General features: G+C 40.1%; 53 protein-coding genes (2 of these 53 cut by a window edge). 20 read left to right on the top strand and 33 right to left on the bottom strand.

The window, feature by feature from the left end:
• A protein-coding gene (locus tag AB669_RS15575) for a porin family protein (RefSeq protein ID WP_047800193.1) crosses the window boundary here: on the top strand, positions 1-265 show its 3' end. The gene continues 410 nt to the left of window position 1, outside the view; 265 of the gene's 675 nt are visible here — the last part of the coding sequence; the start codon falls outside the window, past its left edge; its stop codon occupies positions 263-265.
• Positions 266-349: 84 nt separating this feature from the next.
• Positions 350-1,990 (top strand): NAD+ synthase, encoded by a 1,641-nt coding sequence (locus AB669_RS15570; RefSeq protein ID WP_047800192.1) that lies wholly within the window; start codon positions 350-352, stop codon positions 1,988-1,990.
• Between the two features lie 40 nt (positions 1,991-2,030).
• Here AB669_RS15570 and AB669_RS15565 read toward each other — a convergent pair whose 3' ends face one another.
• From AB669_RS15565 to rsmI, 5 genes are all read right to left on the bottom strand, one after another.
• Positions 2,031-2,447 (bottom strand): OsmC family protein, encoded by a 417-nt coding sequence (locus AB669_RS15565; RefSeq protein ID WP_047800191.1) that lies wholly within the window; start codon positions 2,445-2,447, stop codon positions 2,031-2,033.
• Between the two features lie 104 nt (positions 2,448-2,551).
• Positions 2,552-3,073, bottom strand: coding sequence for a signal peptidase II (locus AB669_RS15560; protein WP_047800190.1), 522 nt, complete (start codon positions 3,071-3,073; stop codon positions 2,552-2,554).
• Entirely contained in the window at positions 3,066-4,700 is a 1,635-nt protein-coding gene (gene lnt, locus AB669_RS15555) for an apolipoprotein N-acyltransferase (protein WP_047800189.1), read from the bottom strand. The genes AB669_RS15560 and lnt overlap by 8 nt, the downstream gene beginning before the upstream one ends.
• Position 4,701: 1 nt before the next feature.
• A complete protein-coding gene (locus AB669_RS15550; protein WP_047800188.1) occupies positions 4,702-5,346 on the bottom strand; it encodes a PH domain-containing protein in 645 nt (214 codons plus the stop codon).
• 32 nt (positions 5,347-5,378) lie between these two features.
• Positions 5,379-6,095, bottom strand: coding sequence for a 16S rRNA (cytidine(1402)-2'-O)-methyltransferase (gene rsmI, locus AB669_RS15545; RefSeq protein WP_047800187.1), 717 nt, complete (start codon positions 6,093-6,095; stop codon positions 5,379-5,381).
• A 116-nt stretch (positions 6,096-6,211) separates the two neighbouring features.
• Here rsmI and serS point away from each other — a divergent pair, with 116 nt between their 5' ends.
• The gene (gene serS / locus AB669_RS15540) at positions 6,212-7,483 is read left to right on the top strand and encodes a serine--tRNA ligase (protein ID WP_047800186.1); all 1,272 of its coding nucleotides are present in this window, start codon (positions 6,212-6,214) and stop codon (positions 7,481-7,483) included.
• A 119-nt stretch (positions 7,484-7,602) separates the two neighbouring features.
• Here the strand turns inward: serS and AB669_RS15535 are convergent, their stop codons facing one another.
• The 7 genes from AB669_RS15535 to AB669_RS15505 form a co-directional block, all read right to left on the bottom strand.
• Positions 7,603-7,917, bottom strand: coding sequence for a hypothetical protein (locus AB669_RS15535; protein WP_047800185.1), 315 nt, complete (start codon positions 7,915-7,917; stop codon positions 7,603-7,605).
• Positions 7,918-8,017: 100 nt separating this feature from the next.
• The gene (locus AB669_RS15530; protein WP_047800184.1) at positions 8,018-8,704 is read right to left on the bottom strand and encodes an SIMPL domain-containing protein; all 687 of its coding nucleotides are present in this window, start codon (positions 8,702-8,704) and stop codon (positions 8,018-8,020) included.
• Positions 8,705-8,850: 146 nt separating this feature from the next.
• On the bottom strand, positions 8,851-9,594 hold the full coding sequence (locus tag AB669_RS15525) for a rhamnogalacturonan acetylesterase (protein WP_047800183.1): 744 nt from the start codon (positions 9,592-9,594) through the stop codon (positions 8,851-8,853).
• Positions 9,594-10,619, bottom strand: a complete 1,026-nt coding sequence (locus AB669_RS15520) for a pectinesterase family protein (protein WP_047800182.1) — start codon at positions 10,617-10,619, stop codon at positions 9,594-9,596. The genes AB669_RS15525 and AB669_RS15520 overlap by 1 nt, the downstream gene beginning before the upstream one ends.
• 72 nt (positions 10,620-10,691) lie before the next feature.
• Entirely contained in the window at positions 10,692-12,338 is a 1,647-nt protein-coding gene (locus AB669_RS15515) for a DUF4957 domain-containing protein (RefSeq protein WP_047800181.1), read from the bottom strand.
• An 18-nt stretch (positions 12,339-12,356) separates the two neighbouring features.
• Positions 12,357-14,192 (bottom strand): RagB/SusD family nutrient uptake outer membrane protein, encoded by a 1,836-nt coding sequence (locus tag AB669_RS15510; RefSeq protein WP_047800180.1) that lies wholly within the window; start codon positions 14,190-14,192, stop codon positions 12,357-12,359.
• A gap of 18 nt (positions 14,193-14,210) precedes the next feature.
• Positions 14,211-17,450 (bottom strand): TonB-dependent receptor, encoded by a 3,240-nt coding sequence (locus AB669_RS15505; RefSeq protein ID WP_047800179.1) that lies wholly within the window; start codon positions 17,448-17,450, stop codon positions 14,211-14,213.
• A gap of 261 nt (positions 17,451-17,711) precedes the next feature.
• On the opposite strand from AB669_RS15505, the gene AB669_RS15500 reads away from it, so the two are divergent.
• Positions 17,712-18,734 carry a LacI family DNA-binding transcriptional regulator gene (locus AB669_RS15500; RefSeq protein WP_047800178.1) on the top strand — a complete coding sequence of 341 codons (1,023 nt, stop codon included), beginning with the start codon at positions 17,712-17,714 and terminating at the stop codon, positions 18,732-18,734.
• A gap of 55 nt (positions 18,735-18,789) precedes the next feature.
• Positions 18,790-19,974, top strand: a complete 1,185-nt coding sequence (locus tag AB669_RS15495; RefSeq protein ID WP_047800177.1) for a class I SAM-dependent rRNA methyltransferase — start codon at positions 18,790-18,792, stop codon at positions 19,972-19,974.
• Positions 19,975-20,032: 58 nt separating this feature from the next.
• Here the strand turns inward: AB669_RS15495 and AB669_RS15490 are convergent, their stop codons facing one another.
• Together AB669_RS15490 and AB669_RS15485 are read right to left on the bottom strand one after the other, a co-directional pair.
• Positions 20,033-20,296 (bottom strand): DUF6814 family protein, encoded by a 264-nt coding sequence (locus AB669_RS15490; RefSeq protein ID WP_231582692.1) that lies wholly within the window; start codon positions 20,294-20,296, stop codon positions 20,033-20,035.
• Positions 20,289-21,809, bottom strand: a complete 1,521-nt coding sequence (locus AB669_RS15485) for an MFS transporter (RefSeq protein WP_047800416.1) — start codon at positions 21,807-21,809, stop codon at positions 20,289-20,291. Before AB669_RS15485 ends, AB669_RS15490 begins: the two co-directional genes overlap by 8 nt.
• A 135-nt stretch (positions 21,810-21,944) precedes the next feature.
• On the opposite strand from AB669_RS15485, the gene AB669_RS15480 reads away from it, so the two are divergent.
• Positions 21,945-22,835 carry a bestrophin family protein gene (locus tag AB669_RS15480; protein WP_047800176.1) on the top strand — a complete coding sequence of 297 codons (891 nt, stop codon included), beginning with the start codon at positions 21,945-21,947 and terminating at the stop codon, positions 22,833-22,835.
• Here AB669_RS15480 and AB669_RS15475 read toward each other — a convergent pair.
• The gene (locus AB669_RS15475; protein ID WP_047800415.1) at positions 22,832-23,461 is read right to left on the bottom strand and encodes a Pr6Pr family membrane protein; all 630 of its coding nucleotides are present in this window, start codon (positions 23,459-23,461) and stop codon (positions 22,832-22,834) included. The two genes, AB669_RS15480 and AB669_RS15475, sit on opposite strands and share 4 nt — an antisense overlap.
• A gap of 99 nt (positions 23,462-23,560) precedes the next feature.
• A complete protein-coding gene (locus AB669_RS15470; protein WP_047800175.1) occupies positions 23,561-24,547 on the bottom strand; it encodes an alpha/beta fold hydrolase in 987 nt (328 codons plus the stop codon).
• 155 nt (positions 24,548-24,702) lie between these two features.
• On the opposite strand from AB669_RS15470, the gene AB669_RS15465 reads away from it, so the two are divergent.
• The 4 genes from AB669_RS15465 (at position 24,703) to AB669_RS15450 (ending at position 29,055) form a co-directional block, all read left to right on the top strand.
• Positions 24,703-25,983 (top strand): replication-associated recombination protein A, encoded by a 1,281-nt coding sequence (locus AB669_RS15465; protein WP_047800174.1) that lies wholly within the window; start codon positions 24,703-24,705, stop codon positions 25,981-25,983.
• A gap of 53 nt (positions 25,984-26,036) precedes the next feature.
• Positions 26,037-27,509, top strand: coding sequence for a DUF5687 family protein (locus AB669_RS15460; protein ID WP_047800173.1), 1,473 nt, complete (start codon positions 26,037-26,039; stop codon positions 27,507-27,509).
• A 2-nt stretch (positions 27,510-27,511) separates the two neighbouring features.
• Positions 27,512-28,204, top strand: coding sequence for an ABC transporter ATP-binding protein (locus AB669_RS15455; RefSeq protein WP_047800172.1), 693 nt, complete (start codon positions 27,512-27,514; stop codon positions 28,202-28,204).
• Between the two features lie 173 nt (positions 28,205-28,377).
• Positions 28,378-29,055 carry an OmpA family protein gene (locus tag AB669_RS15450; RefSeq protein WP_197082412.1) on the top strand — a complete coding sequence of 226 codons (678 nt, stop codon included), beginning with the start codon at positions 28,378-28,380 and terminating at the stop codon, positions 29,053-29,055.
• 81 nt (positions 29,056-29,136) lie between these two features.
• Here the strand turns inward: AB669_RS15450 and AB669_RS15445 are convergent, their stop codons facing one another.
• Positions 29,137-29,481: a hypothetical protein gene (locus AB669_RS15445; protein ID WP_047800170.1), complete on the bottom strand. Its 345-nt coding sequence runs from the start codon at positions 29,479-29,481 to the stop codon at positions 29,137-29,139.
• A 139-nt stretch (positions 29,482-29,620) separates the two neighbouring features.
• Between AB669_RS15445 and AB669_RS15440 the strand changes: the two genes are divergently transcribed.
• Genes AB669_RS15440 through AB669_RS15430 form a run of 3 tightly spaced genes read left to right on the top strand, consistent with a single transcriptional unit; the run spans position 29,621 to position 32,379 of the window.
• Positions 29,621-30,646 (top strand): Gfo/Idh/MocA family oxidoreductase, encoded by a 1,026-nt coding sequence (locus AB669_RS15440; RefSeq protein WP_047800169.1) that lies wholly within the window; start codon positions 29,621-29,623, stop codon positions 30,644-30,646.
• Positions 30,647-30,687: 41 nt separating this feature from the next.
• Positions 30,688-31,461 carry a zinc-dependent peptidase gene (locus tag AB669_RS15435; RefSeq protein ID WP_047800168.1) on the top strand — a complete coding sequence of 258 codons (774 nt, stop codon included), beginning with the start codon at positions 30,688-30,690 and terminating at the stop codon, positions 31,459-31,461.
• An 18-nt stretch (positions 31,462-31,479) separates the two neighbouring features.
• Complete coding sequence (locus AB669_RS15430; protein WP_047800167.1) at positions 31,480-32,379, top strand: DUF6263 family protein; 900 nt, start codon at positions 31,480-31,482, stop codon at positions 32,377-32,379.
• A gap of 104 nt (positions 32,380-32,483) precedes the next feature.
• Here the strand turns inward: AB669_RS15430 and AB669_RS15425 are convergent, their stop codons facing one another.
• The 3 genes from AB669_RS15425 to AB669_RS15415 all read right to left on the bottom strand — a co-directional run bounded on the left by AB669_RS15425 (position 32,484) and on the right by AB669_RS15415 (position 34,945).
• On the bottom strand, positions 32,484-33,767 hold the full coding sequence (locus AB669_RS15425; RefSeq protein ID WP_231582690.1) for a hypothetical protein: 1,284 nt from the start codon (positions 33,765-33,767) through the stop codon (positions 32,484-32,486).
• Positions 33,768-33,849: 82 nt separating this feature from the next.
• Entirely contained in the window at positions 33,850-34,395 is a 546-nt protein-coding gene (locus AB669_RS15420) for a hypothetical protein (protein ID WP_047800166.1), read from the bottom strand.
• Entirely contained in the window at positions 34,388-34,945 is a 558-nt protein-coding gene (locus tag AB669_RS15415) for an RNA polymerase sigma factor (protein ID WP_082120693.1), read from the bottom strand. Before AB669_RS15415 ends, AB669_RS15420 begins: the two co-directional genes overlap by 8 nt.
• 148 nt (positions 34,946-35,093) lie before the next feature.
• On the opposite strand from AB669_RS15415, the gene AB669_RS15410 reads away from it, so the two are divergent.
• Together AB669_RS15410 and aspS are read left to right on the top strand one after the other, a co-directional pair.
• Positions 35,094-35,498, top strand: coding sequence for a hypothetical protein (locus tag AB669_RS15410; protein WP_047800165.1), 405 nt, complete (start codon positions 35,094-35,096; stop codon positions 35,496-35,498).
• A 156-nt stretch (positions 35,499-35,654) separates the two neighbouring features.
• Positions 35,655-37,400 (top strand): aspartate--tRNA ligase, encoded by a 1,746-nt coding sequence (gene aspS / locus AB669_RS15405; protein WP_047800164.1) that lies wholly within the window; start codon positions 35,655-35,657, stop codon positions 37,398-37,400.
• Positions 37,401-37,474: 74 nt separating this feature from the next.
• Here the strand turns inward: aspS and AB669_RS15400 are convergent, their stop codons facing one another.
• The 7 genes from AB669_RS15400 to AB669_RS15370 all read right to left on the bottom strand — a co-directional run bounded on the left by AB669_RS15400 (position 37,475) and on the right by AB669_RS15370 (position 42,578).
• Positions 37,475-37,912 (bottom strand): hypothetical protein, encoded by a 438-nt coding sequence (locus tag AB669_RS15400; RefSeq protein WP_047800163.1) that lies wholly within the window; start codon positions 37,910-37,912, stop codon positions 37,475-37,477.
• On the bottom strand, positions 37,899-38,279 hold the full coding sequence (locus tag AB669_RS15395; protein WP_047800162.1) for a hypothetical protein: 381 nt from the start codon (positions 38,277-38,279) through the stop codon (positions 37,899-37,901). The genes AB669_RS15400 and AB669_RS15395 overlap by 14 nt, the downstream gene beginning before the upstream one ends.
• A 55-nt stretch (positions 38,280-38,334) precedes the next feature.
• Entirely contained in the window at positions 38,335-38,601 is a 267-nt protein-coding gene (locus AB669_RS15390; RefSeq protein WP_047800161.1) for a YtxH domain-containing protein, read from the bottom strand.
• A 74-nt stretch (positions 38,602-38,675) separates the two neighbouring features.
• Complete coding sequence (locus AB669_RS15385) at positions 38,676-39,725, bottom strand: AI-2E family transporter (protein ID WP_047800160.1); 1,050 nt, start codon at positions 39,723-39,725, stop codon at positions 38,676-38,678.
• A gap of 68 nt (positions 39,726-39,793) precedes the next feature.
• Positions 39,794-41,209 (bottom strand): sigma-54 dependent transcriptional regulator, encoded by a 1,416-nt coding sequence (locus AB669_RS15380; protein WP_047800159.1) that lies wholly within the window; start codon positions 41,207-41,209, stop codon positions 39,794-39,796.
• Between the two features lie 163 nt (positions 41,210-41,372).
• On the bottom strand, positions 41,373-42,152 hold the full coding sequence (locus AB669_RS15375; protein ID WP_047800158.1) for an enoyl-CoA hydratase/isomerase family protein: 780 nt from the start codon (positions 42,150-42,152) through the stop codon (positions 41,373-41,375).
• 3 nt (positions 42,153-42,155) lie between these two features.
• Entirely contained in the window at positions 42,156-42,578 is a 423-nt protein-coding gene (locus AB669_RS15370; protein ID WP_231582689.1) for a cobalamin B12-binding domain-containing protein, read from the bottom strand.
• A 112-nt stretch (positions 42,579-42,690) separates the two neighbouring features.
• On the opposite strand from AB669_RS15370, the gene AB669_RS15365 reads away from it, so the two are divergent.
• On the top strand, positions 42,691-44,346 hold the full coding sequence (locus tag AB669_RS15365; RefSeq protein ID WP_047800156.1) for a glutamine--tRNA ligase/YqeY domain fusion protein: 1,656 nt from the start codon (positions 42,691-42,693) through the stop codon (positions 44,344-44,346).
• A 117-nt stretch (positions 44,347-44,463) separates the two neighbouring features.
• Here the strand turns inward: AB669_RS15365 and AB669_RS15360 are convergent, their stop codons facing one another.
• Positions 44,464-45,300 carry an N-acetylmuramoyl-L-alanine amidase gene (locus AB669_RS15360; RefSeq protein ID WP_047800412.1) on the bottom strand — a complete coding sequence of 279 codons (837 nt, stop codon included), beginning with the start codon at positions 45,298-45,300 and terminating at the stop codon, positions 44,464-44,466.
• 113 nt (positions 45,301-45,413) lie between these two features.
• Between AB669_RS15360 and AB669_RS15355 the strand changes: the two genes are divergently transcribed.
• Entirely contained in the window at positions 45,414-47,093 is a 1,680-nt protein-coding gene (locus AB669_RS15355) for a Zn-dependent hydrolase (protein WP_047800155.1), read from the top strand.
• A 250-nt stretch (positions 47,094-47,343) separates the two neighbouring features.
• On the top strand, positions 47,344-49,785 hold the full coding sequence (locus AB669_RS15350) for an outer membrane beta-barrel family protein (protein ID WP_047800154.1): 2,442 nt from the start codon (positions 47,344-47,346) through the stop codon (positions 49,783-49,785).
• A 6-nt stretch (positions 49,786-49,791) separates the two neighbouring features.
• Here the strand turns inward: AB669_RS15350 and AB669_RS15345 are convergent, their stop codons facing one another.
• From AB669_RS15345 to AB669_RS15325, 5 genes are all read right to left on the bottom strand, one after another.
• Entirely contained in the window at positions 49,792-50,286 is a 495-nt protein-coding gene (locus AB669_RS15345; protein WP_047800153.1) for a GNAT family N-acetyltransferase, read from the bottom strand.
• Positions 50,283-50,843 (bottom strand): hypothetical protein, encoded by a 561-nt coding sequence (locus AB669_RS15340; protein WP_047800152.1) that lies wholly within the window; start codon positions 50,841-50,843, stop codon positions 50,283-50,285. The genes AB669_RS15345 and AB669_RS15340 overlap by 4 nt, the downstream gene beginning before the upstream one ends.
• 61 nt (positions 50,844-50,904) lie before the next feature.
• Positions 50,905-51,537, bottom strand: a complete 633-nt coding sequence (locus AB669_RS15335) for a thiamine phosphate synthase (protein ID WP_047800151.1) — start codon at positions 51,535-51,537, stop codon at positions 50,905-50,907.
• A gap of 105 nt (positions 51,538-51,642) precedes the next feature.
• Positions 51,643-53,991 carry a TonB-dependent receptor gene (locus AB669_RS15330; protein ID WP_047800150.1) on the bottom strand — a complete coding sequence of 783 codons (2,349 nt, stop codon included), beginning with the start codon at positions 53,989-53,991 and terminating at the stop codon, positions 51,643-51,645.
• 291 nt (positions 53,992-54,282) lie between these two features.
• The gene (locus tag AB669_RS15325) at positions 54,283-54,816 is read right to left on the bottom strand and encodes an AAA family ATPase (protein ID WP_047800411.1); all 534 of its coding nucleotides are present in this window, start codon (positions 54,814-54,816) and stop codon (positions 54,283-54,285) included.
• Between the two features lie 433 nt (positions 54,817-55,249).
• Between AB669_RS15325 and AB669_RS15320 the strand changes: the two genes are divergently transcribed.
• Entirely contained in the window at positions 55,250-55,567 is a 318-nt protein-coding gene (locus tag AB669_RS15320; protein WP_047800149.1) for a carboxypeptidase regulatory-like domain-containing protein, read from the top strand.
• Between the two features lie 210 nt (positions 55,568-55,777).
• Positions 55,778-57,671, top strand: the 5' portion of a protein-coding gene (carB, locus tag AB669_RS15315; RefSeq protein ID WP_047800148.1) for a carbamoyl-phosphate synthase large subunit. The gene runs 944 nt beyond the window's last position; the window shows 1,894 of its 2,838 coding nt (coding positions 1-1,894); the start codon lies at positions 55,778-55,780; its stop codon lies off the right edge, out of view.

Genomic DNA, 57,671 nt, shown 5'->3' with positions numbered 1-57,671 from the left:
ATTATCAAACTCGATTAACATCGGTGCCAAACAGGATGCAGTTTCAAATGGAGTCAAAGTTGCGGATGACACTAAAATATCAGATCAAACCAGTTTTTACCGCGCTGGCTTGATTATTGGTGGAGGCGGCGAATTCGACATCAGCGGAAATGCAAGCATTATGGCTGGCTTAACATTTAACAATGGTTTTACAAATATCGTATCTGACGGAAGCAGAACGGTGAAGAATCATTATATAGCCCTGAATTTCGGAGTATTTTTTTAATAAACCATTGAGTTAAATTGACCTCTGGCTTGACAGGCCCAATACTTGATATGCAGGCCTGATACCCAGCTTGATACGACTAACATGAAAATAGCCTTAGCGCAACTGAATTACCATATTGGAAATTTTGAGTCCAATACACAGAAGATTATCGACAATATTCGTGCTGCAAAAGAAAAAAGTGCAGACCTTGTTGTTTTTGCTGAGCTGGCCATTTGCGGCTACCCTCCCCGTGATTTTTTAGAGTTCGATGAGTTCGTTGTGCTCTGTGATCAGGCCGCGCAGGAAATTGCCCAACATTGTAGCGATATTGCCTGTATCGTTGGGTTACCTGTTAAAAACGACGTACTTCAGGGTAAAGATTTGTTCAATGCTGCCTATTTCATAGCAGATGGAAAAGTGCAATCAGTGACTAAAAAAGCACTGCTGCCTACCTACGATGTTTTTGATGAGTACCGCTACTTTGAGCCTGCTACCTCTTTTAATTGTATTGATTTTAAAGGAAAAAGAATTGCCTTAACCATCTGTGAAGATTTATGGAATATTAATGATAACCCGTTATATGTTTCGAATCCGATGGATGAGCTCATCAAAGAGCAACCTGATGTAATGATAAACATTGCAGCTTCGCCATTCTCTTATACGCACGATGATGAACGGATCAAAGTACTTTCAGATAATGCCAGAAAATATCAGTTACCTGTTTTCTACGTTAATCAGATAGGCGCACAAACCGAAATTATCTTCGACGGCGGCTCATTGGTTTTTGATGCTGAAGGAACGATAAAAGCGGAAATGAAGTATTTCGAGGAAGATCTGCAGGTATTTGATCTGGAAGAAATCGAAAACGTCCGGAATAAATATCCGCAACCAGAAAGACTAACAGATATCGAACAAATTCACGACGCGCTTATCTTAGGCATTCAGGATTATTTTCGCAAATCAGGCTTTAAAAAAGCGGTTTTGGGTCTTTCCGGCGGAATCGATTCGGCGGTGGTTTGTGCGCTGGCCTGCTGTGCCCTGGGTCCAGAAAATGTCATGTCAGTATTAATGCCATCGAAGTTCTCATCAGACCACTCCGTTCAGGATGCTTTAGACCTCGTGAATAATATCGGCTGTATGCATGAGATTATCCCGATTAAAGAAGTTGCAGAATCATTTGATCACATACTGGCACCGGCATTTAATGGTTTACAGTTCAATCTTGCTGAAGAAAACATACAGGCCCGTATCCGTGGGATCATCAATATGGCTATGAGCAATAAATTCGGTTATATCTTACTCAATACTTCAAACAAAAGTGAATGCGCGGTTGGATATGGAACCCTTTACGGTGATATGTGTGGTGCCATCGGTGTAATTGGAGATGTGTATAAAACGCAGGTTTTTGAACTGGCTAAATACATCAATAAGGAAAGAGAAATTATCCCCATCAACACGATCGTTAAACCACCTTCAGCCGAATTAAGGCCTGATCAGAAAGACTCCGACTCCCTACCCGAGTATGATATCCTGGATCAGATCTTGTACCAGCATATCGAGAAAAAACAAGGCTCTAAAGCAATTATTGCACAGGGTTTCGATGCGGCTCTTGTACAAAGAATTTTGAAAATGGTTAATGTAGCAGAATTTAAACGCTATCAGACACCACCAATTTTAAGGGTATCGCCTAAGGCTTTCGGCATGGGAAGAAGGATGCCAATTGTAGGAAAGTATATGGCATAGAAAAAGCTAAGACAACTTGAAGTTGTCTTAGCTTTTTTGTTTATGCTAAAGTTGCGTCAACAGTAATTGTAGTATTTAATAATTTCGAAATCGGGCAGTTTTTTTCAGCATCTGCAACCAGTTCATCGAACTTCTCTTGTGTTAGGTCCGGAACACTTGCAGTTAAAGTTAAATGCGATTCTACAATTTCACCTTTAGAAGGATCAAGATTGATTTCACATTTGGTTTCCAGTTTATCAGCAGTAAAACCAGCTTCTGCCAGGTTAGCTGAAAGTTTCATAGTGAAACAGCCTGCATGTGCTGCAGCAATTAATTCTTCCGGGTTGGTACCTACACCTTCAGCAAACCGTGAATTGAAAGAGTATTGTGTATCATTCAAAGTGGTACTTTGGGTGGTTAATTTGCCATTACCCTCTTTGATGGAACCTTGCCATACGGCTGATGCGTGTCTTTTCATAATATGATCTTATTGTTGAATGTTTTTAGATGGTTAAACACCTAAAGATAATGATATGTTTGATCAAAATATGAGGGTGCCGTTAAGAAAAAAACAATTTTATATTATGGTTCGTCCGAATGATGCCCGACCTGTTTGTCCACCTTCCCTTTAATTGAAAGGACAAACAAAATCCCAATTCCGATCATAATGGAAATGTCGGCAAAATTGAACACGCCGGTCTGAAAAATGTAAAAGTCCATATGCATGAAATCAGTTACTGAACCATACATCACTCTGTCGTAAAGGTTACCGAAGCCTCCTCCAATCAAAAAGCAAAGGGCAATCTGCATTCCCAGGGCTAAGTTTCCTTTAGCAAACAAATAATATACGCCATAACCCAGCAATAAAAGCGGAAAGCCCGTAAGAATAATCAGCCGAACAAGATAGGGCATCTCATCCCCCAGACTTAAAAAAGCACCTGAATTTTCTACCTTTAACAGGGTAAAATGATCTTTTATAATACTGATATGCTCAAACTCACCAATCTCAGTTCTCGCAATCTTTTTTGTAATCTGATCGCAACCAAAATTTAGTGTCAATAGTAACAGTATGATAGACCAGCGTAAGTTCTTTAATTTATCCATGAATTGATTTCGATCGCCCGATCCATTTTTTGTAAGGGATAATCAGGGCCAGTACAACCGCCAGAATAACTAATAACTTTGCAATTACATCGCCGCTTTTCACATAAAAAGTAATTTCATCATTCAGATTGACATCCCCTTTTAATGCTGTTCTGGTCCACCATTCGGTATGCTGTGTAATATCTCCGCGCTGATTAATGAAACAGGAAATCCCGGTATTTGCAGATCTTGCCACATCCCGACGACTTTCAATAGCCCTAAGCCGTGCGTACATTTCATGCTGATCTTTGCCAGAGGTATTGCCCCACCAGCCATCATTGGTAATGATGGCAATAAATTGTGCACCATCCTTCACCTGCTCACCAATCCAGTCGCCCCATAAGCTTTCATAGCAAACTACCGGAGCTGCACCTATCCCACTTCTGGAATACAAAACACTCGGTTTTTCCTGCCATCCCCAACCACTCACACTTCCTCCTAACTGAGAGAAAACGGCATCCATAAACGAAAATACCTCAGGAAAGGGCATTTTTTCAGCACCAGGCACGAGTTTAGATTTATGATAAAACTGAACATTAGCAGAGTTTTCGAGTTGCATAGCCGAATTGAAGTTGTCCCAATATTGGCCGCTCTGCTGATCGTATTTTGCAGATATGGTCCGTTTATCCGGATAAACTTTAATGGTTTCTATTCCTGTTATCAAAGTTCCGTTTTTATACTTATTCATATAATTCTGCAAACCCTCAATTTCAGGATAGGTCCTGATCTTATCTTCATCAGCATAAATAGGGAGCGCTGTTTCAGGCCATAGGATATACTCTGTATCGGGTTGCGCTAAAGAATCAGTTAAATGAGTGAGTATACTAATCTGCTCAGCAGGTGGAATATCGCTTAGTTTCAGGTAAGGATCTATATTAGGCTGTACAACTACCACATTACTGGGAGTGCCCTTTTGTTCAGCTGTAAAATATTTTGTTAAGGAAATCAAAACCGGAACTAATACAACCAAAGCCCAGGTACCAGCACTTCTGAACTTCAAATAGCCGGTTTGACTTCTATAGTTACGATAAGCTTCAAAAGCCAGAATGTTACTTAACAATATCCACAGAGAGCCTCCATAAACGCCTGTACAGTCATACCATTGTGCCAGCTGATGCATACCCGCCAAACCATTCCCTAAGGTCATCCATGGAAATGCAAGATCCCAGGTTTGCTGCAGATATTCTAAAGCAATATAAAAGGCAATCAGACCCAGATAAGCTAGCTTTCTTCCTGTGTATTTACCCAGGCGATAAAACAACCAGAAAGCAAATGTCATCAGTAAGGCACCGAGTCCGTATGGAATTAATGAAACCGGAATTGCTACAAACGTACCATTATAAGCACTAATGGCATTATATACCCAATAAATTGAAGCGGTATTCCACAGCAGAAATGTTAGTCCAGCTGTAAAAAAAACGCGTCTTCCACCTTTTGCAGTCTCATTCCTCAAGATATCATTAACCGCGATGAGCAATGGAACGAGCGCAATCAAAAGCAAAGGCGTGGTAAAAGGCATAGGCGGCCAGGCCAGCCAAAGCAAAAATGAACTCAGTAATCCGAGCAGGTAGGTGTGTCTGGATTTCATTTTACAAGCTATCTAAAATAGCAGCCTTTTTAGCTTCGTACTCTTCCTGTGTAATCAGGTGTTTATCATAAAGTGTTTTTAGCTTACGCAACTTTAATGTCGTTTCATCTTCCGGCTCCTCAACAACCTCCGCAATTTGAATCGGCTCGGGAGCAGATTGTTCAACAAGTGGAACATCTGCAAATGGTTGTGCAGAAAGATTAATAGGTGAAGCAGTCGCTCTGTTTTCTTCCAGTTTTTGCTGACGCAATAACTCCTTATATTCTTCCAGCTGCTGATTTGCAGATTGATGTAACTTACGCGCCTGCACTTTAGGAATAAATTCGGTAACAATATTTTCACCCTGTTGTGGCACGCAGATAAATTTTGAGCCAAAAAACTCTTCTTTGAAAGAAACTTCCTTGATATTTTTCCAGGAGATATCTTTAAAATTCATGGTTAGTCCGAGGTTACCCGGCTCACAATAAAAAATTCTTTTGTTGGAAATGGCAATACTATCCGGCAACAAGTTTACAGCAGGCTTTTTTTGTACTGCCAGGTATAAAAGCTCTTCTCCGGTAGTTAAAAGATCGTTCAATTTGCCAATAACTTTTTCTACCGCTTTTGGGTCTTGCTCGTCACTAAGAAATCTATCTATGCTAATCATAATATTTTTAATTAATTGGAATTAAGCTGATGCTATTCTTCAGCATCGCTATACTTATTTTTGTTTTTCACTGTTGCAGGTTTCCCGGCAATGCAAATTACAAATTCTCCTTTTAAAGTATTGTTCTCGAAATGTGTTTTTATTTCTGTCAATGTTCCGCGGACAGTTTCTTCAAACATCTTGGTCAATTCCCGACTTACCGATGCCTGCCGGTCTTCACCAAGGTATTGCGCAAACTCTTCTAAAGTTTTTAATAAACGATGTGGACTTTCGTAAAGTATGATCGTACGATCTTCTTCTGCCAGTTTTTTGAATTTAGTTTGCCTGCCTTTTTTTACAGGCAGAAAGCCTTCAAAACAAAACGCATCTGCCGGTAATCCCGAATTCACCAACGCAGGTACAAAGGCTGTTGCGCCTGGCAAACATTCTACAGCAATATTATTTTTAATGGCCTCGCGTACCAGAAAAAAACCAGGGTCAGAAATCGCAGGGGTGCCCGCATCGGATATCAGCGCAATCTGCTGGCCTTCATTTAAAAATCTGATGATCTCTGCAGTTGCTTTGTGTTCATTATGCTGATGATGGGAAAACACGCGTTTGTCAATACCAAAATGCTTCAACATCGGCGCACTCGTACGGGTATCCTCTGCCAGGATTAAGTCGCATTCTTTTAAAATTCGGATTGCCCTGAAAGTCATGTCTTCCAAATTGCCAATCGGAGTAGGTACGAGATATAATTTGCCGTTCATAGTGCCTGTATAGCCGTCATTTCGGGTAGAACCAACTGAGCAATCTTTTAAAGAGAGATTGCGGCACTACGTTCGCAATGACGACTTAATTATTATCTTTGTAAAAAAATTAAATAATGCTGCAAGTTAATTATATCCGCGAAAATAGAGAGAAAGTTTTAGAACGTTTAAGTGTGCGTAACTTTAAACAACCTGAGTTGGTAGATGAAATCATTAAAATTGATGAAGAGCGTCGTTCCACGCAAACTTCGCTTGATCAGATTTCCGCAGAGGCCAATGCAGCAGCCAAACAAATTGGCGATTTAATGCGTACAGGTAAAAAAGATGAGGCAGAAGCGATTAAATTGAAAACCGCTACGCATAAGGAAAACATCAAGAACTTATCTGAAAAATTAACTGAACTGGAAACAGCTCAATTTAACTTAGTTGTTCAGTTGCCCAACTTGCCCAACCAATTAGTTCCTACAGGATCAACTGCTGAGGAAAATGAAGTGGTTTATGTGCATGGTGCACCCGCGGAACTGCCAACAAAAGCATTACCCCACTGGGAGCTCGCCGCAAAATACGACATTATCGATTTCGAACTGGGTGTGAAAATTACTGGTGCAGGCTTTCCGGTTTATAAAGGTAAGGGTGCCAGATTGCAACGTGCTTTGATTAATTTCTTCTTAGACCATGCAACAGCTGCAGGCTATAAAGAAATGCAGGTACCTCATCTGGTAAATGCCGCATCGGGATTTGGAACCGGCCAGTTGCCTGATAAAGAAGGTCAGATGTACCACTCAACTGTCGACGATCTATATTTAATTCCAACAGCAGAAGTTCCGGTAACCAATTTATACCGTGATGTGATTCTGAAAGAGGAGGATTTGCCGGTTAAGAATACCGCATATACGCCTTGTTTCCGCCGCGAAGCGGGTTCTTACGGCGCACACGTACGCGGATTGAATCGTTTACATCAGTTTGATAAGGTTGAAGTGGTGCAAATCACCCATCCTGATAAATCTTATGAAACTTTAGAAGACATGAGTCAGTATGTTCAGTCGCTGTTAAAAGAATTGGGGCTGCATTACCGCGTATTGCGATTATGTGGTGGCGATATGGGCTTTACATCTGCAATGACATACGACATGGAAGTGTGGAGTGCTGCACAGGAACGCTGGCTGGAGGTATCATCGGTTTCAAACTTCGAAACTTATCAGAGTAACCGGTTAAAACTTCGTTTTAAAGGAAAAGAAGGAAAAGCACAACTGGCACACTCACTAAATGGAAGTGCCCTCGCGCTACCGCGTATTGTGGCTTCAATATTGGAAAACTACCAAACTGAAAAAGGAATCAGAATTCCGGAAGCATTGGTCAAATATACGGGTTTTGATATGATCGATTAAAGCCTTAATCGATTCTCGTCATTGCGAGGTACGAAGCAATCCTAAAACATCACTCCATAAAAAAAGCTTTGCATCGCTGCAAAGCTTTTTTTTATTTATAGGTAGATGTAGTTTTTTGATTATAAAATCAAGATCAACAATAAAATGATGATAATAATTGCACCAACTGAAAGATAAACACCTCCAGACAATGCACGCGCCTGATTTTTCATCTCTTTCAATTCCTTACGTAAAGCTTTACGTTCTGCAGAAGTTAAATTTGATTTATCCATCGCTTTAATCTCTTCTACACGATCTTTAATCTTCTCTAATTGCACGGTTTGCTCAGCAGTTAATTCTGATGGATTTTTAGCGGGCTTATCAGCAGCTTGTACTGAATTAAAACTGATTCCTAAAGCGAAAATAAGGGCAAGGGTGTAAATGAATCTTTTCATAATATTTAATTTTTTAGTGTTTCGATGTGTACTTAACAAAAAACCTACCAATTTGTGTTGGTAGGTTTTAAAAAAATCGTTAAACTAAATGTTAAATATTTTATTTTATCTCAAAAACCACATTTACAGTGAAATTGAGTTTTATTTTTTTGAAATCTATTTCTGGTGCAGTGTCTGCTTCAGCCATTGATGATTTAAGCATGTAATTTCTATAAACAGGTTGTACAATATTGTCGCCACCATCCTGTATTTCGATTACACTACCCAGTTTATCTCCCAGTGCTTCCACCATGTACCCTGCTTTTTCTTTAGCCGCTAATAAAGCTTTTATTTTTAAGTCCTTTTTTAAGCCTTCAATTTTTGAATAATCATAGCTCTCAATATTTGTATTTGCAATGCCTTTCGCATCAATGGCATCGATGATTGCATTAAATTTATTCAGGTCGTTCACTTTTAGACGATATTGTTTGCTGGCCAGAAAATCAGGATTTTTCTTTTTTTCCGTTGCATAATTCCAGCTACTCAGGTTACTGATGGTGAGATTCTCTTTCGCAATACCAGCTTTTTGTACCGCAGCATAGAGTTGTTTTTCCAGGTCAGTAATCTCTACCTTCTTTTTCCCGTTCAAATATTCTTTAAGAGATATACCGATGTAAATGATATCCGGAGTAACCTCAGTTTCGGCTGAACCACTAACATTAATTTTCCTGCGTAAATCTGCTTGTTGTGCCATTGCCGATGAAAGGCCTAAAAATGCAACGAATGCAATTGCTAATAACTTTTTCATAATTATGTTTTTCTTTGTGTGTACTCTATAGATGTGAAAGCGGCACAAATTCCACACCGGTTTTGTTAAAATTTCGATTGTCCTACGGTATGATTTGCAGATAAACGCCTAATCAATTGATTTACAAAAGCTAAACAGCAAAATTTTTATTTCAACTGTTTCGCCAAACTTAACTTCAATTCTTTAATCCCTTTAGCGGCCAGGCCTGCAATTTCCTTAGCCCCATACGGACTTAAATGGGTATCGTCCTTTTTGCCTTTAGGGTAGTTGACATTTCCTGAATCTACATGATTAAATAATTTAATAGACTCCTGCTCTCCTAATCGGGTTAAAAGCGATTCGGTTTTCAACAGCATATCAATCAATGGTACTTTCAATGAATCGGCTACTTGTCGGGTGATGCGGGGATAGTCTCCGTGGGTATCGATCAGTACTCCATTTTTAAAACTTCTTCTCGCAATTGGCGTAAGCAGTACCGGAAGTGCTTTTTTACTTCTTGTCTCATTTACATAATTCACCAGATTAATTTTAAAATCATTTAATGAAACCCCAACAGTTGGCTTGTCTACCTTTTCATCATTGTGGCCAAACTCGATAAAAACGTAATCACCAGGTTTCAAATTTTCAAAAACAGGTTGCCACCTTTTCTCAGCCCGGAACGACTTTGTGCTTCTTCCATTCAACGCACGGTTATCAACTTTAATCTGTTCTTTAAAAAAAGATTGGAATTCCATCCCCCATCCGGTTTCCGGATAAGCATTAACACTTTTATTGGCAGCGGTTGAATCACCAATAATGTATACGGTGGTTTGTTTTTGCACTAATCTAAAGGCGCTTAATCCAAGGAGGATGGAAACCGCAAGCAAGGTATAAAGTTTTGTTCTCATCATTATTCAGAAATTAGTGGATTCCAGGAATCTGTTCCACTGAGTATATTTTTTATGGTATATTTTTTATTTTCTTTTTCGCTTAACTGCCTGGCCCACGGAACCCTGCTTTGAGTCGAGGCACCAGCACCGATATTATAGTACTCGGCATAAAATGTTGTTTTTTCCTTTTCAGGAAACATTAAATCCCCCTTCCATGGATTCCATCCCGCAGGCACAATATGTTTACCTAAATCGCATCTAACAAATACAGTCTTTGCGTATGGTCGCCACGGCCTGCCCAGATAGGTTTTGGTTACCAGTGAATCAGCAATCAGTTTACAATTCAAAAATACAAATCCGAAAGCTTGATTTTTGGAGGTAGATGCCGCAGTAATGTAAGAATCTGATAAACTTTTGATTGTGCAATCTTGAAATACAACCGTTGCGGTACCAAATATGAAATCTGTTGTTCCTTCAATAATACAGTTGCGATACAATTGCCTGCTTTTTTCTGTAGCTGTATATAGTGTATCCTGATTCCCTAATAAGCTGCAATTTACCGCGATAAAACGGTCACCTTCCACATGAAGCGCTACTGCTTGTCCTACCCGTCCGGATGAATTCACAACCGTTAAGTTCATTAGTTTAACGTCATTCGCCTGCACTAAAATGGTATACGAGTTATAGGTAGTAAATTTGTCTCTTCCAAATCCGTCTTTTCCGGAAGGAATAATCTTTCCTGAATAATCATTAAAAGTGATTATGGTATTTTCCCTGCTCTCACCAATTAAGGTGATCTTCGTTTTCCACGATGGTATGATCACTTTTTCATGATAAACTCCATTTTTGATATAAATCTTGACTTCTTTCTCACCAAGATCGCGCACAGCGTTTACAGCTCCCTGGATCGTATTGTAGAGAGCTGATCCATCTTTGGATACCGTGATTTCTGAGGGATATTTTAGGTCTTGTGCAAGGGCATTTTGCCAGTGACTTAAAGTGAATAATACGAAAACAAAATAGAGATTTAAGGCAGATTTCGTCATCTGATTAACATGTAAAAGTTACGATAAATTTCAACAAAAAAGGGCAGAAAAATCTGCCCTTGAAAAAATAAATTAATATGTCCACCTTGGATCGCCGATTGCTGTAGCGGTGTTACTTGCCGTTCTCAGTGCAGAACCTGCCGGAAGCTGAAAGTTAGTTGTTGCGGCTGTCCAGCCTAAATCTATTGTCTGATTACTTGTTAATGTAGCTGTGCCGAAAGTTAAGGCTGTTCCTGCTGTGAGTGCTGTCGATAAGTTGAAGTAATTGCTGTTGGAGATACTTAACGAACTTCCGGTTCCCGTACCCCTAATGGCTGCCGCATTAACGGTAGATGATTTTGGTGTGTTAGCAAAAATACTGTTTTGAATACTAAAGATAATTGGATTAGTATTTGCATCAAGTAAAGCGTATCTAGCGCTTCCGCCAAAGCCGTTTATGGTAGAATAACTGATTTGTACTGAAGGAGTCTGATCTCCCGTAGCAATAGTAGAAGCCAATACCAAACCAGGACCACAATTATAAAGTGTGGATTTTGAAACGATAATACTATTAAACTGAAGCTTGGTGATGTTAAAAGTATAGTAAGTTGAGGTTCCATTCGCCCCCATGTCGTAGACCACAGAATTGTTAACAGTAATTCCGGTAATTTTGAAATCTTTTGCATTTGTTCCCCGGTCGCCGCGCAAAAATGCTGTGGTAGATCCATGTGCAATACAGTTGTCGACAACAATATTGGTGAACGTAGCGGCCGAACCATTCGCAGCCTGCGACCCGATCAGGTTTAAAAAATACAATGAGGCGCCGACAGTCCCATCAAATTCAATACCGGATAAAGTAACCCCGGCTCCGGTTCCTTCCAGATCGAACTCTTTATAATTAACTTTAGTATCAGATGGGTTACCTGAAGTTGACTTAATGGTTATTGTTTTATGGGTGATAAAAGAAGTAGCGGTTAACGTGTAGGTCCCTGGATTTAATCCGATAACAGCTCCGTTCGCGGCTCCGGTTATCGCCGCTGCCAGATCATCCCCCGGATTAAGTCTTACCGTATAGGTTGTCGGTGCAAGGGTAGTAAAGGTGGTGATGCCTTTGCTTTTAGTCCCGTCGAAAAGCTCCGCAGTATATTTGGTGGCAGCAGTTAAACCCGTGATAGCTTTTAAACCGGCAGAAGCCTCTGCCGGGCTCAACGTTGTAGTGATTGCAGTTCCGGTTACCGGAGTTAAAACAATAGTACTCAAGCCTACGGTTGGCGTATATCGCAACACTACATTATTTTCTTTTACCTCACTATCCCGTATGGGTAAAAACAACTGAATGCCCGTTAACTGGAAACCACCGCTTCGTACATATTTTGATTCAGGTTGTGTTTCCGTTGCATTGGCCTTAATCCTTGCATAATATTTGGTGCGTACGGCAAGATTATCCTCGGTAACTGTTACCCCCGCAGTATCCGCGGTTGTACTGTATTTAATTGTCGAGAACAGTGAATCGGTTGAAAAATCAATACTGTATTTCAAAACCTTACCGGTTGACATTAAGGGCAAAGTCCATGTTAATTTAGCAGACGTTTCTCCTGCAGAAATTTTAACATCGCTCGGCTTAAAAATCCGTGCCGGGTCTGTTGGTGCATCATCTGTCTTTTTACAAGATGAAGCCAGCAGTACAATTACTGATAAAAGCATCAGCTTAATCCCTAGTTGCAATATAATTTTTTTCATGATTAGGATGTAAATAAATTAGTAACCATTATTCTGAACAATATTTGGATTTTCAATCAAAACCGTTTTCGGATAAGGGAAAAGTTCTTTTTTATTCGCTTCGAAGTAATATGCTAAACCCGTAGATGTTCCTGTAATTGAATTATCTTCAGTCACCGCTTTTCTCCAGTTTTTAGTGGTATAACCCGTTGGCGCAGTTGAGCTACCCAGTCCTGTCGATACAAATACATTGTTAGGTGTACCCCCATACAGGTCTAAGGTTGCAACTTCATTTACACTGGTTCCCTGAAGGTAGTTCCCTTCTTTTGCGTATAAATAATCTGGCACACCCGTGTATGCACCGCTTCCGGCAATTAAGGCCCTTAGTTTTGTCCTGGTTTCATCAAATTTACTCCCCAGCAAATTCCAGCGGATCAAATCATACTTACGTATTCCCTCGCCACCAAATTCCAAAAGTCTTTCTTTAACAATTGAGGTGAAAAAGCCTGCTTTATCAGTTGGTGTAGCCGGAATTTGAGTCTCAAAGCCTGCATAGGCACGCCTCTGTACTTCTTGCAAAGCGCTGATCGCCGCAGCGGATGGCGCACCATTGATTTCGTTATCCGCTTCAGCATACATCAGTAAAACATCTGAAAACCTCAGTATCGGCCAGTTAATGGCAAAGTTTTGAGACGAGGAAGAGCCGTTAAAAGCGGTCCACGATTTGCGGAACTTTGCGTCCGTCATATTAAACAGGGTATTAATGATCTTTTTAGAGGTCGCTGTGATTTCAAAAACTCCAATAGTAACATCTCTTCTACAATCTTTTGTTACATCAAACTCATAGAAATAAGTCGGGACGGCATTCATACCGCCACCGCCTGAGCCAAAAGTAGATGCTGAATTAAACCGGATACCATTATAGTAACCCAGTTTACTATCAGTTGAGGCATTGCTCCCATAAGCTGCTACCTCCATCATTAACTCATGAGCATCATCGTACCGGGTTCCATGCAGGGATTTAAAAACATTTTCGTAAACCGGATTTAATGTATGCTGAGAACGGTTGTTCATCAGATCCAAACATTCATCATAAGCAATTTTATAATAAGTAATGTAATCACTTGCACGAACATTTTGTGTTCCTTTCAGGGAATAACCACCACGTGCCAATGCAATTCTTGCCCTCAATCCTTTAATGGCACCTTTGGTAAACCTAAAACTGCCATACTCGGTTAGGGCACTTCTCCAGGGCACCAGATCTTCCGCAACCTTTAAGTCGGCAATAATCTGATCATAGGTCTTATTGCGATCTACATTAGCCCCATAAAGTGTTTCTGCGTCTGCTGCTGGTACAAAAGATGCAGGTACATCTCCCCAATTTCTGATCAGCTCATAAAAGAACTGCGCTCTCAGTGCCAGTGCCTCACCATAATAGCGTTTCATTAGTGCCTGCTCAGCAGCAGAACCGTTGCTGTAAAGTTTGGAAGAAGGAATATATTTGATACAAATGTTTGCCCGTTCTATACCAGCGTATAGCTGCAAAAATGGGTTGATGAGGTCAGTATTATCAGAACTCGCCCCGTACATACTAATCCCTCTACGATCAGATGAGCTGTAACTGCCCGAGGTTTTAAAATCATCGGCACCCAATCCAAACAGCGTGGAAATCCGGCTGCCATAACCATTATCCCCGCAAAGACGATTATAAACAGCAATCAGTGCGGCATTTGTATAAGTTGTGCTCTCGAAAACTACCTCGGGTGAAGAAGTAGATGGCGATTCCACATCAAGATATTTTTTACAGGAAGTAGTAATACTCAATGCTCCAACAGCAATAACCATTAAAGCAGATTTTATAAATTTATTGTTCATTGTTCTTTAATGTTGATGTTAAAATACCATATTGATTCCTGCAAGAATATACCTGCTTCTTGGGTATGCAGCATAATCTACCCCCGGAGTAAGTGGATTTGTTCTGCGGGTATTGGCCTCGGGATCATAACCTGTATAACCGGTTATGGTATAAAGATTATTCACTGTTCCATACACCCGTAATTTAGAAATGAAGCCTGTTTTTTTAATTAATGATGAAGGCAGGGTATAACCTAGGGTAACGTTGCTTATTCTCAGAAAAGATCCGTCTTCAATGGCATAGGATGTTAAAGCGTAATTACCGGTTGTTGGCGTCCACATGCTTGTATTGGCATTCATGGCTGTTAACAATGCCGGATCAGTAACCTTTACACCATTGGCATCGAAGTTTTGCCAGCGATCATTCATTACAGCCAGTAAATTATTATCCTTTACATTATACTGGGAAGTAAATTCAAGCTTATTTGCGTTGTACACTTTACTTCCGTAACTAAAGTTTACGAAAACAGTGAGGTCAAAATTCTTGTATGCAAACTGATTGTTAAAGCCTCCTGTAAATTTCGGCTGCGCATTCCCCAAAACTGTTCTGTCATCATCGCCAATGATCATGCTTGATGATGAAGATAACTTCTTAACTTTCATATCGCCAGGCTGTGGATTTTTATTTCCCAGTAAAGCATAGCTGTTGGCAATTCCTGATTTTAAAGTGTAGGTATAGCTTCCATTTGTATTTTGCACGTAGGTAAAATCATCAACTGTATAACGCCCGTCTGATACAAACCCATAAAATTGCCCAACAGGTTGCCCTACCTCAACTTTAAAATCACCTAAGCTATTTACCCACCCTGATTGGGTAATGTATGAGCTTACACCGTTTTGCAGGGCAACAATTTTGTTCTTATTAAATGAAATATTGAAGCTTGTATTGTACGTAAAGTTTTTAGTTTTAATTGCCTGATAGTTCAACTGAAATTCCCATCCTGTATTTTGGGTTTTACCCACATTTTGCTGCTGGGTAGTGTAACCTGTAGTTTGTGGTACATTAGCATTCAATAACAGGTTTTTTGTTTTGTTATCGTAATAATCAACAGTTAGTGTCAACTTATTTTTAAACAGATCAATATCCAAACCTGCATTAGTCGAAGTATTGGTTTCCCAGGTAATGTTTGGATTTGATAGAATCGTTCCGGTACTGGTTCCGGTGATTAAGCCAGTTGTAACGCCTGCATCAGAAGCCGCATAGCCTCCTGCGGTCGAATTTGAATAAAACAGTGTTCTGAATAAATCCTGTCCGATGCGGTTATTTCCTGCAGCACCATAACTCACCCGGACCTTCAGGTTATCCAGCCATTTCAGATCCAGATCTTTGAAAAATTTCTCTTCTGATGCACGCCATGCTACCTGACCTGATGGAAAATATCCCCATTGCTTACCTTCAGCAAATAACGACGATGCATCTGTACGGAAATTGAAGGTTGCAAAGTACTTATTTTTAAAACCATAAGATGCCCGTCCAAATAACGAAAATTGTCTTGTTCCGGAAATGAGCGACGTTGGCTTATCCTGTACCGAACCTGCCGGTGGCTCTGCTTTCTGGATGCTTCCAAATGCTTCTTCCGCAGTAATATTTACTGGGAACCATTTGATGGTCGAACTCCCTGCAGTTACATCAATCATGTTTGTTTCCTCACCTATTAATAAATCAAGGTTATGGTCTTTACCCAGCGTTGGTTTGTAATTTAAGGTATTGGTGTTCAGAATGCTTTTTGTCGTGGAGTTATCCAGTTGAATAGCCGGCAAGCCTGCATTGTTTCTTGCCACATTACTCACCGGTCCGTTAAATGTATTGATTTTCCTATCGGAGAAAGTCATCCCCACAGTACTCTTAAAAGTTAAATTCCTGAGGATCGTATATTGCAAATATCCACTGCTGATCAGGTCATTTCTGTAATCGTATTTCAACTCCTGGTTAGCCAGCGTAATAGGATTGGTTAATCCTGTTGTTAAATAATCTGCATCAAATAAATCTCCCGAATCGCTGCCACCATTATAAGGCTGATAACGCACGGAGTTCCTCAGGCGATTCGTTCCTTGCGAACCGGTAGATGAAGTTCCGACCCCATCAATACGCTGGCGGCTGTAACGAACGTTCACCCCCATTCTGAGCTTATCTGAAATTCTATGATCGAAACGGAAAGACGCGAAAGTTCTTTTATAACCCGAATTAAGCATGATCCCATCTTCTCCCGTATTATTTATTGAAAAATTATAGGTTGTCTTTTCATTGCCGCCTGATAAATTGAGGATCTGGGTATTGCTCCATGCCTGACGCCCGAAAACCTTATCCTGCCAGTCGATATTCTGGATGTTTTTATAAATGTCCAGATCCTCAAAAGTTCCATATTTCTTGGTAAAAGTATCTTTTACATCCTGTGCTGTATTGTTATTGTACAATTCATACTGATATTTAACAAACTCGTAAGGGTTCATCACATCAAGCTTATTCACAATTTGCCTTGCACCCGCATAGGCATCAAATGATACAATCGTCCGGCCATTTTTACCACTTTTAGTCGTAATAATGAGTACCCCATTCGCTCCGCGGCTACCGTAAATGGATGTGGAAGCGACATCTTTCAGCAAATCCATGCTCTCAATCTCGTTCGGAGATAAGATAGACAGTGCATTCTCAACCTGAATTCCGTCCACGATATACAGGGGAGAATTGTCACCTGTTAAGGAACTTCCACCGCGAACTTTAATCACCACCTCTGCTCCCGGGCTCCCTTCAGTAGAGGCCACTGATACCCCCGCCATTTTACCTGCCAAAGCCTGAGCTACCGTACTTACCGGAAACTGATCTATATCTTTTCCTTTAATCGACGATACTGAACCCGTTAAGGCTTCCTTTCTAACTGACCCATAGCCAATATTTACCGTTACCTCCTGTAGGGTATTGGCATCTTCCTCAAGAGAAACATCGAGTTTTGTCTGGTCAGTAACCCCGACACTTTTGGTTTTATAACCAATGTATGTAAAAGTAAGTATTGCACCTTTGGCGGGCACACTAATCTTATAGATACCATTGGCATCTGTACTGGCTCCTGTTTTCGAGTCTCTCACTGTAACGCTTACACCAACCAGCGGCTGACCATCAGTTTTATCCTTTACGGTTCCGGTTAGTTGTTTGTTTTGCGCCTGAGCTACAGATAATTCTGAAAAAAGGAGAAATGCAAAAAAGAGTAGAACTCTGCTCATAACTGTTATTTTAAAATATTTGGTTGCTGATATACGTTGTGCAATTGCTGCACATAGAATATAATTCTATTTCGAAATGTTATTGTTCGTTAATATTTGGTTACGTTGTGTAAGCAATTTTACAAACTTAAAATGGTATGAAACTTTATTTAACTAAAAAAGTGTGCAAACGTTCCCAAAAACGTAGTTTGAACGTTTATTAATCTTCCTTACAAAACCAGCAGAAGATATATTTTTCGTAACTTGTACCCAATACGCAAGATGAGATTTGAAACTTCGACCATAAAAGATATTGCTAAAGCTTTGGGACTTTCGACATCGACTGTCTCCAGGGCTTTAAGAGACCGTTACGAAATCAGTGAAGAGACAAAAAAGCTGGTATTGGCATATGCTGGGAAGGTAAATTACCGGGCAAACCCTATTGCGCGCAGCCTGAAAGAAAGAAGAAGCTACTCCATAGGCATTATTGTAAGTGAAATAGCCAATAATTTTTTTTCACAGGTAATTAATGGCATTGAATCAATTGCGTATGCAAAAGACTACCATGTCATCATTTCGCAAAGCCACGAATCTTTTGCGCAGGAAAAACTCAACGTTGAGCATCTGGCATCCAGATCTATTGACGGTTTGCTGATCGCCCTTTCTTCAGAGACACAAGATCTTCACTATCTGCGCGATTTGTATTCAAAAGGTCTTCCTATCGTATTTTTCGACCGGGTACCACAGGATTTTGAAACGCATAAAGTCATTGCCAACAATTTCAAAGGTGCATTTGACGCTACTGAACACCTGATTTTATCGGGTAAGCGCACCATTGCTCATTTGACAAATTCAGAAAACCTGTCCATTACCAGAGAACGCCTGAAAGGTTACCAGGCAGCATTAAACAAATACCACATTGGGTTTAATCCTGATCTGGTAAAATATTGCCAGCACGGAGGAATGCATAGCGAAGAGCTTGAACAGGCCGTGAAAGAACTTTTACCGCTAAAACCTGATGGCATTTTTATATCAAGCGACCGCCTTACAACAGGTTGTATTATGGCTTTAAAAAAGACCAATCCTGAAGTCGCAAACACAATCGCTATAGCTGGCTTTACCAACTCCAATCTGGTTGAACTCTTTTCTCCTTCCCTGACTTCAGTTAAACAGCCTGCCTTTGAAATGGGACAAGTGGCTACTGAATTACTGATATCGATGATCGAAGCCAAGCGTCCCGTAACTGAATTTGAAACTAAAATATTAGATACTGAACTGGTTAAAATGATAAAGCCTAAGCTATAGGTATTCGATTTCTTACTCAAACACCTATCTCCAAACTAATTACTACCTTTGCAAAATGGTAGAAATCATATTAAAGAAGGGAAAAGAAAAAGCAGCATTGCAAAGGCATCCATGGGTATTTTCTGGTGCTTTGGAAAAAGTTAAAGGAAAACCTGAAGATGGAGAAGTAGTAAAAGTTTTTGCTTTCGACAATGAATTTCTAGCCTATGGTTACTACAATAGCAATTCGCGTGTTGCCGTTCGCCTTCTGGAATGGGATGAAGAGCGAGCGATCAACAAACAATGGTATGAGAACAGGCTGAAACAAGCTATTGCTTCGCGGCAGTTTATATTAAGCGAACAAACGAATACCTGCAGACTGATATTTAGCGAGGCCGACTTTTTGCCGGGCCTAATCGTAGATAAATATGGAGATTTCCTATCCTTACAGATTTTAAGTTCAGGGATTGAAAAAGAGAAGGCAACAATCGTTGAGATACTCAGGAACGAGCTGCAACCTAAAGGCATTTTTGATAAAAGCGATGCCACTGCCCGAACTCACGAGGGCCTCCCTGTGGAAAATGGATTGCTTTGGGGTGAAACACCACCCGAATTTCTTGAAGTAAAAGAAAATGGTATTGCCTATAATATCAATATTGCCGAAGGCCAAAAGTCTGGATTTTATTGCGATCAGCGCGATAACAGGCAAATCCTGGCCAGTTACACAAAGGGTAAAAACGTACTGGATTGCTTTAGCTACAGCGGTGGCTTTAGCCTGAATAGTTTAGCAAACGATGCCGCAAGTGTTACCAGTGTGGATAGTTCGGGTTTGGCAGTAGAAACCTTGAAACAAAATGTTGAACTTAACAAATTTGATGTAAGTAAGGTTAACGCCATTCAATCTGACGTAAACAAACAATTAAGAGCTTTTAAAGAAGCGGGTGAGTTATTCGATGTAATTGTCCTTGACCCGCCGAAATATGCACCTTCACGGTCGGCATTAGATCGTGCGGCGCGCGCTTACAAGGATTTAAACAGACTTGGAATGCTTCTTTTGGAGAAAGGTGGCTTACTCGCTACTTTTTCATGTTCTGGAGCAGTGGATATTGAAACGTTTAAGCAGATTATAGCCTGGTCGGCACTCGATGCAGGTAAAGAAGTACAAATCATTAAACAATTCTGCCAGCCGGAAGATCATCCTGTCCGGATTTCCTTTCCGGAAGGTGAATATCTGAAAGGCCTTTTGCTAAGGGTTTTATAATTGCATTCTACAAATACTTGTGCGGAAACACTGACTTAAGTGTTTCCGTGTACAAAATCTATATCTCTTCCGAACTGTCCGGAAGCTTATCATACTCCCCTTTCCACGCATAAAAGCCAAAAATCATCAGACCCAGGCTAATTGGTAAAAAGATAAATAGTATAATTGCCCACTGGAGCATGGTATTTGTTCTTTCAATATCCGTATGGGTTAAGCCAACTTTGTCTACTGCCTGCAGAAATAGAAAAGTCATCGCAACCGGTCCCAATACCATCCATACTAATCCTAAAAATTTCTTTAAAATATTCATCCCTTTAATCATTAATGTGTTCGTCCTTTTTGTTCGATAGATAAATTGTTCCGATGATTAAGCTGAGTGTAGCAATCCCGATCGGATACCACAATCCCGACAGCGGAGTGGAACCCGCAAAACTCGCGATCAATGTGGCGATAAAAGGGACAAGCCCTCCGAAGACGCCGTTACCAATATGGTAAGGCAACGACATAGAAGTATATCTGATTTTCGTAGGAAACAACTCAACCAGAAAGGCTGCAATCGGCCCGTAAACCATGGTAACCAGCAAAATCTGAAAAAATATAAGACCGACAAACTTCCAGAAAACAGGTTTCGAAAGTATCTTATCCCGAATGACTTCTTTTGCTGGCAAAACTCCTCTGCTTGCAGATACCGTATCAACCTGGACTTTGCTAAATGAAGTTCCATTTGTAAGCATTACCTGGGTTATGGAAGTATGTAAACTGTCTGGCGTGCCTGCGATCAATTCGTGTTTAATTTTTGGCAGTTTAAAAGTTGCAGCACTCATATCCATTTTCGTTGGATCTGTATCATCCAGAAATGTCTGATAGATTGGTCTGTAAAAAATAATCCCCAGGAGCATCCCACAAAGCATGATCCATTTCCTGCCAACTTTGTCGCTCCAGGCACCAAATACAACAAAAAATGGCGTTGCAAAAGCAATTCCCCAAAGCAAAATATACCGCGAATCGTTAAAATCAAGTTTGCAGGTGTTCTCTAAAAACGATTGTGCATAAAACTGCCCCGTATACCAGATAACCCCCTGGCCCATCGTTGCACCGAAAAGAGCAAGCAAAACCATTTTAAAATTCGCTTTATTGTTAAAACTTTCTTTCAAAGGATTTTTCGAAATGTTCCCTTCAGCCTTAAGTTTAGAGAAAAGCGGCGATTCATGCATCTTCATCCTGATGTATACCGATACCACCACGAGAACAATGGAGAGCAAAAATGGTATTCTCCATCCCCAGTCGCCGAAAGTATCAGCACCCAGAATATTTTTTGTGATGACAATTACGCCCAGCGACAAAAACAAGCCAAGCGTTGCTGTCGTTTGAATCCAGCTGGTAAAAAAGCCTCTTCTGTTTTCCGGGGCGTGCTCCGCAACATAAGTTGCGGCTCCCCCGTATTCGCCACCAAGGGCTAAACCCTGTATCAACCTCAATACCAATACCAGAATTGGCGCAGCATAACCAATGGTCTTATATGAAGGTATCAACCCAATGAAAAAAGTAGAGCCACCCATCAAAACCAGCGTCAGAAGAAAAGTATACTTCCTTCCAATCAAATCGCCCAGCCGGCCAAATACCAGCGCTCCAAAAGGGCGTACAATAAAACCTGCAGCAAAGATAGCCAGCGTATTAATCAGTGCAGATGCCCCCGCATCTTCAGGAAAAAGCTGATGCCCGATGATGACAGCAAGACTGCCAAAGATGTAAAAATCGTACCATTCGATTAAGGTGCCTAAAGATGATGCACCGATAACTTTGAAGATGTTATTCTTCGGCAAGGTTTCGCTCATAAATTGAAAATATTTGGTTTTCCTAATATAAACATATGAAATCCAATTGGCAACCTGTACTGTCGGCTTCTGAAATTCGAGCATTTTGAAACATTTGGGCTTTTATTTTGTATTTTCATTTTCCAGTTCAAGAATATGCTCATTATACAAAATATCCGACTTAGTAGAATTTTAAGAAACACGTGGCAGGTTGATTTAATTATGATTGCCTCCTGTACCGCAGCTTACTTCGTAAGGGAATATCTTATTGCTCACCATTTTGTTATCCCAACAATCATCCCTACAGTTTTGGGTACAGCAATTGCATTTTTTATCGGTTTTAATAATAATCAGGCTTATGACAGGTGGTGGGAAGCCCGTAAAATATGGGGTGCTCTGGTGAATGATTCCCGGTCTTTTGCCCGGGCGGTGATCAATTACGTTGATGAGGATGAGGAAACAACAACAAGAATGGTGCATAGACATATTGCATTTCTTTACGCGCTAAAAGCCAGTCTTCGAGGAACAGTAGACGAAATCTATATTAAGTACCTCCCGGAGGAAGACCTCAAAGAAATCGCTAAGCACAACAACGCACATAACGCCATCCTGAATATTCAGTCAAGAGATTTACAGAAATTATCGAAAGCCAATGCAATTGATGGTTTCCGCTTCATGGAAATTAACGAAATGCTGGTTAGGTTTTCTGATTCTATGGGGATGAGCGAAAGAATTAAGAATACCATATTCCCAACCACTTACTCTTATTTAACAAAGGTATTTATCTGGCTTTTCGTAGTTACCTTTACTCTGGTCATTAGTCAGGATGCAGGCCCCGCCTCCATATTTTTAGGCTGGCTGATCGGATTTGTTTTTGTATCTACACAAGTCAACGGTATGAGCCTGGTTGATCCGTTTGAAAATAATTCCGCAGGCGTTCCATTGAATTCCATTACCCGAACCATCGAAATCAATCTGCTACAAATGCTTGAGGAGAATGACGTTCCGGATCCGGTAAAACCCATTAACGATGAATATATTCTCTAAAGTTTGTTTTTCCGTTTACCAATCCAGATCAGCAGTAAAGAAAGCAGCCAAAACAATACCACACAAAAAAAAGCATTTAAAATGGCTTTGGGATAGCCAATGTTTACTACATTAATAAAGGGATAAGGGTATTCATTAATGAGTAAACCTCTCACGATTACGAATACGATGTAAGCCAGCGGATAAATTAACCAATGCGTTGCAGACCTATACCTAAGCCTGGATTTATCAACGAAAAATATCCAGAAAATCAACATCAGCAACGGACTAACAACATGCAGGAGTTCATCAGCTACGCGCGACCAGCCTTCCTGTAAAACCAAACCACGCAGCAAAAAATTATAGATTAATCCAACCACAATAATATAGACCGTAATTGCTGTAATCGTTGCGGCGCGGCGAAAAAAGTCACGAATTTTACCTTTCGGAAAAATACTGATAACCATAAAGCAGCTCGCTACAATAATGTTTGTGGTTACGGTAAAAAACGACAGGAATATCTTTAGGGTCTCTATATAATGATAATGAGCTTGTTTTAAACTAACCACAAACTGCAATAAAATGGAAAACCATACTACAATTGCTGTAACTGTTGCGTAGATCTTTGCTGCCTGGGAATACTTCATAATAATCGGGAAATAAATAATGCTTATCAGATTCAAGATAAGCATTTCATATTTTAAATAAAGCTTGTTTATAAAAAAGCAGATCGCCCGGGCCTGCTTTTATAAACTTCCTGTAAGCGCCACCAAAAACTCTGTAGGTATCTCAATGTGGGGAATGTGCCCGCAGGCTTCGAATTCAACGATTTTTGCCCCGGGTATTTTTGCTGCAGTTTGCTTGCCTAAAAAACGGTACTGACCATGTAAAGCTTGTTGATCAGGACTTAATAATCCTTTCCCCACAATAGTTTTATCTTCTTTGCCAATAAACAAGACAGTGGGCACCTTGATATTCTGGAACTCATACACTACGGGTTGCTCATAAATCATAGTAAAGGTAAGCGCAGCCACTTTTGCCCAACGTGGGTAATCAGCACTGGCAGTTACCCCACCGGCAATGTTCACGAGGTATTCGTATTCAGGCTTCCAATAGGTGAAATAAGAAGTTTGATAATATTTGCGAACACTTTCAGCAGATGTTTTAAGTTCCGTTTGATATTGTTGCGCGGTGGTAACATAAGGTACAAATGTCCGGTAGTCTTCTAAGCCAATCGGGTTTTCCAGAAGAAGTTTTTCAGTTCTGTCGGGGTAAAGCAAAGCAAATCTTGTCGCCAGCATCCCGCCCATACTATGCCCCAGTACCACAGCTTTCTGTACGCCCAACGTATCCAGTAATTTTTTGTTCCATGCGGCCATCTGATGAAAGCTATAGTGAATAAAGGGCTTGGATGATTTACCAAATCCTATCTGATCTGGCACCACTACACGGTAGCCAATATCAGTTAATGTCTTAATTACATTTGTCCAGTAATATCCCCCGAAATTTTTTCCATGAAAAAGTATAGCCGTTTTACCATTTGCATTTTTCGTTGGGGCTACATCCATATAGGCCATTCTTACGTCCTGGCTTTCAACCGTAATTGGAAGATATTTAACAGGGTATGGGTATTTCACATTCTCCAGCGTGATGGAAAGCGTATCTGTAAGTTGTACAGCCGATGCATTGAATATAAAAGATGAAAGGGCTATTAAAAGGAAAAATTTCTTCATAAAGGATCTGAACTTAATCTGTAAACAATAAACACGATTAGGCTTAAAAACCATGCCTGTTTTAGTGTGTTATCATATAAATGACAAAATTATGCCCAGGCCTTGTGGAGAACTTGGTTAAGTAGCAAGAAAACCAATTTTATATATTTACCATTATGCAAAGTCAAGCCCCTCTAGCCGAAAGAATGCGTCCTCAAAATCTTGATGAATATGTAGGGCAAAAACATCTTGTGGGGCAAGGTGCAGTTTTGCGCAAGGCCATCGAAAGCAGCCAGCTTCCCTCCATGATTTTCTGGGGTCCCCCGGGTGTTGGTAAAACCACACTGGCCTATATTATTTCACAAACTTTAGACCGGCCTTTTTTCAACCTGAGTGCCATCAACAGTGGGGTTAAAGACATCCGGGAAGTAATTGACCGTGCTGCTCAACTGAAAGACAGTTTCCTGGGCTTACCCATATTATTTATTGATGAAATTCACCGCTTCAGCAAATCGCAGCAGGATAGCCTATTGGGTGCTGTAGAAAGAGGCTTGGTGACACTGATCGGTGCCACTACTGAGAACCCATCATTTGAAGTGATCTCCGCATTGCTTTCACGCTGTCAGGTTTACATTTTAAAATCACTAACCGAAGAAGAACTGGCAGGTTTACTCCACACTGCAATCCAGAAAGATATCCTTCTAAAGGAAAAGAAAATAACCATTAATGAACATGAAGCGTTAATCAGGCTAAGTGGAGGCGATGCCCGGAAACTGCTGAATGTATTGGAGATAGCCATCAATGGCATTGGTGGCAATAAAATTACGCTCACCAATGAAAATGTTCTTGCCCACGCCCAGCAGAATCTGGCGTTATATGATAAAGCCGGTGAGCAACATTATGACATCATTTCGGCCTTTATCAAATCTATTCGTGGCAGCGATCCAAATGCGGCGGTGTACTGGCTGGCAAGAATGATTGAAGGAGGTGAAGATCCACTGTTCATTGCCCGCAGGCTTTTAATCCTGTCGTCAGAAGATATCGGAAATGCCAATCCGAACGCGCTATTACTTGCTAACAACTGCTTTACGGCAGTTAATGTGATCGGATATCCTGAAGCGAGAATTATCCTTTCTCAATGTGTAACCTACCTGGCCAGTTCTGCAAAAAGTAATGCCTCTTACGAAGCGATTAACCATGCACAGGCATTGGTTAAACAAACAGGAAACTTACCAGTCCCCTTACATATCCGGAATGCGCCAACAAAGCTGATGAAAAACATAGGCTATGGAAAAGACTATAAATATGCTCACAGCTATGATGGTAATTTCGAAGCGCAGGAATATTTCCCTGACGAGTTAAGCGGAACCAAACTTTATGATCCGGGTAAAAATGCTGCCGAAGAAAAACTTCGCGAAAAGCTACGCCAGAACTGGAAAGATAAATACAACTATTAGTGTAACATTTGACCGAAAATGGCTACTAATTAAGAACTAATACCTAAACTGATATGTTGAGTACTTTTTTAAGCCACCAGCGAAAAGCCTTTTGGCGCTCCCGAAATCGCGGTGGCAGCATGGCCACACAAATCCTGCTCGGTTTTTTCATGCTTTATTTCCTGGCTGTAGCGCTTGGAGTTGGTTTTGGAATGACTGTTTTTCTTCCGAAAATTTTCCCGAATCAGGACATCCTCAGAAGTTTTAACGGTTTAATCCTTTATTACTTCACACTCGACTTTATGATGAGGCTTCAATTACAGGAGTTGCCAACATTAAGTATTATACCCTACCTTCACTTAAAGGTATCGAAAAATAAAATCATTAACTTTTTGAACATAAAAGCGCTTTTTTCTGCTTTTAATATCTGGCCTGTATTTTTATTTTTCCCATTCATTTTTATCGAAATTGCCGATATCTATGGCGGTTTCACTACGCTGATGTATATCGTTTCGATATTATCGCTTACTATTTTCAATAATTATCTGGTACTGTATATTAAGAGAAAGTCAATTACAAATGCATTATACACCGTTGCAGGATTATTGATTATTGCAGCCTTTGCCGCATTGGAATATTTCAAAGTGATATCGCTGATGAAAGCTGCAGACTATGTATTTAAAGCCGTTGCAGAATATCCATATATCGGTTTCGTTTTTACATTAGCAGCAATTACCATCTATATCCTCAATTCAAGGTTTCTGTTAAGCAACCTCTATGTTGAGGAAATGGGATCGAAAAAGGAAAAGAAAGTAAGTACCGATTATGCTTTTTTAAACCGCTTCGGTAAAGTGGGGGAGCTGGCGGCTTTGGAGTTGAAATTAATTCTCCGCCATAAACGTTCTCGTTCATCATTAATACTGGGGGTTTTGTTCCTGTTTTACGGATTCATATTCTATAAACAACCGATGATTGCATCCGACTCATTTGGCAAAATGATGTTCGCCGCCATATTCATGACCGGGGTTTCCATCATCATCTACGGACAGTTCATGTTTGCCTGGCAAAGTGGCCATTTTGATGGTTTACTGAGTAACAAGATTAACTTCAAAGATTTCATTAAAGCGAAGTTTCTGCTCTTTACCATTGCATCGACTGTTATGACTTTACTGTCAACTTTCTACGGCTTTCTAAGCCCAAAACTGTTGCTGCTGCACCTGGTCTGCTACCTTTACAACATTGGCTTCGGAACCGTGATTGTACTATATCTGGCCACCTTAAATTATAAGCGACTGGATATTACCAAAGCAGCCAGCTTCAATTATCAGGGCACAGGTGCAACACAATGGTTACTGATGTTCCCCTATGCATTAACTCCTATTTTAATGTATTTGCCATTTGGCTTGTTAAAAATGCCGTATTGGGGTTTAGCCGTAATAGGAATTTTCGGAGTAATCATGTTACTGCTGCGCAGTTTCTGGATCAACCTGATCACCGCTAAATTTGAAAAACAACGTTATAAAATAGCCGAAGGCTTTAGAGAATAATTATGATTATAGAAGTAAAAAATTTGAAGAAAGTTTATGGCGACAAAACTGTTGTAAACATTGATCGTATACAGATAGAAAAAGGTGAGACTGTAGGGTTAGTTGGAAACAATGGCGCCGGAAAAACAACATTTTTTCGCATGCTTTTAGATCTGATCCGTCCTAACGAGGGAGAAGTGCTCTCCAAAGGTGAAAACGTGATGAAAAATGGAAACTGGAAAGATTATACCGCTTCTTTTCTGGATGAAGGTTTTCTGATCGATTACCTTACACCCGAAGAATATTTTATTTTCATTGGTAGCCTGCATGATCTTTCAGTTGCAGATGTTTCCGCTTACCTCACTCAATATAACGAGTTTTTTAACGGAGAGATATTAAATAGTGGTAAGTATATTCGTGATTTTAGTAAAGGTAATCAGGTAAAAGTGGGAATTGCCGCAGCTTTAATGCAAAAACCGGAAATCCTTATCCTTGATGAACCCTTTGCCAACCTGGATCCTACCACACAAATTCGCCTGAAAAATTTACTTAAGGCCCAGGCAGGTAACATGACCACTTTTATCTCCAGCCACGATTTAAATCATGTTACAGATGTATGTAACCGCATCATACTGGTAGAAAAAGGACAGGTAATCAAAGATTTCAAAACCGATGAAAATACCTTAAAAGAACTGGAGAGTTACTTTTCCGCATAGTTTGTACTAAGAATGATACATTTTGAGATCGCCGCATATCCGGTGGTCTTTTTTTGTGATCTAAATTTTGAGCTTTTCCTTGATTATTAATTCAAATCGAAAAAAAATAATTCTAATGCATTTTTTGGCACCGTGTTTGCCTACGAACCATTAGAATTTAAAATCTAATCATCATGAGTATTTCAAGAGTAAAAATAGCAACATTAAGTATAGGTTTAGCAGTAGGTTCAATGGCGTTCCAGAGTTGTGATAGCTTGACTAAAACACAAAAAGGTGCTGGTATTGGTGCGGCTGCTGGTGGTGTTGTAGGTGCATTAATTGGTAAAAAGGCTGGTAATACGGCTGTGGGTGCCTTAATTGGTGGTGCCATTGGTGGTACGGCGGGTGCATTTATCGGACGTAGAATGGACAGACAGGCTGCTGAAATTCAAAAAGCAATCCCGAATGCAGAAGTAATACGTGAAGGCGAAGGTATTATCGTAAAATTTGATAGTGGTATTTTATTCGACTTTGACAAAACAGCGTTAAAAGATGCTGCAAAAACCAATGTTCAGAGTTTAGCAGCTTCATTGAATCAATATCCAGATACAGATATTAAAATTATTGGTCATACAGATAGTAAAGGTACAGAACAATACAATCAGGGTTTATCTGAAAGAAGGGCTGCAGCCGTTAAAGCTTATGCTGTTTCTCAAGGTGTACCAGCATCAAGATTGGTAACCATCGGAAAAGGTTTTTCAGAGCCAATTGCTGATAATGAAACTGAAGCTGGTCGTGCATCAAACCGTCGCGTAGAAATTGTGATTGTAGCTAACGATGCCTTAAAATCAACAGCCCAGAAACAAGGATAATATTGCCAATTCCCTCTACCTATGAGGTCATTATATATCCAACCCCAATGTTGAACATTGGGGTTTTTTATTTTTCAAAATTTAGGTGTAAATATCCTGAAAGTAATTAACCACCAAAGATTTCATAAGCATCTCCTGCTCAAGCATGGTATAGGGCGGGATAGCTTTAACTAACTTCCAATGTGGCCAGCCGTCCTGGTCTACCCCTTCCAGTTCATAAAAATCCATTTCACTTAAAAGCCTGCAGGTCGCAATATGCATGAGCTCTTCTTTTTGTCGTTTGCTGTATTTTTTCGGTCCCTTTCCCAACTCCTGAACTCCAATCAGAAAAAGCATTACTTTTAAATCAGGAACATCTGAATCGAATTCCTGAGCAATACGTTGTTGCAGTACTTTCCACTTTGCGTTAATCTCCGAAGGTTTCATGCTGCAAAGATAGTGTTAAAATAAGTCAAGCTGTAAGTTCCGTTTCAAATCAAAATAAATTGACTTCATAATGTAAAAGTTAATGGTTTGGCTCAATTGGATACAGGGCAAAAAATATTTTTGGTTACATTTATAACCTATGAGTACAAATTCTGATAAAATAATACCAGCCGGACTATTGGCTTATGGCATGTCGGGAAAAGTTTTCCATGCTCCGTTTTTAAACAACCATAAGGGTTTTCAGCTGAAAGCCGTTGTAGAAAGAAATCAAAAAAAAGCTACTGCAGACTACCCAGATCTCATTAGCTACGGCAGTATAGATGAACTGCTAAATGATGGAGAAATTGAACTGGTTGTGATTAACACACCAAACAACCTTCATTTCGAGCACTCGAAAGCAGCATTACAAAGCGGAAAAAACATCTTAGTAGAAAAGCCTTTTACAGCAACTTCTGCACAAGCTAAGGAACTTTTCGAACTTGCGGATCAGGTTGGCAGGCAAATTCTGTTTTACCAGAACCGCCGTTGGGACAGCGATTTTGCTGCTGTTAAAAAAGTATTGGCCAGTGGCAAACTGGGTAAGTTAAACGAAATGCATTTACGTTACGACCGCTACAGAAACGAAATTGGTGCAAAAGTTTTTAAGGAAGAAGCAATAGAGGCAAGTGGCTTATTATACGATCTCGGGCCCCATCTTTTAGATCAGGTGATCAGTCTGTTTGGCAAACCGCTTAGTTTTCATAAAATCCTCGGTAAAAACAGAAAAGACACTAAAGTTGACGATTATTTTTCCATTCAACTCCAATATCCTGACAGCGTAAATGTGTTTGTAACTTCGAGTATGCTGGTGGTTAATCCACAGGCCGCATTCGTGCTACATGGGGTATCGGGCAGCTTCATCAAAAAACGAACGGACATTCAGGAAGAGCAATTGTTAAGTGGTAAAAAGCTAACAGATGAGGGCTTTGGTATCGAAGCTGCAGGATCAGAAGGGCTGTTAACTACCATTGATGATAAAGGCAACAAAACCAATGAAACAATTCCATCTGAAGTTGGCAGCTACCTGCCGCTGTTTGAAGCCGTTTACCAGGCATTGGCAAATGGCGTAGCCTACCCGGTGAGCAGACTTGATATAATCACACAACTGGAAATTCTCGAAAGCTAATCAGGGCCTCATTAACGTAAACTCCCTTAAAACAAAAACAAATGAATTCATTGCCGTTTGGTTACCTGATCCCAATATTCCTCATCGTTCTATATTTTATTTTGAGAAAAAAGAAGTCACATGTTGAACCGCTCACAGAAACCGACAAGCAGATTTTAAACGACTACGTATCCTACTACCATCATTTGGATTCTACCGATAAGATACGTTTTGAACAAAAGGTTGCTGGTTTCTTTGCGACTGTAAAAATAGAAGCCGTTGGTTTAGAGATGACAACCCTTGATGAATTGTTAATTGCCTCAAGTGCTGTTATTCCAATTTTTGGATTTCCAGACTGGCAGTATAAAAATTTATCGAGTGTATTACTATACCCCGATACCTTTGATAAGGATTTTCAGTTCGAAGGGGGAGAAAGGAATATTATGGGAATGGTAGGCAGTGGTTATATGAATGGGCAGATGATTTTATCACGTTCAGCATTAAGACATGGCTTTTCGAAAAGTGCCGGAAAAGAAAACACAGCCATCCATGAATTTGTACACCTGCTAGACAAAAGCGATGGTGCAACAGATGGTGTACCAGAGAATCTCATTAGCCATGAATATACCCTGCCGTGGATCAAAATGATGCACGAGGAAATGGAAAAGATAGAAGAAAACAAATCGGATATCAATCCATATGCCATTACTAACCAGGCTGAATTCTTTGCGGTAGTTTCTGAATACTTTTTTGAGAAACCTGAATTACTGAAAGACAAACATCCGGATTTGTACCATCATTTGAGCCGGATATTTGCTCAGCAACCTGCAGGTTAACACTGAAATTTATATCAAATGAAAAGAACCGTTTTTGTTTTTGTATTGTACCTCTTAACTGCGTATGTGAACGCCTTTGCTCAAAAATCTTTTACATTGAAGCAAAATCTTCCAATAGGAAAAAAGTATGATTTCAATATGCTTTCCGACCAGATTATTACTCAAAAAATAGGCGATCGGAAGATATTATTAAACCAGAATATAGGTACTGATTATACGTTTTACATTAAAAACGGCGATAACCTGGAGAAAGATATAGAGGTAATCTATAACCGGATATTCATGAAATCATCGGCTGGAAAAAACGTGATGCAGATGGATTCTGACGATCAGGATACTACAAAGCAGAATCCCTTTAGCGGATTAAAGGGTGCATCGTTTACCATGACTATGACCTCCGACGGCTCAGTAAAAGCAATTAACGGACTTGATCAGATGTTGAATTCGGTAGCGGCTAAAATGACGAAAGATACCGCATTGATCAATAGCATGAAAACTCAACTCGCTAATCAGTTTAACAGCGAGGCGATGAAGCAAACCATGGAATCATCGTTAAAAATATATCCTGGAAAGCCTGTAAAAATTGGAGATAGCTGGACTGTAGATACCAAAATGCAAATGACAATGCCAATTGAAACCATCACAAAGTATACGCTTAAGGAAGTAAAAGATGGCATCGCCTATGTCAACATTAGCGGAACACTCCTATCTAAAGGGGCATTTGAAACCATGGGTAACAAAATGGAAACAGATTTAACAGGCACGAATAACGGTGATGCAGAGCTGGATATTAAAACAGGTTTAATCCTGGATAGCCACCTTCGGATAGAGATATCGGGCATAATGCAATCAATGGGGCAGCAAATTGATTTCGATTTACAAGGCATCAATAAAATAAAAGGCAAAGAAATTAATTAATGCCATTACCTCTAACGGACCATCAATCGGACGCTGGCAAAAATTGAAATAAAAAAGTCCTGCCGGAAAAGCAGGACTAATATAGTTTGTTTGGCCTGGAGTTCTTATTTGAAGGTTACTGATCCATATTCGGTCTTCACTGAAACATTGGCAGTACCACCACTACCTATTTTACCTGTGTACTTTTTGTCTTCCTCATCTTTACTCGCCAGACTAGCTGTAACGTTCGCCCCGTATTTAAATCCCGCGTAAGATGTTGAAACATTGAAATTAGCATTATAACGATCAGCAAATCCAAGACCAATACTTACGTATTCCCCGTCAAAGCTAAAGTTTCTGCATGCAGGGGTGATTTCACTCACACTTAGCTTATTGTAATCCATATTGATATTGGCATCTCCATTCAAAGTACCCAATGTAACATTCGAATATTCAGCATTGATACCTATTTTACCTGCTGATGCTATATTTAAGTCGCCATAGGCCTGTTTCACTACGGTATTTCCTTTTACCGTATTGATATTCACTTTCGCATATTCAGCATTCAGTAGTAGGTTTCCTCCTATGGCACCTATAGTCAATCCTTTACCATACTGAACTTTAATATCGGCAGACTTTCTGATGGTATTAATATTAACCCCAACATACTCCGCTTCCAATTGAAGGGTCCCCACAGCTCCGATCGTTACAGGACCATTATACTCATGCTTGATTACTGCTGCATTCAAATCCTGAATATCACATTTGCCATACTGAACATTAATATAATTGTTCCCGTTGCTTAAATTGCCCGCAACAAGATTGCCATACTGAACCTTTAATGAAGTAGGCCCGGAAAAATTTCCCAATTCTACATTACCATATTGCTGCAGCACACTTAATGGATTTACAGCAGGCATAAACACCACATAATTGATCTTTACTTCGCGCCGCCAGGTCGTTACTCCATTTTTTACACTTCTGCCATATCTCCCGCTTCTGTCGGCCATATTTGTTTTCACCGTGATCACATCCCCGTTTTTTGCAGCATCAATGTTTACTGCATCGATTAATTTCTGAACATCACTATCAGAACTGCTATAGGCTTTAATATCTACATCGATTTTAACCTCTTTTTTATCCCATGTTTTAATGGTAACAGATCCATACTGGTTGTTTAGGTTTATTTTGTCATTGTTATCTACACTAAAGCTTTTGCTAAAAGATTTCGATCGTTCTCCATCTGCGCCAGTTTGAATGTCTTGTGATAAAGTAACATGAGCGTTTACGTTAAAATTATTCGACGCATAAGTATCGCCAGTAACTACCGAAACCAGTTGTTCTTGTTGTGCATAGCTGTTTCCGGCAATGAAGGCCATAGTGGCCAAAAATATGGTTAGTTTTTTCATTTTTTTATTTTTTAATATACCCTCTAACTCATCGTCTGCCGACCGACTAAAAGTATGAAGAGGTGTGAGTGTAAATGGAATACTAAATTTGATTTACCCTTTTATAATCATCAACCTGATTAATAATCAACAACTGCTGTTTCAATAATTGCAGCTGTATTTCCCGGTTTTTCACCATCGCTTTTACTACGAAAGTTTGATTGGGTGAATTGGGCAATTCTGCTTTCAACCGTTCATATTCCTCATCCAGTTTCACCAGATCTGCAGTAAACTTTTTATATAACTCGGGGTTTGCCGAAGCAAAAATGGCCAGACTATCCCGTTTCTCCGTGATCAAACCTGCATAATGAACTTCTTTCTGCGCATAACCAGGATTAACATCAACCAATTCGATATCTTTCCCCTGCATCCTACCGGCATAAAGCCAGCCTAAAGCAAAAACAACTACTACGGCTGCCGCAGCACTTATCCATAAATATAATTTTACAGGCTTTTTTTTAATGGTTTGTTTAAGTTTTTGCTGTGCATCCAACTCCACTTCTATCTTCGCCCATAGCCCAACAGGCGGTTCCATCACATCAAATGCCCTGCGGTTTTCTTTAACAAAGGTTTCTATTCTGTTATTCATCTCTCATCCCTTTCTGTTCTAAAATACTTTTTAGTTTCTTCTTCGCCCTCATGTATTGTGTGCGACTGGTATTTTCACTTATTTTTAAAATGTGTGCAATTTCTTCATGGTCATAGCCTTCCAGCAGGTATAAACTAAGTACTACACGGTATCCGTCAGGAAGTTCGGTAATGGCATTTCTGATTTCCTCTGCCTGCAGCTTTACCTCATATTCATCGTAGCCAACCTCATCAGGTACTTCTGAGATTTCTTCTGTACCAACAAATTCAAATTTTCGCTTACGCAGATAGTTGATTGACTTGTTGATCACAATTTGCTTTAGCCATAAACCGAAAGTAGTTTCCTGCCTGAAATCTATAATTCTGGTAAAAGCATCCAAAAAAGATTCCTGCAAAACATCTTGTGCTTCTTCCTCGTAGTTTAAAATGCGCAGCGCAACGTTGTACATGGCCTTGGCATACAGCTTGTATAACTCAAACTGTGCCGCACGGCTGCCTTGCATGCATTCTTTAACTAATTCCAGGTTTTTATCTACGTAAACAGCTTCCAAAATTTCGAATATTCTGATTATAAGACATGGGGGATTTTAAAACGTTGCATCAAGATAGAAAAATATTTACAAGATTATATGCTTATGGAAACAATCACCCGGCGACATCATATTTTTGTATTAAAAAACAAAGCCTTAACTTCATGCCATGGATATCGACTTAATTATATCAGTTATCAATCCCTTACATCAAAAAGCAGATCAGGCATTTCAGGATAAAGACATTGAAACCTATGCCTCCATTTTCGACTACAACTTTGAGTTTAAAGGTTCAGACGCCAAACCGGTAAAGCTGAGAGATTATAAACTAGACATTCAAAGTCTGTTCAAAAATTCGAAAAGTATTGAAACAAGCCACTACAGAATTAAATCCTCATTCGAAGACGGAATGTTCACGGAAAAGGTGGCCCGTAAATCAGTTATTATCAAACCAAAATTACTTTTGCTTACTAAAAAACAAACCATTCAAACCGAAGAAGTTTACCATTGGAAAAATGTAAACGGCGAATGGAAGGTGATGGCTATCGAAGTAGTTTTAGAGGAGAAATACTAAACACCATTATAAAACTAAATCACTGGATTGATGCGTGAGTTTTATAGTGAACTGGCCAGAAAGCAGAAAAATTAAGCCGCAAAATTTCCTTCCATCTTCATTTCCAAACTTCAAAACAAAATCGGTATTTTTGCCGCTCAATTTAGATTACAAAATATGTTAAGAACAGTAACTTGTGGTGCATTAACCCTTAATAACTTAGGTGATAATGTAACCTTGTGTGGTTGGGTACAAAAATCAAGAGATTTAGGCGGGATGACTTTTATCGATATCCGCGATCGTTACGGGATTACACAGCTTGTTTTTAACATGGACGACAACCGCGAACTGTGCGAATCCGCACGTTCATTGGGTCGTGAGTTCGTAATCAAAGCAACCGGTACTGTTGTTGAACGCAGCAACAAAAACCCGAAAATGCCTACAGGTGATGTGGAGATTAAAATTACTGCGTTAGAGATTTTAAATGCTGCAAAATTGCCGCCATTTATGATCGATGACGAAACAGATGGCGGTGATGAATTACGCATGAAATATCGTTATCTGGATTTACGCCGCAATCCGGTTAGAAATAACCTGGTATTGCGCCATAAAATGGCCCAGTCTGTCCGCCGTTATCTGGATGCGTTAAACTTCATCGAAGTAGAAACGCCGGTGCTGATTAAATCTACGCCAGAAGGTGCAAGAGATTTCGTTGTGCCAAGCAGAATGAATGAAGGCGAGTTCTATGCTTTACCTCAATCACCACAAACCTTCAAACAACTATTAATGGTTTCCGGCTTTGACAGGTATTTCCAGATTGTAAAATGTTTCAGGGATGAAGATTTAAGGGCAGACCGCCAGCCGGAGTTCACACAGATTGATTGCGAGATGTCGTTTATTGAGCAGGAAGATATTTTAAGTACTTTTGAAGGATTAATCCGTACACTGTTTAAAGAAGTCCGCAATTACGATTTACCTGAAGTTCCGCGGATGCAATATGCCGACGCCATGCGCTTATATGGTTCAGATAAACCGGATACGCGCTTTGCTATGCAATTTGTTGAGCTGAACCACCTTGTTAAAGGTAAAGGTTTTCCGGTTTTTGATAACGCAGAACTTGTTGTGGGTATTAGCGCAAAGGGTGCAGCAAATTACACCAGGAAGCAATTAGATGAATTAACCGATTTCATCAAACGCCCCCAAATTGGTGCAACAGGATTAATTTATGCCCGCCACAATGATGATAACACCATTAAATCTTCTGTAGATAAATTTTTCAATGAAGACGATCTTAAGCAATGGAGCGAAGCTTTCGAAACAGAGAAGGGTGACCTTATTCTGATCTTAGCCGGCGCTACAGATAAAGTGCGCAAGCAATTGAACGAACTTCGCTTAGAAATGGGAAACCGTTTAGGCTTACGTGATAAAAATACATTCTCTGCACTTTGGGTACTTGATTTCCCGCTATTGGAGTGGGACGAAGAAACTGAACGCTATCATGCCATGCACCATCCGTTTACCTCACCTAAACCTGAAGACATTGCCTTACTGGATACCGATCCGAAAAATGTTCGTGCAAATGCTTACGACATGGTGATTAATGGCACTGAAGTTGGCGGTGGTTCTATTCGTATTCACGACAGAGCGTTGCAGGCATTAATGTTTAAGCATTTAGGGTTTAGCGCTGAAGAAGCTCAAAAACAATTTGGTTTCTTAATGGATGCTTTTGAATTTGGTGCACCTCCACACGGCGGTATTGCCTTTGGTTTCGACCGGTTAACGTCGATTTTCGCAGGCTTAGACTCTATCCGTGACGTGATTGCTTTCCCTAAAAATAATTCGGGCAGAGATGTTATGATTGATAGCCCGAGTACGATTGATGATAAGCAGCTAAAAGAATTAAAGATCAAAACAGATCTTTAAAATCACTTCTGTTTCAACCACAAAAAAGCCACTTAGCATAAAACTAAGTGGCTTTTTTGTGTAGTTAAAATGAGCTAAAATGTCTCACTATCCGGCGGAATGCCATAATCTACAAATTTCTTGTCTTTTTTTTCCGTTTTCTTGCCAAACCAACCTTTTACTGAGTTGAAAATTGCAGACAAATGCTCTGCATCAAGAGATTTACCCACCTTGCCCGATACAAGTCCAACAGCGGCTTTCGTTAAAAACCCTGCACCACGAAAAAGAGTTTTATTCATAAACATCGGCAGGAGCAATGACATTGCAGTTCCGCTTATGTTTAATTTGTCATCAACTTTAAACAGGTTATTTGGTGTTGCATATTTTTTAATTAATGCACCCAGCGTAAATTGCTTAACATAAGATTTGGAGTCAGCAACAAGCATTTTTTGCTTTAGCGTATATTCTACCTTAAGTTCAAGTTTTTTGGCCTGCAGATCTTCCAGACTACGGATGTTTTTATAACTTCTCATCTTCCTCCTCCTTATCAGCAAGTTTGTCAAAATATTTTCTTATCGCCACGTTGATAATGGCTTTTTCGATGTATTTATCTTTGGTCAGATATACAATCACTGCAATCAAAATATAAAATAAGGATACACATCCGAAGCCTCCGGCATAACTACCAAGTAATTCACCCAGGTAAAGCGCCAGGGTCACGGAGCCCAGTAAGAAAGCCAGAATAAAGCAAACAATTACCGTAGTATTGGTTACCAAATCAGCAAAAATCTTCGATACCTTTTCTACGAGGTAGAGCCTGGTATATTCTACTCTGGCGTCGAGGTAGCCTTTGGCATCTTCAACAATATCTTCGATACTTTTTTCTTTGTTTTCTTGCATAGTTTAGATGAAATTTAACTGGACAGCAAAACTGTCCAGCTATAATTTTATGGTGTTAGGCGTGTTCCACGTCATCGCTGTATTCTTCTTCAACACTTCTCAATTTAGTTTTAATCGAGTCTACTACTTTATCTTTCAGACTCGCTAAATTGTTAATTTCATCAGCAGCTTTATCTTTGATAGAGTCACCCAGATCTTTTAAAGACTGGCTTAACTTATCACGGGTTTCATCACCTTTATCCGGTGCGAATAAAATGCCTAAAGCGGCACCAGCAGCTAGTCCTGCTAATAGAGCAACTACAACTTTTGAATTATCATTCATAATCTATGTATTTAAGGGTTAAACAATGTATGCACAATATAACAATACTATATTATTTAACTGTTAAGCTATGTTTATAACTCACCAAGCTCATTATTTGTTTTAATTCTTTCTAATCTTTCTGAGGCAAGTGTACTCGTCTCATAAATTTTAACAAGTAATATAAAATAAGATAGTAGTAACGGACCAAAAACGAGCCCCAATATTCCAAATAAAGGAATACCAATAATTACGCCAATTACTGTAATAATCGGGTGAATGTTACCAACTTTTTTGGCTATAATAAATCGGAGTACATTATCAATATTAATAACCACCACAAAACCGAATATCAGCATTGCCCATCCTGCAAAATTGTTCCCGTTGGCAATCTGTAAAATTGCGGCAGGAACGAAAACTACAGGAGGTCCCAGCACAGGCACAAAGGAAATAAAAGTGGTAATTACTCCCCAGAACACCGGATCTTTATATCCTAAAACGTAAAAAGATAAGCTTACCAGCGAACCCTGAACCAAACAGATTAGCCCTTGCCCAAGTACGTTCGCGTAGGTTGTATTTCTCATCTCATCACCAAACCTCAATGCATTCTGTTCTCTCAACGGGGCATATTTGATTAAAGAGTGTTCAAATTTTTTACGCTCAATCAGCATAAAGTAGAGTAAAAAGTACATGACGAGCAAACTCAGAATAATATTTACTGCACTCGAAATCAAAGAGGGGAAAAGCTGTGTAGCCCAGTTACCCAACCGGTTCATTCCTTCCTGAATCAAATCCTGGTTAATTTTAATCGGAATCAGGTGCTGCAGCTTCACGAGCAGATTTTTGAAGAAAATTTCATTGTTTCTTAACTCAGATATTTTACTGATCACCATGCTACTCAGTGCATAAAATGGCAAAACAATCAAAATAATGCTAAAAGCAATCAATGAAATGGCGACCACCCGTTTGTTCCAGCCTTTAATTTCAGCCATATGTATATAGGCAGGGCGCATAATAGTGTAAAGAACAAGTGTACTTAAAATTGCACTGAAAATACTCTGTAATGAATAGGCAATTAATATACCCAGCGCTATAATGATAACGAGATTGATATTATTTCGCTGTTTATAAGAGAATACTGACATAATTTAGCATGTATTGGTACTCCTTAAATGTAAAAACGGAACAGATTGTTTTGTTGAAAAAGAAATTATTATTCGTTGTCGGCCTGAATAGCCTTTATCTTGTTATAGAGTGTTTTACGATCAATATTCAAGATTTTGGCCGCTTTTGTTTTATTAAAACTAACTTCTTTCAAAACCCTTAGGATCGCATCATACTCCGCCTCCTGACTCGCATTTTTCAAATTTCTTGGATGATCAGTGATTCGGGTTTTAATCAGGGGAATATGGTAATCGTGGTTATAGTTTTTTATTCCATTTGACAACTCGAGCGGCAGCACGTCTACCTGAATCTCCCTGCCATCAGTCAGAAGCGAAATTCGCCTGATCACATTTTTAAGCTCCCTTACATTCCCCGGCCAGCTATAGTTTAAAAGACATTCCTGAACACCCTCCGAAAACCCTCTGATGTCTTTATTTAGTTCCTGATTGGCAACAGCTAAAAACTTTTTTGCAAAGATTAAGATATCATTTCCACGCTTTTTCAACGATGGGATATGGATGGAAAACTCGTTAAAACGGTGATACAAATCTTCCCGGAATGTACCCTTTCCAATATTATTAACCAGGTTTTCATTCGTCGCAACAATGATCCGCACGTCAAGATCGATTTCCTTTGTACTTCCAATACGCTTCAATTTTCTTTCCTGCACAGTTCTCAGTAAACTCGCCTGTATTTCATAGGATAAGTTACCAATCTCATCCAGAAACAACGTACCCCCATTTGCCTGTTCGAAATGGCCGATTTTTGTGTATAATGCGCCCGTGAAGGAACCCTTCTCGTGGCCAAAAAACTCACTGCCGGCAAGCTCTTTTGTGAGGGAGCCACAATCCATCGCGACAAAAGGCTTATCCCGCCTCAAACTATTCATATGAATGGTCTTCGCTACACATTCTTTTCCCGTTCCACTTTTACCGGTTAAAATAATGCTATATGATGTTGGGGCAATCAATTGGATTTGCTTCAGCAAAGAGGCTGATGCTTCGCTGGTGCCATCTATATATTCTGTATAGTTTATATAATCAGCCCCTGAATCAGCGTTGTTCTTTTTCTTTGACGGTGCCTGATCCGCATTCAGCGCGCGCTGTGTTTCAAGGGCCTTATTGATGGTATTTAAGATCTCATCCGGATATAAGGGCTTGGTAATGTAATCGTAGGCACCCAGCTTAATCAGCTCAACAGCAAGCTTAATATCCGAATAGCCAGTAATAATGATTACACCTGTTAACGGATAGTTATCCTTTATTTTAATCAAGATTTCCCTGCCATCCGTATCATCCAGCCGGTAGTCGCATAGCACCAGATCAAACGATTCCCTTTCAAGTATATCTAACGCAGCTCCTCCTGTAATGACCGTTGAAACGTCGAAACCGTTCCTGCCTAAAAACTTGGATAACAATAATCCAATATTTACTTCATCATCTATTATGAGTATTTTCTTTTTCATCCGGTTAAACTGTCATTTATTTTAATAAAAACAATCCAACCGTACTGTTTTGGATAGGGATTTTTATTTTAATCGACGACACATATTTAACGAAAAAAAACGAGAATGGGAATTATTTTCCACACTTTATTCTCAATTTAATCAAATTAATCATACACACATACTACTTTCCTGAGAAGACAGGTTTCCTTTTCTCCACAAAGGCTGAAGTACCTTCCTTAAAATCAGCAGTATCAAAACATTTTCCAAACGACTCAATCTCAACGTTATAACCATTCTGCCCATCCAAAGAAGCTACTACTGCCCTGATCGCTCCCGCTACCGCTAATGGCGCCCGCAGTTTTACTAAGTTAAGTATTTCCTCAGCCTTGCTGATGAGGTCGGCCTGAGGCACAACGTAATTCACCAGACCAATCTTTTCTGCATCTGTAGCGGGTATCATACCCGCAGTGATAATCATTTCAATTGCTTTTCCCTTTCCTACCAGTTGGGTCAAACGCTGGGTTCCACCGTAACCGGGAATTAAACCAAGGGTTACTTCGGGCAGTCCTAATTTTGCCTGATCGGAAGCAATCCGAATATGGCAGGCCATAGCCAGCTCCAGGCCACCACCTAAGGCAAACCCATTGATCGCTGCGATAAAAGGTTTCGGAGAATTCTCTATTGCATTAAAAACAGTAGCTTGTCCATCTCTCGCCAACTGTTCGCCCTGCGAAGCATCGTAGTCTGAAAACTCTTTAATATCGGCACCCGCAACGAATGCTTTCTCCCCGGAACCAGTTAAAATTACCCCCCTCACTTCTGCCGTATCTCCGGCAAACTGAATTACGTGGGCAAGCTCCTTTAGCGTTTCTTTATTCAATGCATTTAATGCCTTTTCTCTGTTTATAGTGATATAAAGAATGTTTTCTTTTACTTCTGTTATTAAATTCTGATACGTCATGATCTAAAAATTTCTATTTTCTGTAACCCAGTTTTGAATATATTCCACTATGCTTGCCATGGTAGTTCCCGGAGGAAATAACTCCCCAACGCCAATACTGGCTAATTTTTCCCTGTCTGCTTCCGGTATGATTCCCCCGCCGGTTAATAACACATCATCAAGCTGTTTTTCTTTCATAAACTGTATAATTTTTGGAAAAACAGTCATATGTGCACCTGAAAGAATTGAAATTCCAATGGCGTCCACGTCTTCCTGCAAGGCGGTATTTACCACCATTTCAGGGGTTTGGCGTAATCCCGTATAAATTACCTCCATACCAGCATCCCGGAGAGAGGTAGCAATCACCTTAGCACCTCTGTCGTGGCCATCGAGCCCAACTTTAGCTACTAAAACACGTATTGGCCGGTTTAATGCTTTGCTCATCATTCCTATTTAGTTATGTAAATGTATTCATTTTGAGGTTTAAATTAATCATTAACTAAAACAACCAGAATTGCACTAATCTTTTTACATTTGCATTCCTAATTTACAGGTTTTTATGAGTGAAGAAAAGTCATTGAACTTTATTGAAGAAATTGTTGAGAACGACTTAAATAGTGGTAAGTATAAAACCTTGGTCACGCGTTTCCCGCCTGAACCTAACGGTTATTTACACATTGGCCACGCGAAAGCAATATGCTTAAACTTCGGACTAACACAAAAATATGGCGGTTACACCAACCTCCGTTTTGACGATACCAATCCGGTTACGGAGAAAACCGAATATGTAAACAGCCAGCAGGAAGATATCAAATGGCTTGGTTTCAACTGGAAAAACGAATTATATGCTTCAGATTATTTTGATCAGTTATATGCATTTGCAGTAACCCTCATCGAAAAAGGATTAGCCTATGCGGATGAAAGCTCAGCAGATGAGATTGCAGCATTAAAGGGTACGCCAACAGAACCTGGTAAAGATAGTCCGCACCGCAACCGCAGTGTAGCAGAAAATCTGGACATTTTCACTAAAATGAAAAATGGTGATTTTCCCGATGGTGCCTATATCCTAAGGGCAAAAATCGATATGGCCAGTCCGAATATGCTTATGCGTGATCCGATTATTTATCGCATTAAACATGCTGAGCATCACCGTACCGGCAACAAATGGTGCATTTACCCCATGTACGATTTTGCACATGGTCAAAGTGATAGTATTGAGAACATCACCCACTCCATTTGTACATTAGAGTATGTATCGCACCGCGAGCTGTACGATTGGTTTATTGAAAAGTTGGAGATTTTTCCCTCAAAACAATATGAATTTGCCCGCCTGAACCTAACCTCTACTGTAATGAGCAAGCGTAAGCTCCTTCAGTTGGTTAACGAGAATCTGGTAAGCGGGTGGGATGATCCGCGCATGCCTACCATCTCCGGCTTGCGCCGCAGAGGTTTTACACCAAAAAGTGTACGTGAATTTTGTGAACGCATTGGTATTGCCAAACGTGAAAACCTGATTGAGCTGAGCTTACTGGAATTCTGTATTCGCGAAGATTTAAATAAAACAGCTAATCGCGTAATGGCGGTGTTAGATCCGATTAAACTGGTCATTACCAATTACGACAAAGGAACAGAAGATTTAATCGGCGAAAATAACCCTGAAGCGGAAGATGGTGGGGGTACCCGTGTTATCCCTTTCAGTAATGAGCTTTATATCGAGCGCGAAGACTTCATGGAAGTTCCGGCAAAAAAATGGTTCCGTTTGGCACCGGGTGCAATGGTTCGTTTAAAGTTTGCCTACATAGTAAAATGCGAGGATTTCGTGAAAGATGAAAATGGCAACGTAACCGAAATCCGCTGTACCTATATTCCTGAATCGAAAAGCGGTAGCGACACCAGTGGCATCAATGTAAAAGGCACCATCCACTGGGTGAGTGCACCACATGCAAAAACTGCCGAAATCCGTCTGTACGACCGTTTATTTACATCTGAAACACCTGATGCGGAAGAAGGGGATTTTAAAGATTATTTAAACCCGGAAAGTTTAACGGTATTGCCAAATGCCTACATCGAGCCGGCTTTAGCCGAAGCTGATTTAAATGGCCGCTACCAGTTCATCAGAAAAGGTTATTTCTGTCTTGACAAAGATTCAACCTCAGAAAATTTAGTGTTCAACAGAACAGTAACCTTAAAGGATACCTTTAAAAAGCCTAACTAGGGCTTAACATCTTTAAAAACAGAAAGGCCCGGATGAACACAGATTCATCCGGGCCTTTTTATGCCCTGTTTATGCTGAGATGGTCACCGAAGCAAAAATTGCAAAGTATATTCTTGGTTAATATTTTGTATAAACATTATATAAAACCAAAATATCAACCGGAGTTAACTTCGGGGTGATGTCACTTTGTATAAAATGAATCTTAAAGGCAGTAATGGCTGCCGGAAGATTGCTGGTATCATAACCTATATACTTCAGCGCCATTTCGCTATTAAAGTCAACCGGTGGATTTTTCAGGATGTTATCATACCAATAACCAAAACCGGCATCGGCCAGTTTTTTCCAGGGGAAGTTCCTGGGGTCGTTTTTTCTTTTTGGGGCAATATCGGCATGACCGATAAAGTTAGCCACGGGGATGTTGTATGTCTTCTTTAATGTTGCCAGCAACTTAATCAAACTGTTAATCTGTGCTTCAGGCCACACATCAGTTGTGCCGTTATTATCCAGCTCAATCCCGATTGAGGAAGAGTTCAGATCAGTATCCTTTCCCCATTTACTCACACCTGCGTGATTGGCCCTCAAATAATCATTGACCATATGTACCACTTTGCCATCTCGACTGATGACATAGTGTGCACTTGTTCCTGCGGTTGTAGAGAAAAAAGTTTTAACGGTTTGGGTTAAACTATTCTGGGCAGTATGGTGGATGACAACAAAATTTGGTTTGCGTATCCCGAAATTTACAGAACCGATCCATTCCTGATTTGCGGCATTTAATGAGTCATAAAGCTGACCTTTGGGAGGCGTACTGCTAATGATTTCAGAGAAATCTTTTGCTTTGTTTTTATAGATTTTCTCTGTAACGGCATATTTTTTGGTGCTGCAAGCCGATATAAAAGTCACCAGAGCCAGAAAGAAAATTGATGAATACTTAGTAGAGTGGAAAGATAACATGTGCTGTGTAATTGATTTGCTTATTTGCAAAGTTATGTTAAACTCAGCCCAATACATCAAACTTTATACAAACCTTTCATTTTTTAGTAATTTAGCGCCATTATCCGTTAACTATGAATAAATTATACAAGTCAACAATATTAATTTCAGCAGTAGCCTTTACTACCGGGCTATTATCTGCTTGCTCAAACAATGGTAAATCAGATACCACCGATGGAGCAATAGTTCAAAAAGATAGCCTCACAGATTATGTTGCACAGCGTCTACCCATCTATGAACGGGTAAAGCTAACCACCAATCTTAACCAATTGAGCGTTAACGACCGTAAAATACTACCCCTTCTCATTCAGGCTGCAGAAATTATGGATGAGCTCTACTGGAAGCAGGCTTATCCGCAGCGCGACAGTTTGCTGGCAACGATTAAAGATGAAAAAACCCGTGATTTTGTCAATATCAACTATGGCCCCTGGGACAGGTTGAACAATGATAAACCTTTCGTATCTGGTATAGGTACTAAACCCGAAGGGGCCTCATTCTATCCTTATGGTATCACCAAGGCTGAAATTGAGAAGTCGGATATGGCCGACAAGTTTGGCGCTTATTCAGTAATTCAGAAGGATAGCACAGGAAAACTAATTACTGTACCTTATCATGTACTCTTTGCTTCTGAATTGCAGAAAGCAAGCTCATTGTTAAAACAGGCTGCCCTGATTGCCGAAGATGCCGGATTGAAGAAATATTTAAACCTGCGGGCGGATGCACTGGTTACGGATAATTTTACGGCCAGCGATTATGCCTGGCTCGACATGAAGTCTAACGGACTTGATATCATTATTGGCCCGATTGAAAATTACGAAGACAAACTTTTTAATGCCCGGACCAGTTATGAAGCCTATGTTTTAATTAAAGATAAGGAATGGAGCAAACGCCTGGCAAAATATGTCAAGCTTCTTCCCGAACTACAAAAAAACCTGCCTGTTGCAACAAAGTATAAAACAGAAACTCCGGGGACAGATTCGGAACTGAATGCCTATGATGTGGTATATTATGCCGGAGATTGTAACGCCGGATCAAAAACAATCGCTGTAAACCTGCCTAACGACGAAAAAATTCAGCAGGAAAAGGGAACCCGCAGGTCCCAGCTAAAAAATGCTATGCAGGCTAAGTTTGATAAAATCCTTGTTCCGATTTCGAAAGAGCTAATTGACGCCGAACAGCAGCAATACATCAAATTTGATGCTTTCTTTGCCAACGTGATGTTCCATGAAGTTGCCCATGGTTTAGGCATTAAAAAAACCATCACCGGTAAGGGCTTTGTCCGCGAAGCACTAAAGGAGCAATACAGCTGGCTTGAGGAAGGCAAGGCCGATATCCTGGGCCTGTATATGGTCACCGGGCTACTTAAAAAAGGCGAACTCCAGGGTGACATAAAAGATTACTACACTACTTTCATGGCGGGTATTTTACGTTCTGTTCGTTTTGGTGTTTCTGAAGCACATGGCAAAGCCAATATGCAGTGTTTTAACTACTTCCAGGAGAAGGGTGCTTTCGAGCGTACTGCCAAAGGCACGTACAAAGTAAATTTTGAAAAATTTGCAGCTGCCATGAATGACTTAAGTGCTTTCATTATAACCCTTCAAGGCAATGGCGACAAAGTTGCTGTTGAAAAGGCGCAAAAAGAAAAAGCAGTGATATCCTCTACCCTTCAGCAGGATTTAGACCGCCTGACTAAAAAGAATATCCCGGTTGATGTGGTATTCGAACAAGGGGTGGATGTACTAGGTGTAAAATAAAATTACAGTAATCAAGTGAGCCGCAGATTTGCAGATTTATTCTGCCAGTCTGCGGCTTTTTACGTTACGGATTAGTTTTTTACTTTTTCCTGTAACCTTTCCTAAAAACGGTCGTCATAATAATAACTAAATACCTGAAGCTTTCGTTTCAGGGCTAAGCTTTAAAATATAGCGCATCAGTTCTAAAGTACGGAATAACCGTTCTGTGGAATTCTTTTGCCCGATTTTTTTAAGAATAAACTAAAAACAAATGAAAAACTTATATCAGATTGTACTATTAATAAGTAGCCTTTTTTCGACAGTTACCGCTTCTGCTCAAAGTACACCAAAAGCAAATATTACAGGTGTGATTCTGGATGAAAATAAAAAGCCGGCCGACTATGTAACTGTTGTATTGTTCAAAGCAGCTGATTCAAGCATCGTCAAAACAGCTTTTACAGATCAAACCGGAACTTTTGGTTTTTCAGTTTCTCAACGTGGAGATTATTTTTACAAAGCCAGCAACATGGGTTACAAAACCCTGAAAAGTAAAACAATCACTTTAACTGATCCTGGGCAAACGATTGATTTCGGGTCGAATCAGTTAACTTCAACCAGCCAAAACCTGAAAGACGTGACCGTAGCAGTTACGAAACCGTTAATAGAACGCAAAATGGACAAGGTAGTTATGAATGTATCCAATAGCTCCATCATGACAGGCTCTACTGCACTCGAGGTTTTACAGAAAGCGCCAGGTGTATCAGTTGATCAGAATGATAATATCTCGATGCAGGGCAAACAAGGTGTATTGATTCAGCTTGATGGAAAGCAAACCTATATGAGCAGTGCCGATGTGGCAAACCTGCTCCGGAACATGCAAAGTTCTGAAATCGAAACCATCGAATTGATTACCAATCCATCTTCCAAATATGATGCCGCCGGAAACTCCGGGATTATCAATATTAAAACCAAAAAGAGCAAGAGCGGTGGAACCAACGGCAGCCTGAGTGCAACAGCAGGATATGGCAAAAATTTTCGCGGCAATACCGGAATAAACCTGAATCACCGCACCGCAAAACTGAATCTGTTTGGCAATTATAATTACGGAACAACAGAAAGGGAAAACATCATCACGATTGACCGCGTTTCTAACGGAACACCCGACACTTATTTTATGCAAGCCGGCGACAGCCGCCGTAAACAGCAAAACAATAATTTTAAAGCCGGACTGGATTATTTCATTGATAAGAAAAATACCATCGGGCTGTTGGTAAATGGCTACTTCAATCATGGAAATGAAAAATCAACCAATAACACTTTAATTGGCCCCTCGTTTAATCAGGTTGACTCTTCACTGGTTTCTAAAACTTTACAAACCAACAAATACAATAATCTTTCCTATAACCTGAATTATAAGTCGGTATTAGATACTGCAGGGTCTGAACTTTCTGCTGATTTAGATTACTCGAAGTACAGCGGCAACGATGGCTCGGATTATGAAAATGATTACCTCTTTGCAAATGGAACCAGAATGCGCCCTGTAAATTACATTAGAAATAATACGCCGTCTAAAATCGACATCAAAGCTTTTAAAATAGATTATAATGTATCCTTAAGCAAAACAGTTAAACTCGAAGCAGGCTTAAAAAGCAGCTGGGTAAAAACTGATAACGATTTACAGGCAGAGGAACTCATCAATAATAACTGGCAGAACGATGTTCGCAGAAGCAACCGCTTTGTGTACGACGAAAATGTAAATGCGGCATACACCAATATCAATAAACAATTCAAAAACACCAGCATACAGCTCGGTTTGAGGATGGAACAAACCAATTCAAAAGGCAATCTGATCACCACCAATACGGTAGTCGACAGAAGTTACTGGGACTTTTTCCCTACCCTGTTTGTTCAACAAACGCTTTCCAAAAATAATCAGCTGGGCTTTTCATACAGCAGGAGGATCGACAGGCCAAGTTACGATGCCCTCAATCCCTTTGTTTATTATTTAGACCAGTATACTTACAATAAAGGTAACCCGTTTTTGAAACCGCAGTACACCAACAATGTTGAACTGAGCTATACTTTTAAACAAAAATACATGCTTACACTGGGCTACAGCAAAACAACCGACGTAATTACCGAGGTGCTTTTACCTGATGCAGCACAAAAAGCATTATTTCAAACCAATGAAAACCTGGCAAAGAACATCAGCTATAATGCTAACTTAAATGTACCGCTTCAGGTAGCAAAATGGTGGCAGATGAACAATAATTTAAATGTATTCTATCTGAGTTTTGAAGCACCTGACCTGGCAGGCAGTGCACTAAAAACAGGGAAAACATCATTTCAGTTTAAATCACAGCAAACCTTTACCATTGTGAGCGGCTTCACCGCCGAACTAAATGGCAGCTACGAATCTCCGATTGATTATGGCACACTCAGCTTAAAATCGCGCTATTATATTGATGCGGGCTTAAGTAAATCATTATTCAAGAAAAAAGCCAGCTTGAAATTTGCCGTTTCAGATATCTTCAATATATCTGAAAACAATTTATCAAGCACCTACCCGGGCTTAAACTACTATGTGCATCAGAAAAACGAATCACGTATTGCACGTTTGAGCTTTACCTATCGTTTCGGAAAGAATGAGATTAAGCCTGCCCGCCGACGTTCTACAGGCACAGAATCGGAGCAGGGAAGAATGAAAAATTAATTGAAACTAGAATTTATATTCCATTACATAATCATCCATCACGAATCCTCCACCTATATCTATTTTTACTGATTCTTTTATGTTAAATCCACCTTTCAAATAAAACTCCCTGGCTTTGTTATGCTTATTTACATTGAGTTCCAGAGCCGATCCACCGGCAACTTTAACCTGGTTAAAAACCTCATTGATCAGAATTTTACCCACCCCTTTTCCGTGGGCTGAGGGCAATACATAAAGTTTGTGGAGTTTATAAATCTTTGCTTCGTGATCAGCGATCGAAAAACCTGCAAATCCCAGTTCATTCGATCCTTCTTCGGCGATCAGAAAAGTGTGACCTTCCATCAGCTGTTTCAGTAATTCGCCTTTGTTGTACATTTTCTCCAGCATGTAATCAATCTGCTGCTGACCAATGATATCCAGATAGGTTGACGGCCAGGTTTCCGCAGCAATGTCCCTGATCAATTCGATATCATTTTCTTTTGCTCTCCGAAGGGTAATCATAGTGGCTCGCTGATGTAAATGGGCTGACCTGAAAAAGTAAACTCTACAAAACCATCTTTCACCACTTCAAATACCTCATCTTCATTTTGGGTGAGGTTGGTAACCTCCAGGTATCGGTTGCCATGAATTAAGAACTGACTGCCCGCCGGTTTCCACACAGAAAAACCTGATTTTATTGGATAGTGCTTGGCCTTTTCAGTAAAAATAACCAGATTGATGTCCTCTTCAAAACCGGCATATTTTTCCAGATCAAACTTTTTAGTAATGACATTTACTGCGGGATATTTTTCACCAACCAAGTGGTTCAGGGTAACCATAAAGGCGTCGGCAGGGCCTTGAATAATTTTGGTATCTTCCTGGATCTGCTCACCGGATCCGTTTACCAGAACATCAACCTTTAAACCCAGTGAAAGAATTTTATCGTAGTTTTCACCGTTCACCAGAAGTGTAGGGCTCCACTCTAAAAGCTGTCCCAAAAATTCCTCATTAAAATTACCAAGCTCGTCGATGTATAAAGCCGGTTCCTGTTTTTCCTTTACAATGTGATGTGATGACATATTGCGAAGATAGAAATTAAAGTTTCAAGATGTATCGGTAATCGGGATTTACACATCGCGCCTATAATTTTACCGCCTCATAAAAATCCTGGTAGGCTCCTATAAAATCGTCGGCAGAATTGACCGCATGAGAAACCGCTATACCATAAACACCGGTTTGCATTAATGCGTCAACATCATGAATGGTAATCCCTCCTACTGCCAGAACAGGAACCTGAATATTCAAGTCCTCCAGGCCATCCATTAAATCTGAGTAGCCATTTAGGCCCATAGCCGGTAAATTGTTAGGTTTGGTTCTGGTACCAGCAAAAGGCCCAACCGCGATGTAGTCTGCCCCCTCTTTCGCAATCCTAACCAGGTTTTCTACCGTATTTGCAGAACCACCCAATGTTATGTCTTTGCCTACAAGCTTGCGCAAGGCCGTGAAATCGGCATTCATATCCTCAATATGGAAGCCCTGAATGTCAGCCTTACCGTTTAGGTGAACATGATCGGTAACAATCAGGGTTGTTCCCCAGTCATCACAAATTTGAGCAATAATATTAATATCCTCTAAAAGTTCTGCATCAGTTTTGCTTAAACAACGGTATTGAATCCATTTTGCCCCGGCTTCGCAGGCCAGCTGCACCTGCTCAATATGGGTAAGTTGTACAATATCGTGGGTAATGTATTGAAGCTTTTCGATGTATTTCATATCCTTTTAAAGCAAAATAGTCATTACCAGGCACAGTCTGCCTCAAATATCCGGGCATGCTGTATCTGGTAATGACGAAAGTAACCAAATTAAGCTTCCGGTTTTCTAAAACTTCACGTTTAAGCTTAGTAAAAAGTTACGCGTAGCCTGCGGATAGTAATAGTTTAACCGTTCTAAAGTACCACTGTAAAGATAGGGGTAAGTACCGCCATTGCTTTCATATAAAGTACTGAAAACGTTATTGATCAGTAAACTCAACCCAACGTTTTTCATTCCTGCCAAAGGTGTGTTGTAGCTTAACCTGATATCGTTTACGAAGAAACTGGAAAGTGTACGTGTCTCTGCCGAGGTATTATCAAGATATTGTTTACCCACGTATTTACTTAAAAAAGCGATACTTGCTTTTGGTAAAACATTATAGTTGATTTCGCTGGAAGCAATAATGGATGGAGAAAAAGCAATGGTGGTGTTTTGATAGTTGTTTACAACAGTTGCTGTAAATGCCGCCGGATCCTCATCATAAATATATTCTGCAAAATCTTTTATTTTATTCCTGCTCAGTGTTGCGGTAGCTGCCCATGAAAGATTTTTAGCGATTTGCCACTTTCCGTCAAACTCAATCCCCAACCTGTAACTGTCAGGCACATTCTGACGGGTTTGTCCACCAACATCATTTAATTTTCCGGTATTGATTAACTGATCTTTATAAATCATAGCAAAACCATTGATTCCAAAACTTAACGTAGAAAACTGCGTGCGGTAACCTGCCTCAAAATCTGTTAAATGCTCCGCTTTCGGCCTGCTGTTGATATTTGAATCAGTAAAGTCTCTTCTGTTAGGCTCCTTGTTTCCAACAGCAACCGAGGCATACACATTACTGGTGTTGCTAAAACTATACGTTAAACCTGCTTTAGGATTGAAAAAATTCAAAGTGGCATTTTGTTGTGCAGGCGTACCATTCGGATCGATTCCGAAATAGGAATAGTATACCCTCCTATATTGTAAGTCGGCAAAAAGACTAAGCTGATCAATCTGATAATTCGCGCGGCCAAAAATATTGAAATCGGTTTTGAAGGCATCATTGTCATCATACCGGTGACGAATAGAACCGCTTCCATCATAATTTGCATATTGCGCCCAAACAACTTCGTCGAAGTGACGCCCTTTGTACTCATTGTATGCCCCGCCCAAAACAAAGTTGAGGTTAGTTTTTGGAGTATAGTTTAACGAATAAGTGACCCCATAAAAATCATTATCCAACCAAAGCCTTCTCACCAGATCAGAAGTATTTTGAGTAACCCCGCCAATTACCACCGCTGGGATGCCATATTTTGATAAGGTCTGATCTTCCTTGTATTCTTCATAGTAACCCCGGCCATAAGTATAATGTAAAGCCGCATTGGCTACCAGATTACTGGAAAGGTTACGCGTATAAAATAACTGGTAGTGATCCTGCTGATAATTATCGGTCTGATTATCATAAGTAAAGTCGTTATGGGTACGGTCAGTTTTTAAAGTCTCTTCACTTACACCGTTCCATGCCTGATAGGTTTTCTCTGTACCACTGAAAACGTTTGCACGAAGGATATCTTTTTTTCCGTAATAAGCACCAGAAACAAAGAAAGATTTCAGATTTGATGAGGCACGGTCTACATAGCCATCTGATTTAATTCTCGATAAACGCCCGTCGAACGTAAACTTGTTGTCAATCAAACCGGTTCCCACGCTAACTGTATTTTTCCAGGTATCATATGAACCATAGGTATTGTTCAGTTCAGCATATGCCGAATCTCTGCGTGTGGTGGTTTGAATGTTTAAACTTCCACCAAAAGCACCGGCACCATTTGTTGAAGTGCCCACCCCGCGTTGAATCTGAATGTTATCAACCGATGAAGCCAGGTCTGGCAAATTGATAAAAAAGCTTCCCTGACTTTCGGCATCATTCAGGGGGATCCCGTTAAGGGTAACATTAATCCGGGTAGCGTCGCTTCCGCGGATTCGCATTCCTGTATAGCCAACACCAGCACCGGCATCAGATGTTACGACAACAGATGGCGTTTGATTTAACAAATAAGGCAAATCCTGCCCTAAATTATTCTTGGCCAGTTCTGCTTTGTCGAGATTACGAAAAGTAGTCGCCGAGTTTTTAGATGCCCTGGTCGCATTGACTACTACTTCATCCGCCAGAAAATTCTGAGCCAGTAAGCTAAAATTCAGGCTTAAACTTTGACTTAGATTGATAGACTTTTCCTGACTTTTATAGCCAATATAGCTCACCACAACGGTATAACTCCCACTTTTCAGATTGCCAAGAGTGTAATCACCATTGGCATCACTCACCACCGCCGTTCTTTGATTTTTCAGTTTGATGGTTGCACCAGGTAAAGCACGCTGGTTGATGTCGGTGATTTTACCGGTAACAGAAATCTGTGCCAATGCAAAGAATGGCAACATTGCAACTAACGCTGCAAAAAGTAAATTTTTCAATGTTTTTGTTTTTAGTTAAACCCATCGGAAATAGGGGTACTCCCGATTTCAGTTAAACTTCCATAACTCCAATCCCTACGCCGGCATTACCCGGATCAGGTGTATCCACGGTAGAAACTCTAGATTTCTACCTAAGAATGGGTATGATCTCAGCCCGTTTTTGTGTTACTTAAAACAAGGCACCCCTAATGATGAGGCAAATGTAGAAAAATATGTCAATGATTGTTAAAATATTAAATTTTTTTGCAGCCATTATGGTTAACTTTTAGCTAAAAAAGCATCAATAGCCTGTACAGCGTTTTTAAAGCGTATCTCTCCCAAACCACCAACTACTTCATAGCTGGCATTTAATGCCTTTAATTCCTGATGCCAGATGGCCATAAAGTATTCCCGTTTTTCCGGAAAATCCCGTAATGGGTCATCCTGCCACGGAAGATCGATATCCATCAAAAGATACAGGTCGTAAGACCGTGCAGGCAGTGCATCCACAACAATCTGGGGTGTTTCGCCCAACATCTCATCACTCCAGATTTTTACGGTTACAAATGTAGTATCGCAAATAATAAAATCTTTTTCAGCTACCGTTAAAACGGCATCCTCTAAGGCTACCTGCCCGTAATACATGTTAACCTCATCCTGTAAAGTATACGGACCGTTCAGGTTTTCGCAATAATAGCGTGCATATTCAGGTACCCAGGAAACGCGGTAATGGTTGGCCAGCAACTGAGACATGGTAGATTTTCCCGTACTTTCCGGACCTACAATAGCAATTTTTTTGATTATCTTGTTCACGATAAATGTTTCGGGGATATTAGCCAAATGTAAAAGAAAAACCTTTTAAATGAAAAAATCCGGTTGAGGAGGGCTCCTCTAACCGGATAATAAACCAAACAAACTATTTATGAAGAAATCCTCATGGCGGTTAACTACTCCGCAGAGGAAGCTTTAGATCATTTTCTAAAGTATATACTAAACGCGTATATGTTCTCCTTATTACAACATTATTGCCAATATTTCCTTTACCACAACTTCGTGACTTAAATCTGACGGGCTACGGGATATTTTCGCCGTCCTTTTAACAGTAATTAACGTTTCTAATGGCATTCTAATCCTTTTTGGTAAAACGATGTACCAATTAGACTACGATTGGAACTTTAAGTGTTCATTTTTTAAAACTATTTCCCAATGCCTGCGTTATTAACTGTACATCCTAAAAAATAATCCCATGAAAAAGATATGTGCAATGTTATCGGTACTCATTGTGATGGGTCTTGGTGCTATAGCTTTTACAAATGCAAAGCTGGGTGGCATTATAGGTAAAATCAGCCCTGCCGATGGCGCTGCTGTTGTTACACTTGTAGCAGGAACAGATACTTTAAAAGCTGATATTCTACAAGGTGCCTTTGGCTTTTCAAATCTCAAAGAAGGTGTTTATTCCATCACTATTAAAGCAAATGCGCCTTATAAAGATACTACCATAGAAAAGGTGGCCGTTAAAGATAGTGCGACGACTGATCTGGGCGAAATTAAATTACAACAATAAACATTTCTGCGCAAAATAATTTTACCAGGAGGGCCTTTAAAGCCCTCTTTTTTATTTTAAAAAAATAGTCCCTAAATACCTTTTAAAGGTGTATCTTTGCATCCCGACAGAACAGTTGGGATTTTCTTATTTTCAAAGCAAAAAACCTTCTTGCTTCTTCACCTTTAACAGGTCAAAACTTTAGAATTTTAATTTTTGTATTAAGCTATCATGCCTAAAGACACTTCCATTCGCTCAGTATTGATTATCGGATCAGGACCAATTATTATTGGACAAGCCTGCGAATTTGATTACTCGGGTTCTCAAGCGGCCCTTTCTTTAAAAGAAGAAGGAATCACCGTTTCTATCATCAACTCAAATCCGGCCACCATCATGACGGATAAGGTCATCGGCGATCATGTTTATCTTCGCCCGCTAACCGTTGATTCGATTGAGACTATTTTACAGGAGCACATTGCCTCTTCAGATTTGCCAAGAATTGATGCTGTATTGCCTACCATGGGTGGACAAACTGCATTAAACCTTTGCGTAGAGGCTTCCGAGCGTGGTGTTTGGGAAAAATATGGTGTTAAGGTAGTTGGTGTGGATGTTGATGCTATCGAAAAAACCGAAAACCGCGAGGCTTTCCGCCAGTTAATGGTTGATATCGGTGTGGGGGTAGCGCCATCTAAGATCGCAAACTCCTTTTTAGAAGGTAAAGAAGCTGCCCAGGAAATCGGTTTTCCATTGGTAATCCGTCCATCGTATACATTAGGTGGTTCTGGTGGTGGTTTTGTACATAAAAAGGAAGAGTTTGATGCAGCACTTAAACGCGGTTTAGAGGCATCTCCAACTCACGAGGTTTTGGTAGAACAGGCTGTTTTAGGTTGGAAAGAATATGAATTGGAATTATTAAGAGACAGCAATGATAACGTAATTATCATTTGCTCAATCGAAAACTTCGATCCAATGGGTATCCACACCGGAGATTCAATTACGGTTGCCCCTGCAATGACATTGTCTGATCGTTGTTATCAGGAAATGCGAAATCAAGCCATCAAAATGATGCGTGCCATCGGAACTTTTGCAGGTGGTTGTAATGTACAGTTTTCAGTAAATCCTGTAAACGATGATATTATCGCCATCGAAATCAACCCACGTGTTTCACGTTCATCGGCACTTGCAAGTAAAGCAACAGGTTACCCGATTGCCAAAATCGCAGCTAAGCTAGCCATCGGCTACAACCTGGATGAAATTGAAAACCAGATTACCAAAACTACATCAGCTTACTTCGAGCCTACTTTAGATTACGTTATCGTAAAAGTTCCCCGCTGGAACTTCGACAAATTTAAAGGTGCAAACAAAGAGCTTGGTTTGCAGATGAAATCTGTAGGTGAGGTAATGGCAATTGGCCGCACATTCATCGAGGCTTTACAAAAAGCCTGTCAGAGTCTTGAAATTGGCCGTGCAGGTTTAGGGGCAGATGGCCGTCAGGTTCGTAACATCGAAGAAATAATGGACGGTTTGGAGCATGCTTCATGGAATCGCCTGTTTTTAATCAAAGATGCGATGGCAATGGGTGTTCCATTGGAGTCGATCCGCAAAGTTACCAAAATAGATAAATGGTTCTTAAACCAGATCCAGGAGCTTGTTGCCTTAGAAACTGAGTTAAAAAGATATTCATTAAATAATATTCCGCGTGATTTCTTCTTCACGCTAAAACAAAAAGGTTTCTCTGACGTTCAGATCGCCTGGCTGTTAGGTAACGTAACAGAAGATGACGTTTACGACCGCAGAAAAGAATTAGGCATCCGCAGGGTTTACAAAATGGTTGATACCTGTGCGGCTGAATTCCCTGCACAAACGCCATACTATTATTCAACCTTCGAAGAAGAAAATGAATCCATCGCGTCTGACCGTAAAAAGGTAATCGTGTTAGGTTCTGGCCCTAACCGTATTGGTCAGGGTATAGAGTTCGATTACTCTTGCGTACACGGCCTGCTTGCTGCCAAAGAAACAGGGTTTGAAGCCATCATGGTTAACTGTAACCCTGAAACGGTTTCTACCGATTTCAACATGGCAGATAAGCTTTACTTTGAACCGGTATTCTGGGAGCATGTTCGCG

This window comes from Pedobacter sp. BMA (genome assembly GCF_001027745.1).
In the GTDB taxonomy this organism is placed as follows: domain Bacteria; phylum Bacteroidota; class Bacteroidia; order Sphingobacteriales; family Sphingobacteriaceae; genus Pedobacter.
Note: the sequence above shows the minus strand (reverse complement) of the source record. Positions and strands in the feature narration are given on the sequence as shown.

Coding starts and splice junctions, on each gene's coding strand:
- AB669_RS15570 (WP_047800192.1), top strand. CDS start 350: ATGAAAATAGCCTTAGCGCAACTGAATTACCATATTGGAAATTTTGAG.
- AB669_RS15565 (WP_047800191.1), bottom strand. CDS start 2,447: ATGAAAAGACACGCATCAGCCGTATGGCAAGGTTCCATCAAAGAGGGT.
- AB669_RS15560 (WP_047800190.1), bottom strand. CDS start 3,073: ATGGATAAATTAAAGAACTTACGCTGGTCTATCATACTGTTACTATTG.
- lnt (WP_047800189.1), bottom strand. CDS start 4,700: ATGAAATCCAGACACACCTACCTGCTCGGATTACTGAGTTCATTTTTG.
- AB669_RS15550 (WP_047800188.1), bottom strand. CDS start 5,346: ATGATTAGCATAGATAGATTTCTTAGTGACGAGCAAGACCCAAAAGCG.
- rsmI (WP_047800187.1), bottom strand. CDS start 6,095: ATGAACGGCAAATTATATCTCGTACCTACTCCGATTGGCAATTTGGAA.
- serS (WP_047800186.1), top strand. CDS start 6,212: ATGCTGCAAGTTAATTATATCCGCGAAAATAGAGAGAAAGTTTTAGAA.
- AB669_RS15535 (WP_047800185.1), bottom strand. CDS start 7,917: ATGAAAAGATTCATTTACACCCTTGCCCTTATTTTCGCTTTAGGAATC.
- AB669_RS15530 (WP_047800184.1), bottom strand. CDS start 8,704: ATGAAAAAGTTATTAGCAATTGCATTCGTTGCATTTTTAGGCCTTTCA.
- AB669_RS15525 (WP_047800183.1), bottom strand. CDS start 9,594: ATGATGAGAACAAAACTTTATACCTTGCTTGCGGTTTCCATCCTCCTT.
- AB669_RS15520 (WP_047800182.1), bottom strand. CDS start 10,619: ATGACGAAATCTGCCTTAAATCTCTATTTTGTTTTCGTATTATTCACT.
- AB669_RS15515 (WP_047800181.1), bottom strand. CDS start 12,338: ATGAAAAAAATTATATTGCAACTAGGGATTAAGCTGATGCTTTTATCA.
- AB669_RS15510 (WP_047800180.1), bottom strand. CDS start 14,192: ATGAACAATAAATTTATAAAATCTGCTTTAATGGTTATTGCTGTTGGA.
- AB669_RS15505 (WP_047800179.1), bottom strand. CDS start 17,450: ATGAGCAGAGTTCTACTCTTTTTTGCATTTCTCCTTTTTTCAGAATTA.
- AB669_RS15500 (WP_047800178.1), top strand. CDS start 17,712: ATGAGATTTGAAACTTCGACCATAAAAGATATTGCTAAAGCTTTGGGA.
- AB669_RS15495 (WP_047800177.1), top strand. CDS start 18,790: ATGGTAGAAATCATATTAAAGAAGGGAAAAGAAAAAGCAGCATTGCAA.
- AB669_RS15490 (WP_231582692.1), bottom strand. CDS start 20,296: ATGATTAAAGGGATGAATATTTTAAAGAAATTTTTAGGATTAGTATGG.
- AB669_RS15485 (WP_047800416.1), bottom strand. CDS start 21,809: ATGAGCGAAACCTTGCCGAAGAATAACATCTTCAAAGTTATCGGTGCA.
- AB669_RS15480 (WP_047800176.1), top strand. CDS start 21,945: ATGCTCATTATACAAAATATCCGACTTAGTAGAATTTTAAGAAACACG.
- AB669_RS15475 (WP_047800415.1), bottom strand. CDS start 23,461: ATGAAGTATTCCCAGGCAGCAAAGATCTACGCAACAGTTACAGCAATT.
- AB669_RS15470 (WP_047800175.1), bottom strand. CDS start 24,547: ATGAAGAAATTTTTCCTTTTAATAGCCCTTTCATCTTTTATATTCAAT.
- AB669_RS15465 (WP_047800174.1), top strand. CDS start 24,703: ATGCAAAGTCAAGCCCCTCTAGCCGAAAGAATGCGTCCTCAAAATCTT.
- AB669_RS15460 (WP_047800173.1), top strand. CDS start 26,037: ATGTTGAGTACTTTTTTAAGCCACCAGCGAAAAGCCTTTTGGCGCTCC.
- AB669_RS15455 (WP_047800172.1), top strand. CDS start 27,512: ATGATTATAGAAGTAAAAAATTTGAAGAAAGTTTATGGCGACAAAACT.
- AB669_RS15450 (WP_197082412.1), top strand. CDS start 28,378: ATGAGTATTTCAAGAGTAAAAATAGCAACATTAAGTATAGGTTTAGCA.
- AB669_RS15445 (WP_047800170.1), bottom strand. CDS start 29,481: ATGAAACCTTCGGAGATTAACGCAAAGTGGAAAGTACTGCAACAACGT.
- AB669_RS15440 (WP_047800169.1), top strand. CDS start 29,621: ATGAGTACAAATTCTGATAAAATAATACCAGCCGGACTATTGGCTTAT.
- AB669_RS15435 (WP_047800168.1), top strand. CDS start 30,688: ATGAATTCATTGCCGTTTGGTTACCTGATCCCAATATTCCTCATCGTT.
- AB669_RS15430 (WP_047800167.1), top strand. CDS start 31,480: ATGAAAAGAACCGTTTTTGTTTTTGTATTGTACCTCTTAACTGCGTAT.
- AB669_RS15425 (WP_231582690.1), bottom strand. CDS start 33,767: ATGAAAAAACTAACCATATTTTTGGCCACTATGGCCTTCATTGCCGGA.
- AB669_RS15420 (WP_047800166.1), bottom strand. CDS start 34,395: ATGAATAACAGAATAGAAACCTTTGTTAAAGAAAACCGCAGGGCATTT.
- AB669_RS15410 (WP_047800165.1), top strand. CDS start 35,094: ATGGATATCGACTTAATTATATCAGTTATCAATCCCTTACATCAAAAA.
- aspS (WP_047800164.1), top strand. CDS start 35,655: ATGTTAAGAACAGTAACTTGTGGTGCATTAACCCTTAATAACTTAGGT.
- AB669_RS15400 (WP_047800163.1), bottom strand. CDS start 37,912: ATGAGAAGTTATAAAAACATCCGTAGTCTGGAAGATCTGCAGGCCAAA.
- AB669_RS15395 (WP_047800162.1), bottom strand. CDS start 38,279: ATGCAAGAAAACAAAGAAAAAAGTATCGAAGATATTGTTGAAGATGCC.
- AB669_RS15390 (WP_047800161.1), bottom strand. CDS start 38,601: ATGAATGATAATTCAAAAGTTGTAGTTGCTCTATTAGCAGGACTAGCT.
- AB669_RS15385 (WP_047800160.1), bottom strand. CDS start 39,725: ATGTCAGTATTCTCTTATAAACAGCGAAATAATATCAATCTCGTTATC.
- AB669_RS15380 (WP_047800159.1), bottom strand. CDS start 41,209: ATGAAAAAGAAAATACTCATAATAGATGATGAAGTAAATATTGGATTA.
- AB669_RS15375 (WP_047800158.1), bottom strand. CDS start 42,152: ATGACGTATCAGAATTTAATAACAGAAGTAAAAGAAAACATTCTTTAT.
- AB669_RS15370 (WP_231582689.1), bottom strand. CDS start 42,578: ATGATGAGCAAAGCATTAAACCGGCCAATACGTGTTTTAGTAGCTAAA.
- AB669_RS15365 (WP_047800156.1), top strand. CDS start 42,691: ATGAGTGAAGAAAAGTCATTGAACTTTATTGAAGAAATTGTTGAGAAC.
- AB669_RS15360 (WP_047800412.1), bottom strand. CDS start 45,300: ATGTTATCTTTCCACTCTACTAAGTATTCATCAATTTTCTTTCTGGCT.
- AB669_RS15355 (WP_047800155.1), top strand. CDS start 45,414: ATGAATAAATTATACAAGTCAACAATATTAATTTCAGCAGTAGCCTTT.
- AB669_RS15350 (WP_047800154.1), top strand. CDS start 47,344: ATGAAAAACTTATATCAGATTGTACTATTAATAAGTAGCCTTTTTTCG.
- AB669_RS15345 (WP_047800153.1), bottom strand. CDS start 50,286: ATGATTACCCTTCGGAGAGCAAAAGAAAATGATATCGAATTGATCAGG.
- AB669_RS15340 (WP_047800152.1), bottom strand. CDS start 50,843: ATGTCATCACATCACATTGTAAAGGAAAAACAGGAACCGGCTTTATAC.
- AB669_RS15335 (WP_047800151.1), bottom strand. CDS start 51,537: ATGAAATACATCGAAAAGCTTCAATACATTACCCACGATATTGTACAA.
- AB669_RS15330 (WP_047800150.1), bottom strand. CDS start 53,991: ATGTTGCCATTCTTTGCATTGGCACAGATTTCTGTTACCGGTAAAATC.
- AB669_RS15320 (WP_047800149.1), top strand. CDS start 55,250: ATGAAAAAGATATGTGCAATGTTATCGGTACTCATTGTGATGGGTCTT.